The organism is Bradyrhizobium sp. WSM2793, from assembly GCF_000379585.1.
Taxonomy (GTDB): domain Bacteria; phylum Pseudomonadota; class Alphaproteobacteria; order Rhizobiales; family Xanthobacteraceae; genus Bradyrhizobium.
Map to the genome: position 1 here is coordinate 1 of NZ_KB902795.1, position 54159 is coordinate 54159.

The following is a 54159-nucleotide window of genomic DNA, read 5'->3' on the forward strand; positions in this document are numbered from 1 at the left end:
TCGTCCGCACGAAGCCTCGGGCTCACAGGGACTACCCGCCCTGCCCGCGCCTCTCGTGCCGACGCTGCCGCGTCCACCGCAGACCCGGCTCGCGACAGTGACGACACATAGTCGCCCCTCTTGGGTGAGCCGGGATGGGCGACACATACGCCGAAACCGAATTTCGGTAAAGTGGAATATTTTCGGCGACGAGGATTGACAGCGGGCGACACAGGCACGGTGCCGTAGCCCGGATGGAGCGCAGTGTAATCCGGGACAGTGCACAATGCCGGGCGAGCGGCCCCGGATTTCGCTACCGCTCCATCCGGGCTACGCGAAGCTACGATCCGAAATCCCGTGGGCTGAACGGCAGGTCCATGATCTTCCATTCCCCGTACAGATTTGCCGGCAGCATCTTGTAAGGTTGGCAGTTCTGGAGCGCGCTTATGGCGGACTTCACGAGTGCCACGCCTTTCGCTGACGGCGGAGCCTCGATCAGGATCGGCTCGCGCGCCAGCGTGCCGTCGGTCGCGAACACCGTGCGCAGCTTGATGTGAACGGCGTCGGTCGGGCTCAGTCCGGCCGGCAATTTCGCACAGCTGCGCAAATGGCGACGAAGCGCGGCGATGACTTCAGCCGGCAACTTGGCTGCGATTGAATCCTTGGCATCGCCGCCATCGTCCTTGGGGGTGTCTTTTGGCAGCTCCGGCGGCAATTCCGGCGGCAGGCCCAGCATGACGCCGTACTTGACGGTGACGTCAGGCTGCGGAGCCTGATAGGCCGGCGGCGGTGCGGCCTCCGGCTGCTGCATCGCTTGCGGCGGCGGCTGCATCGTCGCCTGGGACGGCGGTTGTTGCTGGGCTTGCGGCGGCGGCTGTTGCGGCGGCTGTGGCTGTTGAGGCTGCGACTGCACGTTGGCCTCCCGCTGCTTCGGTGCCGGCGAGGGTTGCGGCTGCGGCTGCTTCTGCTGCGGTTCAGGTGGCGTCTGCTGCGACGGTGCCGCGGCCTGCTGCTTGGCCGCGGGCTTGTCCGCCGCTTCGGACTTGTCGGTGAAATCGAGCTTCGGCAGTTTCAGATCGGGCGTCGGCTCCGGCGGCTTCTCCTTGGCCGCCTCCTTCGTCTCCTGCTCCTTGATCTCTTCCTTCACCTGCTCCGGCGTGACGATGTCGACGGTCACGGTCTCCGGCGGCTGGCTGCGAAACGGATGGACCTCGCTGATCACGATGATCAGCGCCACCAGCGTCAGATGCGCGATTGCTGACGCCGCAATGTCCGTCCGTATGATCTTCCGCAGTTCCATCGACCGATCTTGAGTTGCCGTCGCGGTCCTAGCATACCCCGGCCCCCTCTCAATCCCATTTCGGGGCGAAGCCGAAGTCGGTCAGGCGGCCCTTCGGACTGGCGAGTGCGGCGATCCGGCTCATCTCGTCCTCCGACAGCTCGAAATCGAAGATCTCGATGTTTTCGGACAGGCGTTCAATGCGCGAGGTGCGCGGGATCGCAGCGACATTCTGTTGCACCAGCCAGCGCAGGCAGACCTGCGCCGACGACTTGCGGTGGGCGCGTCCGATCTCGGCCAGCCTCTGGTCGGACTTGATGCGTCCCTTGGCGATCGGGCTGTAGGCGACGAGCGCAAGGCCATGCTGGTCGCAGGCCGCCCTCACCTTCGCCTGATCGAGATAAGGGTGGTATTCGACCTGGTTGCAGACCAGCGGTTCCGGCGAGAGCGCGACCGCCTGCTCGATCAGCGCCACCGTGAAATTGGAGACGCCGATGTGACGGGTCAGACCCATGGTCTTCGCATGCGACAGCGCGCCGAGCGTCTCCACCAGCGGCACGTGCGAATTGGGCCAGTGCAGCAGCAACAGATCGACGCTAGGAAGCCGCAAGCGGGCCAGGCTCTCCTTGACCGAGCGCTCGAGATCATGGGGCGCGAAATGGTTGGTCCAGACCTTGGTGGTGAGGAAGATGTCGTCGCGCCGCACGCCGGAGGCGCGCACGCCGTCGCCGACCTCGCGTTCGTTCTCGTAGACTTGCGCGGTGTCGATGTGGCGATAGCCGAGCCGCAGCGCCTGCTCGACCAGGCGCGCGGCAGGCCTTCCGCTCAGCTCCCAGGTCCCGAGCCCGATCGCCGGGATCCGTGCGCCATTGGCCTCGACGAACAGCATGAGGACTCCTCTTCCGTTGCGGCAGCCCCTGACGTCATCAGGTCTCATTATGGACCCGGCCCACGATGCTGCCAACGGAAGGCCGCGGCAGTCCAGCGGGTTATTTGGCGCAAATGCTAACGGGAGGTTCGCGTCAGGGCCCGGCAGCCCTCGGTGTCAGGGCTTTGGCCTCAGGCTTTGGCGAGCGCCTGGAACACGGTATCCGGGGCGTGCGCGATCACCGCGAGCAGCGCACGGGCCGGTCCCCGCGGCGCGCGCTTGCCCTGCTCCCAGTTGCGGATGGTCTCGACGGGAACGCCGAGCTTGGCGGCGAACTCCATCTGGGTCAGGCAGGCGCGGCGGCGCAAATCGCGCACTGCGAGTGGGTTGGCGTCGGCCGGCGCGGCATCGGCCGTGGGCTCGACCGGAGACGGCTGGACCGGAAATTCCTGTCCATCCCGCAACTCAACGACCCGTCCGTCCGCCTTCAGCCGCAACCGCATGCTCATTCCCCCAAGCGAGGCGATGATGCGGCAGGTCGCTTAAGTTCGGATTAAAGACAGGAGCCCGTAGCCCGGATGGAGCGCAGCGTAATCCGGGACCACTGCCGCTTGGGGCACCCCCGGATTGCGCTGCGCTCCATCCGGGCTACGAATTCCCGGTGCCCGCCCCTACCTCAACCCGAACCAGAGCGTCGCAATCCCGAGGAAGGAGAAGAAGCCGACCACGTCCGTCACCGTGGTGACGAAGGTGCCCGACGCCACCGCCGGGTCGGCCCTGACACGCTCCAGCGCCATCGGGATCAGGATGCCGCCAAGCGCGCCGGCGATGAGGTTGCACACCATCGCCAGCCCGATGACGATGCCGAGGCCTGGGATCTTGAACCAGGCCACCGCCGCAATCCCCGTGATCACGGCGAAGGCGAGCCCGTTGACGAGACCGACCAGCGCCTCGCGCATCACCACGCGCCAGGCGTTGGAAGAACCGAGCTCGCGCGTCGCCAGCGCCCGCACCGCCACCGTCATGGTCTGGGTGGCGGCATTGCCGCCCTGGCTCGCCACGATTGGCGCCAGCACGGCGAGCGCGACCATCTTCTCCAGCTGGCCCTCGAACAGGCCGAGCACGGAGGACGCCAGGAAGGCTGTCGCGAGATTGACCAGCAGCCAGTTGAACCGCGCGCGCGCAATCGTCAGGAAGGTATCCGATAGCTCTTCGTCGCTGGTGACGCCGCCGAGCGCCTTGAGGTCTTCGTCCGCCTCCTCCTCGATGACGTCGACGACGTCGTCGACGGTGATGACGCCGACCAGGCGGTCCTGGGTGTCGAGCACGGGAGCTGCGACGAGATTGTACTTGCCGAACATGCGCGCGACCTCTTCCTGGTCCTCCAGGACGGAGACGCGGCGGCGGTCCTCGTCGGTGAGCTCGGTGAGCGGCACCGGCCGGCGCGCGCGCAGCAGCACGTCGAGGGGGACTGCGCCCTGCCAGTGCTGGTCCTTGTCGACGACGTAGATCTCGTAGAAGCGGTCGGGCAGATCCGGCGTCTCGCGCATGTAGTCGATCGCCTGCCCCACGGTGAAATCCTGGGGCACCGCGATAAACTCGGTCTGCATCCGGCGGCCCGCGGAATTCTCGGGGTACAGCAGGCTGCGTTCGAGCGCGACGCGCTCCCTGAGCGGCAGCTTCTCGAGGATCTCCTCCTGCTCGGCCTGGTCGAGGGTCTCCAGCAGCTCGACGGCGTCGTCGGATTCGAGCTCGCGAACGCCCTCGGCGACGGTCTCCGGCGGCAGTTCCTCGAGGATCTCCTCGCGCACGCCCTCGTCGAGCTCGTTCAGCGCGGAGAAGTCGAAGTCGCGTCCCGTCAGCTCGACCAGGCGGACGCGGTCGTCGGGCTCCAGAGCGCCGATGAGATCGCCGAGATCGGCCTCGTGCAGCTCGGCGACGCAGGCGCGCAGCGAGGCGCTGTCGCCGGCCTCGATCGCATGGGCGATTTCCTCGACGAATTCGTGCCTGATATCGCCGTCTTCATTGCGCATCGGCACGTGGTCGAGTACCGAATCCGCGGCGGATCGGGCAACGTCCATATGTTCATCCATGGCGCGCCTCGCCGTTTGACAGGTTGGAACGAATGGTCTGGGCTGACGGTCAGGCAATACCCACAAGGCAAAGCCGAGCGCAATGACAAAGATGCTTCGACTGCGGTGGACCTCGATGTCATCAGGCGCGGCCCTCGCTGCCCTGATCGGCATCGCCTCGACGGAAGCCGCCGAGTGCCCGCGCAAGGACGCGCTCGGCACCTCGCGCGTGCTGAGTGTCGATGCCAGGACCACCCCGCGCGTGGGCCTGAAGAGCTTTCCGCAGACGCTTGCGCTGGCCGATCACGAGGTCGTGCTGACCTTCGATGACGGGCCGAATCCGCCGACGACGTCGAAGGTGCTCGCAGCGCTGGCGCAGGAATGCGTGCGCGCGACCTTCTTCCTGATCGGCCTGCACGCCAGCCAGCATCCCGACATGGTCAAGCGCATCGCCCGCGAGGGCCACACCGTCGGCCACCACACCTTCTCGCATCCGTTCATGGCGCGGATCCCGTTCGACAAGGCCAAGGGCGAGATCGACCGCGGCGTCGCGGCCGTCGAGATGTCGCTGCACGGCAGCTCGACGGCGACGCCTTCGACGCCGTTCTTCCGCTTTCCCTATTTCCAGGGGACGCAAGCGCAGCTCGACCTGCTCCAGTCCCGCGGCATCGTCGTGTTCGGCGCTGACCTCTGGGCCAGCGACTGGAACGAGATGACGCCGGAGCAGGAATTGAAGCTGGTCACGGAGCGGCTTGCCGCTAGCGGCAAGGGCATCGTCCTCTTCCACGACCCCAAGGCGCGCACCGCCGCGATCATGCCGGCCTTCCTGCGGTATCTGAGGGAGAACGGTTTTCGCGTGGTCCACATCGTGCCGGCCGGCCCGCCGCAGAAGAGCGCCGATGCGCGCTGATGCCGGAATGTCACGCCGGCGCAAAATGGGGTGATTTGGGCCCTATTAACACTCTGTTCATGATACCCCCTGCTAATGGACGGGGACTTTGTGACGGGTAAGGCTGTTGGCGCCTGAACCGTTTCCCGATGTCTCCGACCTACTATGGCGGCCATCGCACATGAGGGCAGACGGGGTTCATGATCGGAAGTAGCGTTGTCTTGCGGACGCGATCGTGGATCGTCCTTTGCCTCGGCGGATTCCTTGGATGTTCGACCATCGGATCGCCGGCGGCGCTTGCGGCCGACTGCCCGGGCCATCCCGACGCGCTCGGGACGTCCCGCACCCTGGTGGCCGATCCGCGCGAACATCCGCTGATCGGCACCATGCAGTACCGCGAGACGCTGCCGCTCAGGGATCATGAGGTCGTCCTGACCTTCGACGACGGTCCGCTGCCGAAATATTCCAACCAGGTCCTCAAGATGCTCGACGACGAGTGCATCAAGGCGACCTTCTTCATCATCGGCAGCCAGGCCAAAGCGAATCCCGAAGGCGTGCGCAAGCTGGTGGCGGCGGGCCACACGGTCGGCACCCACAGCATGAACCATCCGCTGACCTTCGACCGGATGCCGATCGAGAAGGCCGAGGCCGAGATCAACGGCGGCATCGAGTGGACCTCGGCCGCGATGACCGACCCGTCCAAGCTGGCGCCGTTCTTCCGCATTCCCGGACTGATGCGCGCCGAAGGCGTCGAACATCATCTGATCTCGCGCGGCATCCAGGTGTGGAGCGCCGACTTCCCCGCCGACGACTGGCGCCACGTGTCGTCCGACCGCGTCTATCAGCTCGCGATCCAGCGGCTGGAGGCCAAGGGCAAGGGCATTTTGCTGCTGCACGACATCCAGGCGCGGACGGTCGCGGCGCTGCCAAAAATCATCCGCGACCTCAAGGCGCGCGGCTATCGCATCGTGCATGTTGTGCCCGCAACCGCCGACCGGCCGGCGACGCCGACCACGCCGGTGGAATGGCTGCTGCATCCGCCGACCGAGACCGTGCCGATCGCGCGCTGGCCTTCCGTTCCGAGCTTCGTGTTCACGCAGACCAGGACGCTTCCGGCGCCTTCGCTCACCGACCTCAATGCGCAGACCGAGCATCAGCCGCTGCTGCCGCGCCGAACCAAGGGTCAGATGGACGTCGCATCCGCCCTGCCCGTGCCCGGCCGCGCTCTGTTTGCGATCCCGGAAGGCTCGGTCGAGGTGCTGCTGTCGACGACATTGTCGCGGCGTGCCGCGACCCGGCTGGCAATGGCCGCCGAGACGCCGCATGCGGCCAGGGGCAAGGCCGCAAAGGGCAAGACGGCCAAGTCCCAGGCTCGGCACACCGCGCATGCGGCGCCGGCCGCACCGAAGCATGCCGCGCAGGCCAAGGGCACTACACCGCGCTCGACCCGCATCGCCAGCCTGAAGAAGCGCGCTTAGTCCCTAGCTACTGCCGCATGATGGCGGCGACGCAGAGCAGCACGATCAGCGCCAGGAAGAACAGGTCCATATAGGACTTGAGCTCGCCGTCGCGGCGCAGCCGGGCCACGTCGGCGACGACCTGCTTGCGCGCGTTCGTTCCCCCCGAGCCATCATTGATCGGGCCCTGAAGCCGCCGCGTCTCGGCTTCCAGCTTCTCGATCTTCTGGAAGAAGTAGAACGCGCGCAGCGTCGAGACCGCGCGCATCGCGGCATAGATCAGCACCAGGATCGCCAGGATCGCCCGGTTCGGATACTTCTCCATGAAGTTCAGGCTGAAATAGACCACCGCCATGAACGCGAAGTTGGTGATGAAGCGGTAGACGAAGCTGAGAAAAACCATGCTGGCTCAAGCCTTGAGGGGTGCGCAGCCGGATCGTGCTGCGAATTCGGGATCGGGACCCAGACCGGGAGCTGGGTTGTGGCGGCCCGTCTACGCCAACTTTGTTTCAACAAAGATACTGCAAGTCGCCGCCTTTTAGCCACACGCCGCCATAATGCAAGCCGGACGATGGCGGTCGGCCTACCCTGACGCAGCGCGCCCGCTACGGCTCAATGGCGATTTGGCGGAAGTCGCGATAGACTGCGCGCTGCCGTCACATCTGGGATCTGCCGATGCCGAAGAAGGGAATCACCGGCCACGACGACTGGGTTCTGACCGAGGCTCTCGCGACCGCCCTGGTCGCGCTGGAGCAGCTCGAACCGAAGCACCAGCCGAACGCGCATATGGACGACCTCCGCAAGATGCTGGCGAACGGCAAGGAGCCGGCGGCGGTGAGCCTGCACCTCGCCCAGGCCAAATGCCGCCTGTTCCCCGACCTCGATCCGCTGGAGATCTACCGGGAATACGGCATCGGCGAGGAATATGGCTGAGGCGGCTGGCCGCCTGTCTTGACGAGAAGCGCTAGTTTCGTGACGTCTTGAGCAACGGGCATTCGCTGTCGCTCAGCGGCAGAAAGGCGTCCTCGGCAGGTATCTTCTCGACGACGTTGTAATAGTCCCAGGGCGTCTTCACGTCCGAGGGTTTCTTGACCTCGACGAGATAGAAATCATGCACCAGCTTGTTGTCGGCGCGCAGCCGCGCGCCGCGCGCGTAGAAATCGTTGACCGGCATCGCGCGCATCTGCTCCAGAACAGCGTTCGTCTCGTCCGTTCCGGCCGCAGACGCGGCCTTCAGATATTGCGACACGGCGGAGTAGACGGCGGCCTGCGGCGCGGTCGGCATGGCGTTGTGAAGCTTGTAGAACCTTTGGGCGAACGCGCGCGTTTCCTCGTTGAGCGCCCAATACCAGGCGGTGACGGTCGTCAGGCCCTTGGCGGTTTCGGCCCCCATCGCGTGCACGTCGGTCAGGAACATCAGCTCGGCGACGGCCTTCTGCGGCCCCGCGTTCATTCCGAACTCGTTCCATTGCTTCATCGAGGTCACGAGCTGCTCGCCGGCATTGGCGAACGCAACCACCTTGGCCTTGGACGCCTGGGCCTGCAGCAGGAAGGAGCCGTAATCGGCATTTCCCAGCGGATGAAAGACCGCGCCGAGCGACTTGGCCCCTGCCGCCGCCAGCACGCGCTGGGACACCTCGACCATATTGCGTCCGAACGCGTAGTCGGACGCGATGAAGAACCAGCTGTCATAGCCTTGCGAAACCAGTTTTCGGACCGAGCCGGCGACCAGATTGTAATTGTCGTGCAGCCACATCAGGCCGGTGCGCGAGCATTGCTTGCCGCCGATCTCGGTGGTGCCGACCGCCGAATAGATCACGATCCTGTTCTTGTCGCGCGCGATCGACTGGATGGCGAGCGCCACCGCGGAGTTTCCGACGTCGGCCACCATGTCGACGCCATCAACGTCGAACCATTTGCGTACGATCTGGGCGCCGATATCCGGCTTGTTCTGATGGTCGGCGACGACGATCTCGGCCTTCAGCCCGGGCGTTGCGCGTTGAAAATCGTCCACGGCCATCCGCGCGGCGACGACGGAGCCGGGCCCGGCCAGATCCGACAACGATCCGGCCTGGTCATTGATGATGCCGATCCTGATCACGCCACCGGAGAATTCGGCGGCCGCGCTCCGTTCGGCCAGCGCTGCCGGACTGAGCGCCAGGATGAGGCCGAAGGTCAAACGGCAAAGCCGGCTGCGCGACGATAGCAATTCTCCAACACGACAAGGCGCCATTGCCCCCTCCGCTTCAGCATCGCGACGGCATGTCGGCGATGATCGATATCCGGTCCCGACGGCGCTCGGCCGGTCGAATCTGCTCGCTATCCCTGCCGCTCGACGGCCTTCCTGACGAACTCCAGCCGCCGCGCCTGCGCCGGCGCAACCCGTTCCTTCATGGCGGCGACGATCGCCGCCGGCGCCATGTCCGGCGAGCCGGCCGCAAAGGGCGGTGCGGGATTGTACTCCATGCGCAGCTGGATCATCTCCGCCGCGGCGCGGCCCCGCAACATCGACACCAGGGTGAGCGCGAAGTCGATGCCGGCCGTGATGCCGCCGCCCGTCATGCGATTGCGGTCGACGCAGACCCTCTCCAGCGACAGCTCGGCTCCGAACAACGGCAATGCGTCCCTCGCGGTCCAGTGGGTGGCCGCGCGATATCCCTTCAACAGACCGGCGGCGCCGAGCACGAGCGAGCCGGTGCAGACCGACGTCACGTATTGCGCGCCCCTCTCCTGCTGTCGCAGAAAGGCGAGGACGTCCTCGTCCAGCATCAGCTCGTCGGTGCCGTAGCCGCCGGGAACGCAGATCACGTCGAGCTGCGGGCAATCGGCGAAGGTGACGGTCGGCGTCAGCGCGATGACGGAATCGCTCGGTACGGGCTCGATGCGTTTCCAGACCAGATGCACGGTCACGTCAGGCAGGCTGGAGAAGACCTGGGCGGGACCGGTGAGATCGAGCTGGGTGACGCGCGGAAAAACCAGAAGACCGATCTGCAACGGGCCCGACATGTCCAACCTCGACAACGCGCTTGACGGTTGCAGCCTGCCATGTTGGCCTTGCGGTCGAAATGGCTTAATTCCCTCAATTCTGGACACGCCCATGATCGGCTTCCTGATCTTTCCCGAATTCCAATTGCTGGATGCGGCCGGTCCGATCTCGGTGTTCGAGATCGCCAGGCGTCACACGCCGAATGCGCCGCGCGTGATCACGGTCGCAACGAAGGCGGGCGCCGTGCGCAGCTCGTCGGGCATCGAGATGCTGGCGCGCAATCTGCGATCGGCAAGCTCGGTCACGACGCTGTTCGTCGCCGGTGGAGAGGGTGTGGAAGCGGCGGCTCGCTGCAAGACGACCATCGCCTTCATCCAGCGACTGGCGAGCCGCGGCGTGCGCATCGCCAGCGTTTGCAACGGCGCCTATCTTCTCGCGCAGGCGGGACTGCTGGATGGCCGCTGCGCGACCACGCACTGGTCCTGCACCCGCGACTTCATCGGGCGCTACCCGAAGGTGCGGCTCGAACCGGACCAGATCTTCATCCGCGACGATCGGGTGTGGACGTCGGCCGGCATCACGGCCGGGATCGATCTCGCGCTCGCCATGATCGCGCAGGACCATGGCGAGGAGATCTCGCAGGCGACCGCACGGCAGCTGGTGCTCTATCATCGCCGCAGCGGCGGACAATCGCAGTTCTCGAGCCTGCTCGAGCTCAAGACGCCGAACGGCCGCTTCGGCAGCCTGCTGTCATGGGTGCGCGAGAATCTGGATGCGCATCTCACGGTCGAGGCGCTGGCCGAACGCGCCGGATTGAGCGCCCGACATTTCGTTCGCTCCTTCACCGCCGAGACCGGATCAACGCCGACCAAGGCGGTCGAGCGCCTGCGGGTCGAGGTGGCGCGCGAGCGGGTGCAGTCCTCCGGAGAGGCCATCGAGCGCGTCGCCCAATCCACCGGCTTTCGCGACCCCGAGCGGATGCGCAGGGCCTTCATCCGCGCATTCGGTCAGCCGCCGCAGTCGCTGCGACGCGCGGCGCGAAGCGCGTGAGAAGCGGCCGGTCGACCTCAAGGCCCGCCGGCGACTGATCCCGCGATCACCATGACGAGGGCGCCAAGGTCGATCCTGCCGTTGACGGTCAGCTCCTCCGAGCTCTTCACCTCGCCCTGGACCTTGAGCGATTGCGGCCGGTCGGCGGCCTGCCGCTGCAGCTCGCCGATGATGGCGTCCTTGAGTTTCTCTTCCAGCATGGGCTTCGTCCTTCAGGCTGCCATCGCGCGGCAGGATTGTGCGCAGGAGCGGCACGCCGAGACGCATTCGTCCATGCCGCCGACCCGCTCGCAATCGGCGGCGCATTCGCTGCAGATCTCGGCGCATTCGCCGCAGGTATGCCGGTGATGCGGCGTGTTGATCAGCATGAAATGCGCAGCCGTCCGGCACATTTCGGCGCAGGCCATCATCAGGCGGAAGTGTTTCGGCTCGACGTGCTTGCCGCCGGTCTCGAGGCAATGGTTCATCGCCGTGCCGAGGCAGGTCTGGTAGCAGCTCATGCAGAGCGAGATGCAGCGGGTCATGTCTTCTGATTGAGCCATCCGGTTCTCTCCGTTGCGCATCGGTATTCCCCGCTCCACCAAGGCAAGGCAACGCACTTCGTTCCTGGTTCCGGCCGATTGTGACGTCCGCGGAACCGCGATGCGTCGCTAGCCGAAGCGCCTCTCGCGCAGCGCGCGGTAGCGGACATTGGTCTGCGGCTTGATGAACAGCGCCGCCACGCCCGGATGCCGTTTGCGGGTTTCCGCCTCGATCGCAATGACACATTGCTCGATGTCGTCCGCGCGCTTGTCATCCGCAAACTCGACGCTCAGGGCGGCGACGATCTCAGCCGGCGAGAGCTGTACCGTCAGAAGGCCGTTGGCCCTGAGCACGCCGGGCGAGCGCCGTGCGATATCCAGAACGGACCGCGCCAGCTCCGGATCGGCAGGCTCGCCGATCAGCAGGCTCTTGCTCTCGCGCGCGAGGCCCACGGACGTGATCGCCAGCAATATGCCGATCAGGATCGAGCCGATGCCGTCCCAGACCGGTTGCTCCAGCCATACGGCAGCCGCTGTGGCCGCGGCAGCGATGGCGATGCCGACCAGCGCCGCACTGTCCTCGAGCAGCACCATGAATGCCGGCGGATCCTTGCTGCGAACGAACGCCTGGTAGTATCCGAAGCGCCGGCCATCGGCGCTGAAGTGCCGCAGCGCGACCAGCCAGGAGCCGCCTTCGAACAGAAACGACAGGCCGAGCACCACGAAGCTGACCATGGGATCTTCGATCGGCTCGGGTGCGGCGACGTGCAGAATGCCCTGATACAGAGAGACACCGGCGCCCAGCGCGAAGATGAGCAATGCAACGATGAAGCTCCAGAAATACAACTCGCGCCCGTAGCCAAGCGGATGGCATTCGTCGGGCGGACGGCTCGCGCGCCGGTAGCCGTAGAGCAGCAGGATCTCGTTGGTGGTGTCGACGAGCGAATGCACGGCCTCGCTCGTCATCGCCGAGCTTCCCGTCCACGCAGCGGCGCCGATCTTGGTGACCGCGACGAGGACATTGCCGAGCAGCGCCGCGTAAACAGAGGTCTTCGTCGAAGATCCGGCCGCGACGTCTTCGATGTCCGGTGGCGCGCTCCTCATGCCAGGCGCCGCGGCAGGCTGTGGTGGATCGTGCAGGCGGCAACCGCGGCGTGGCCGAATGCGACCGAGATCTGGTGCAGGTCGGTGACGACGTCGCCGATGCCGTAAAGGCCGTCAACCGAGGTGCGCTGATGGTCGTCGACCTTGAGATAGCCCTCCCCGGTATGATCGGCGCCCAGCGAGACCGCGAGCTGCGAACGCACCTCGGCCCCCATCGCCGGATAGACCGTGTCGAATTGCATCGTCCGGCCATCGGCGAAAACGGCCTCGAGGCCCCCCACCCTCCGCCGCAAACGCAGGTCGGGCGCGAACACGATGTCGACGCCGGCCTCGACCAGCTCCGATGTCACGCTCTCCTCGTCGTTCTGTCCGGTCGCGAGCAGCGTCACCTCGCGCGAGTAGCCGCGCAGGAACAGTGCCTTGCCGGCGGCCCGGCCAAGCGGACCGACGACGCCGATGCGGCGGCCGATCACCTCGAAGGCGTCGCAGACGGGACAATAGCGCAGCAGCCCGTCCGCGACCGCGGCGCGCCATTGCTCGAATGGCGGATGGCTGTCGACGATGCCGCTGGCGAGGATGACGGTGGTGGCCTCAAGCGCGCAGCCGTTCCAGATCGCCTGAAAGCCGTCGTCGCGCCGCTGCAAGGCGGTAACCTCGGCTTCCACGCGCTCGACGGCGAGCTCGCCCAACTGCGCCGACATGCGCGCGATCAGGTCCGCGCCTGATAGTCCGTGGACGAAGCCGGGAACGTTGTGGCTGCGCGGGATCAGCGCCGCCCGGCTCGCGCCCAGGTCCACGACACAGACGCTGCGGCGGAAGCGTGCCAGATAGATCGCGGCCATCAGCCCGGCAGGGCCGCCGCCGACGACCAGGCAATCGAACCGCGCGCCGGTCATTTGGGGTTCGGATCCGCAAGACCGGCGCCGGGCTCCTGCAACTGCCCACTCCGCGCTAGGCGGACGGCATTGCCGAGGGCGCGCGCCGCGTTCTGCACCTGCTGCTGGAATTCCCGGTCGTCGTCGAGCTCGCGATGCGAGGTGCCGACATAGCCGTCGAGCTCGGCAAAGCGCCCCGCCGAGATCAGCTGCATGTCGGTCAGCCAGTCCGACAAAGCGCGGCGCACGCCCTCGGCACCGACGGCGTCGCCATGAACGACCACGCCGAAATGACGACCGGCGAGATGGCGCGGATAGGGCCAGCCCTTCAGTTCCATCGCCTTGGCCTCATCGGCCTTCTTGCCATGCGTCGAGGTCGGATCGGGATTGCCGCCGTCGGCGCAGACCATGCGGTCCATCATCGCCTTCAGCCCGGACGGCACGTGGTACCAATTCACGGGCGTCACGATCAGGATGCCGTGGGCCGCGACCCATAGCGGATAGATCTCGTTCATCCAGTCGCCGGTCTGCCCCAGCGAATAGTTCGGATAGCAGCTGCACGGCCAGTGACAGAGCGGCATGGCCGTGCCGACGCAGGATTTGCAGGGATGAATAGACTTGCCGAACTCCGAGGCGAGGCGCGACAGATCGAGGATGTCCACCGCAAACCCCATCTCGACGAAAACAGGTTCAGCCAACTTGACCAGACGCCAGGTCTTGGACATCTCGCCGGGACAGGTGTGCTCGCTCCGGGCCGAGCCACTAATGATGAGAATGCGCGGCGTCTCCTGCGCATCGTCATGCTGGCGCTGCGCCGCCAGGATCTTCGCGCGCGCGTCGAGCCAGTCGACGGCAATGTCGTAGTCGGGATCGGAGAAACCCGCGCCCGCCTTCCGCGTCAACGGCGCCTTGCGCGAATGGCTATAGGCGTCCCAAGCGGCACCGACCACGGCATCGAGCTCGCGCTGCAGCGGGGCAAAGGCGGGATCGATGAACTGACGCTTGTAGCGCCGTTCGAACTCCTCGCGCGACAGCTTGACGGGCGGCATCCCCTTGCGAATTTCGGCATCCGTCATGTTGGCTCCCGGCGAAGGCGGTATCATCCGACCAACCCGGCGGGCAGCACCCGGTTCCTTGCCGCTACTGGCGCGCCACGTCCTGCGGCGTATCGAATTTCGCGATACGCTGGTCCAGCCGCCACAGCTCGATGCGATGGGCCAGCACGAGCGAGGCGGCCTCGCGCTTGGCCTGCTCGTCATTATCGCAGACGAGATTGATGCATCCGAACACATGCCCGTCCGGATCAATCTGGAACGCGCGGTAGTGCTGGAAGTTGCGCATCGTCATTCTCCTCGTCTCGTGCAGACCGGTGCGCTCAGCCAGTCCGTCAGGTTCGAGGTCACGTCGTTCTGCTTGGCGCGCTGCAGCAGCAGCTCGCGCTCCCTGCCAGGCGGCAGGCTGAGTGCGCGCTCGCGGGCGTTTTCGGCAAATGCGGCCAATCGCTCCTGGAGCGATTGGGTCTGTTTCCTGCGGTTGCGTTTGGCGGTCATTGTTGTTCACGGTGATTTCGGTTGGACGGAAATCGGCGCCGGCGGGGCCGCCGGGGTCGAGGTTCTCTTGTCATTCAGCTTCCGTCGCAACGGCGGGTTCCGGCATTTCAAAAAGTTAAAGCTGCGCGATTTTGCGCGAGGACGGCCGCACGTCCACGTCCCTCGTGCTCGCGTGCCGTTCGTCACGATAATCGACTGCGCCGGAACCGAATTGCTGATTCGCATGTTCAAGAACGACTTGAAGGAGAAACATCATGGCGAAGACAGCATGGAAACGGCCGGCTCCCCGATCGGCCGCAAGGGACCACGCAAGGCCAATCCCGCGTACAAGGGCCGCGCGCGTCAGCCGTGGACGCCTGCGGATGTGAGCAAGCTGAAGCAGCTCGCGAAGGGAAACACGCCGACGGGCGTGATGAGCATCAAGCTGCAGCGCCCGGTCGCGGCCATTCGCAGCAAGGCGCAGCGCGAAGGGATTTCGCTGCGTCCGGCCAACCGCTCACCCTACAACCGGCGAACCAAAGCCACGAAGCGGCGTTGACGGAAGGCACCGCCGGGTGACAACCGGACACAACGGGGACGATGGACGTGGCGCTCATTTTTCCGGTTTCTGCCCACGACATCAGCGCATCGGTACGCGCCGACATCTAACCCGTTCCCGGCGCGTGCCGCCTGAACTGCTGCACGCTTCGCTCCGTTCACACGCCAGGCCAAGCCGGCGTCAAACCGGCGGCTGCAAGCCCGGCGAGCGCAGCCACTCGCTCATCTGGGACCCGGTCTCCGCCTGGCGCGCCTTACGCAACATCTCGTCGCGCGCCGCTCCGGGCGGAAGCGACTTGGCTTCTTCGCGCAGCCGCTCCGCTTCGGCGGTCAGACGCATCTCCAACAGATCCGTTTGCTTCACTCGACGCCGCGTCAACATGGGCGTTCTCCCTGATCACTGGGTCGGAGCGCTCCGTTGCGTTCTTACCGATTGAGGTCATCGCGCATAGCGATGGTTCTAGAACGTTCCAGAAGCGCAGCGGTTGCAGACCAAGCGCACCCCATGGTCGCGACATAACCTAGGTTAAATTAGTCTGTGACTAAATTTGCTAATCTGGCAACATCGAGTGACCGGCTTGGATTGGCGCAAATGGACGAGTATCGCCGACTGCAGAAAATCTGCGAGAGCCAGGCCGCTCTCAGCTCCTCCCCCGCAACGCGGACTGCGCTGCTGGAAATGGCGGAGGAGTATCGCAAGCGAGCCGAATGCACGGCACTTCGGGGGGGGCGAGCCGGCCAGTCCCGGACGCACCGAAGGCCTCGGCTAAAGCCAGCTGTCCCCGCCTCGATCAATCGCGCCGATAGAGCTGCAGGTAGTTCGGCGAGAACAACGCCGCGTCCTTGAGCGCGTCGAGATCGTTGATGGTCAGCGTGCGGTCGCGCAGCACGATCAGACCGGTCGCACGTAGCTCCTGCACCGTCCGGTTAAGATGCACCACCGACAACCCGGTGGCGTCGGCAAGATCCATCTGCGTGACCGGCATGACGCAGGAATTGCCGTCGACCATCCCGACGGGACGAAGCCGTTCGAATATCTCGCAGAACAGATGCGCCACGCGCTCCAGGGCGGTGCGGCGACCAAGGTTAATGGCCCATTCGCGCTGGATGGCGTTGTTGACGAGGGTCTCGCACCAGAACGCCTCGGCGAGCGAGCGATCGCTCATCGTCAGACTTTCGAAACGTGCGCGCTTGATCTCGGCGTAGACCACCGGCGTCATTGTCGCGATGGAATGGTCCATCACGGGGAGCAAGAACGCGTGCGCGTCACAGCTCTCGCCCGGAAAGATGAAATTGACGATCTGGCGCCGGCCGTCCTCGAGCGTCTTGTAGCGGCAGAGCCAGCCTGATAGCACCACACGGACGCTGTCAACGGGATCGCCCTCCGAGATCAAGTCTTCACTCGCCCCGGCGCGCTCGAGACCTTCGAGCAACGCATATTCAAGCGACGCACGGGCCTCCGACGACAACCGCCGCATCACGTTCAGCCGGCGAATGACCAGCTCCACCAGGCTGCGATCGGAGGTCGACAAGGACATCAGTCAGCCATCGCCGGTGTGTGGAACGTGCGCTTGTTCAGCGGAATAGCGATCGTGCATTGCAGCCCCGGGGGGTCGAATGCCAGGGAGGTCAGCCCCTTGAACTCGAACGCCAGCGTGCGCTCCAGAAGCTCCGTGCCAAAGCCCTTTCGCGGCGGCGGCTTGACCTGTGGCCCGCTGCGCTCGCGCCATTCGAACACCAGCTCCGCGGGCTCCGTGCTTTCGTCGATGCGCCAGCCGATTTCAATACGCCCGCTCGGCTGGCTCAAGGCGCCATATTTCAGCGCGTTCGTCGCAAGCTCGTGGATCGCGAGCGCGAACGTTTCGGCGGCCTTGGGCTGGAAGCGCACCTTGGGACCTGAGACCTGCATCTGCTCGCCCTCGCGGGCATTATAAGCGAGAAGCTCCTCGACCACGAGATATTCCAGATCGACACCGCCCTCGGGATCGCGTGTCACCAGCGCCTGGGTGCGGGCAAACGCGTTCAGCCGTCCGTCGAGATGGGAAGCATATTCCTCGACAGTAGTGGCGGATTCGGCCGAACGGCGGGCGATGGAGCGCACCACGCCGAGCGTATTGCGAACGCGGTGCTGCAGCTCGGCCAAAAGCAGGCGCTGCCGCTCCTCGGCGCGGGTGATCGCCGGAACATCGATGAAGGTGATGACAACGCCAGCGATGACATCGTCGATGCTGTGATAAGGCAGGATGCGCACGATGTAGCGCGTGTCGCCATCCAGCGCGCTCAGCTCACGCTCGGCGCTCGCAAGCGTACGCAGCACGCGGCGAATGTCGTCATAGAGTTCCTCGATCGGGATGCGCGCCTTGATGTGAGTGATGGGCCTGCCCGTGTCGGTCTCCACGAGATGCAGGAGCTGGGTAATTGCCGGTGTGAAGTTCATCACGCGCAGCTCATTGTCGAGAAAGACGGTCGCGATGCGCGTGCTCTCCAGGAAACTCTTGAGATCGCGGGTGGCGCGCGTCAATTCCTCGACACGGTGCGTCAGCTCGCCGTTGATGATGGTCAGCTCCTCGTTGACCAACTGCAACTCCTCGGGCGAAGCTCCGGGCTCCTCGTGGGCCAAATGTAACTCCTCGTTGAGAGACTGGTATCCTCGTGGACGGTTTCGGCTACTCAGGGATGCTCTTCAGGGTTGCTCGCGAACTCCTCGAAATGTGGCCTGGAGGCGCTCGCCTGTGGCGCGCGCAGCTCGCTCCCGGGACGCTCGACATGCTCGGTGCGCACTGGCCCCTACCATAGCAAAAATCGACATTCTCCCAACGGATCAAAGGCAAATGATGATGGAGTCGCGTTTGGCCATGGAACCCACCCCGGCTTCCATCGTTGGGACCAAACCGGCCTCCGACCCTATGTTCCCATCGGTCCGGCAGGCTTGCTGGAGGGATCATGTCTGTCTCCACCACCCCGCCTAGGCTAAGCTCGCCACTAACGGGTCGCCGTATCCTCGTGGTCGAGGATGAATATTTTCTCGCCGATGACATCGGCAAGGCGCTGCGCGCGCTCGGCGCGGAGATCGCCGGTCCCGTCGGCCACATCGAGGATGCGGTCGAAATGCTGCACGATGGCGGCGTGCTGGATGCCGCGGTGCTCGACGTGAACATCCGCGCCAAGCCGATCTTTCCGGTCGCCCGAGAGCTTAGGGCACGCCAGGTGCCCTTCGTGTTCACCACGGGCTACGACAGGATCAGCATCGAGCCGGAATTCCAGGACGTGCCGATCTGGGAGAAGCCGATCGACATCGTGGCCATGGTGCAGAATCTGGCGAGCCTCGTCGACGGTCAACCGTCGTCGCCGCAGCCATCGTCGCCTGAACGGGCTGCGCCTGCGGGATGAGCGAGCCGCAACCAAACGGGAATCAGAACAGATGCGCGAAGGCGAGCCAGGCGGTCACCGCCAGGCACAACACAACGGCGACGTAAGGTAGCGCGACGCGCAAGACGGCAAGCCTTTCCGCGTCAGCTCATCATCATCCAGGTAAATGCCGCCACCATCACGAGAAAACCCGTGATCGCGGTCGCGACAAAGGCCTGTTCGATGCGATCCATCGCCATCGCAGCCCCCTTTCCAGCCCGGGCAATGTGACCGCTTCCGGGCCGCCGCGCATTAGGCTATGTGAATCGGCTTTCCTCCTTTTGTCAGTCCGCCGGTTCAGCCGGGCAGCGCCGCGGAAGTTGCGACGACATCGCCCTACGACTTCGCCGTTCCCGGCTCGGCCATCTTGCGATGCTGCCTGGCCAGCATCTCGTTCGGGGTGACGTTGGCGACCGTGCTCTGGATCTTGTTCTTCAGCCCGGTGACGACATCGGACTCGCCGCGCAGCATCGCATCGAACCCCGCCTTGGCGACGCCGTAGGCGCCGTCCTTCTGCTCGGTGCCGACCTTGGTGTCCATCATGTCGGCACGGCGGAAGAACTCGGTCTCGGTGGCGCCCGGCATCAGGCAGGTGACGGTGACGCCGCTGTCGCGCAACTCCTCGCGCAGCGCGAACGAGAATGAGTCCAGGAACGCCTTGCTGGCGTTATAGGCCGCCTGGAAACTGCCGGGCGTGAAGCCGGCGATCGAGCCCGTGATCAGGATGCGTCCGGACTTGCGCCGCAGCATCTCGTTGCCGACGCGATGGATCAGATAGAGCGTGCCGGTGATGTTGGTGTCGACGAGATGCTTGATCCTGGCGAAGTCCTGATCGAGGAACGCCCTACCGAGGCCGACGCCGGCATTGGCCAGCAGCGCATCGATCGGCCGGTCGCCGACCGCGGCGCAGAGCTTGTCGACGCCCTCGGTGGTGGCGAGATCGGCTTCAACGGCCTCCACGCTGACGCCGAGCCTGCGCAGATCGACCGCCACCCGCTCGATCATCGGCTCGTCAGCCGCGATGACGAGGTTGAATCCCGCCTGGGCACAGCACCTTGCGAGTTCCAGGCCGATACCGGTTGAAGCGCCGGTGACGATTGCGAGTTGATTGGCGGGCATGAGCGTGTCCTCGCTTGAGGTTGATCACGCCCAATCACTGCCCCGCGCGCTCGTTCCTATCCGCGTCGCGATTTGCGCCAGCCGGTGCAGTGCGAAGAATTTGCGCGCGGCGTTAGCAACCATCGTTCACGCCTCGACTTAGTTGGCCAACTGGTTCAGTCGGGAGGACGGAAGGATGAAGGCGCTGGTTTGGCACGGCAAGGAGGACATCCGCTGCGACACCGTCACCGATCCGGAGATCCAGGACCCGCGCGATGCCATCATCAAGGTCACGAGCTGCGCGATCTGCGGCTCCGACCTGCACCTCTTCCACAATTTCATCCCGGGCATGCTGCCCGGTGACATCATGGGCCACGAGACCATGGGCGAAGTGGTCGAGGTCGGCTCCGGCGTCGACGGCAAGCTGAAGAAGGGCGATCGCATCGTCGTGCCCTTCACGATCATCTGCGGCGAATGCGACCAGTGCAAGCGCGGCAATTTTTCCGTATGCGAGACCACCAACCGCAAACGCCATCTGGCCGACAAGGTGTTCGGACACACGACGGCCGGCCTGTTCGGCTACACCCATCTGACCGGCGGCTATCCCGGCGGCCAGGCCGAATATCTCCGCGTGCCCTATGCCGATGCCACCCACATCAAGGTGCCGCCAGGCATTCCCGACGAGCAGCTGCTGTTCCTCAGCGACATCTTCCCGACCGGCTGGCAGGCCGCCGTGCAATGCGACATCGAGCCCACCGACACCGTCGCGATCTGGGGCTGCGGTCCCGTGGGGCAGATGGCGATCCGCAGCGCCATCCTGCTCGGCGCCAATCAAGTCATCGCGATCGACTGCCTGCCCGAGCGGCTCAGCATGGCGGAAGCCGGCGGCGCCACCATCATCAACTTCGAGACGGAGAGCGTGGTGGAACGGCTGAACGAGCTCACGGACGGCAGGGGACCGGAAAAGTGCATCGACTGCGTCGGCATGGAATCGCATGTGATGGCCTCCCTGCCCGACACGCTGCTCGACCGCGCCAAGCAGATGGTGATGGCGGAAAGCGACCGGCCCCACGTGCTGCGCGAGATGATCTATGTCTGCCGGCCCGGCGGCATCATCTCGGTGCCCGGCGTGTACAGCGGCCTGTCCGACATGCTTCCGATGGGCGCCTTCATGAACAAGGGCCTGACGATGCGGACCGGCCAGACCCACGTCAACCGCTGGACCGACGACCTGCTCCGCCGCATCGAGGAGGGCGAGATCGATCCCTCCTTCGTCATCACCCACACCGTCCCGCTCGAACAAGGACCGGAGATGTACCAGGTGTTTCGCGACAAGCGCGATTCCTGCGTCAAGGTCGTGCTGAGGCCCTGAAGGAGCAAGCCATGTTTCATTTCTCCAACATCGTCCGCACCAAGGGCGATCCGAAGATCGTCGAGGGCGGGCCGAGCCTGAAGCGGCCGGAAGATCAGCTCGCCCGCGCGCTCGGCTGGTTCAGCATCGGCCTTGGCGTCGTCGAATTCTTCGCGCCGAGACGCGTCACGGAAACGCTGGGCATGGAAGGCCATGAGACCATGGTCCGCGCCTTCGGTGTGCGCGAGATCCTGGCCGGGATCATGTCGCTGTCGGTCGACAAGAACGCCGGCCTGTGGGCCCGCGTCGGCGGCGACGGTCTCGATGCCGCCGCGCTGCTGTCGGGGCTGACAGCCGACAATCCCAAGAAGGGCAACATCGCGCTGGCGCTCTTGATGGTCGGCGGCATCGCCATGCTCGACTACCGCGCCGCGCAGGACACCAGGCCGAGGCGGCCGCCGCGCGAGGCACGGCGCAAGCTGTATCCGAACCGCAGCGGCTTCCCCAAGGGCATCGAGAGCGTCAGAACGGCGGCCAGGCAGATCGCAGCGCCCGCCGATAATGAGGTGAAGCAAGGCGATGAGCGTCGAGTCCCGTGATAAAGCTGCGTGGTGGGAATCCGCCGTCATCTACGAGATCGCACCGATCTCCTTCCAGGACTCCAACGGCGACGGCAAGGGCGATCTCGCCGGCTTGCTGTCGCGCATCGACTACCTGAAATGGCTCGGCGTCGACGCAGTCTGGCTGACGCCGATCTACAAGAGCCCGTTCCGCGACCTCGGCTACGACATCTCCGACTATTGCGCGATCGATCCTGCCTTCGGCAGCCTCGGGGATTTCGACCGGCTGCTCGAAGCCCTGCACGCCGAAGGCATCCGACTCATCCTCGACCTCGTTCCCAATCACACCGCCGATGATCACGAATGGTTCGTCGAGAGCTCCAGCTCGCCCGCCAGCGCCAAGGCCGACTGGTACATCTGGGCCGATGCGGCCGAGAACGGCGGGCCGCCCAACAACTGGCGTAGCCGCTTCGGCGGCAGCGGCTGGGAATGGTGCGAGGCGCGGCGGCAATACTATTATCATTCCTTCCTGGTGGAGCAGCCCGACCTCAACTGGCGCAATCCGCAGGTGCGCGGCGCGATCGCGGGCGTGATGCGTTTCTGGCTCGACCGCGGCGTCGACGGCTTTCGCGTCGATGCCAGCGCGGTCCTGATCAAGGACGAATTGCTGCGCGACAACCCGCCCAATCCGGCGGCCGGGAGCAAGCCGCCGCCGCAGCGCCAGACGCCCGTCTTCACCGACGACCGGCCGGAGACGATGGATTGCATCGAATTCATCCGCGAGGTGATCGACGGCTATCGGGGACGCATGCTCTGCGGCGAAGTCCAAGGCAAGACCGACCGCATCGGCCATTTCTACGGCAACGACAAGCCGCGCCTGCATCTTCCGCTCAATTTCGCGCTGCTGGATACGCCGTGGAGCGCGCTGTCGCTGCAAGCGGCGATCGACGCCTATTTCAACGCCCTGCCCGCGCATGCCTGGCCGGTCTGGGTGATCGGCGGCCACGACAAGCAGCGGGTCGCGAGCAAGATCGGCGAGGCGCAAATGCGCGTGCTGGCGATGCTGCTGATGACGCTGCGGGGAACGCCGTTCCTCTTCATGGGCGACGAGATCGGCCGCAAGCGCGTGCCCATTCCACCCGACCGCGTCCATGATCCTTTCGAGAGGCTGGTGCCGGGATATGGCCTCTGCCGCGATCCCGAGCGCGCACCGATGCGATGGGACGACAGCCCCGACGGCGGCTTCACCACGGGCCGTCCGTGGCTGCCGCTGGAGCCTTCCGATGGCGCGGCCAATGTTGCCGGGCAGCGGCGCGACGAGCACTCGATGCTGGCGCTGTTTCGCGCGCTGATCACGCTGCGGCGCGAGCATGCGGGTCTGCATCACGGCGGTCATGAGCCGCTGCGCGCGCAGAACGACGTTCTCGCCTACAAGCGGACCGACGGCCGCAACGAATTTCTGGTCGCGCTCAACATCGCCGCCGAGCCGCGCAAATGGCACTGGCTGGGCCGCGGCCGCCTGCTGATGTCGACGCATCTCGACCGGCCGCCGGCGCCGCTGCCGGATGCTTCCATCCTGCTCCGGGGCAATGAAGGCGTGATCATCGCGCTCGATCCGCGCTGAAGGCCGCGAGGAACCATCCGCGCGTCAGAGCGTCTGATCAACGCCTCCGACGTCCCCCCTGCCGGAGGCAGACAGCACGAAACCGCAACCCCGGCGCTCACCGCCCCTTCAGGCGCCGGGGTTAGCGGCGTGGGTCTGGGAGGCAGGTCACCTTGGGAGACAGCCATTTGGAGACAAGCCATGGGCAAGACAAAGGGACTTCAGCAACGCATCGTCGGCAAGACCAGGCAAGCCGTCGGCGAGATCATCGGCGACCAGGATCTGCACGATGACGGCAAGGCCGAGGCCGAGCGCGGCCGCGACGAACGGGACAAGCCGAGTGAGCTCAACCCGCTGAAGAAGCTCAAGCAGCTGACGTGAACGCAGAGCCGCGACCAGCACTTGCCAATGCAGCGCGGCGCACTGACAAAGGCTCGTCGCGGGTCACGGGGAGACGACGACGTTCGCGCTGGATTGCCGCCGCCGAGCTCGGCCTGATCAGCAGCACCTTCTCGACCATCGTCAGCCAGCTGTTCGCCGCGCGGATCGGCCGCGATGCCGCGGTCGACTGGATGACGGTCGCCGCCATTCCCGCGCGCGACTGGGCGATCAGCGCGGAGCCGTCATGGAGTGCGGTCCTGACCGGGATCGCCTTTCATCAATGGGCGGATTTTTCCTGGGCGCTGGTGTTCTTCGGTGTGCTCGGACGCTGGACCGCCGAGTTGCGGCCGGCGACCATCCTGCTGCTCGCGCTACCCTGGGCCGCGTTCTCGTCGGCCACGGAATGGTTCGTGCTGGTGCCGCTGTTTCCGTTCTGGCAGCCGCTGTTCACGCTGCAGCAGCCCTATTGGATCGGCCTGCTTGTTCATGGCACCTCGGCCCTGATGTATCCTCTGTTCGCCCGGTTGCGCTGGAGGCGCGGCGCTGCAGCCGAGCGCGACATCCGCTTCACCAACGTCTGGATCACCGGTGCGCTGGCTGTGATGGCGCTGTTAGGCGCGATCGCGTTGTTCGGCAGCCACGGCTACGAGCCGCCGTGGATAGGCCGCGACAGGGATGCGGACCAGACCTATATCCGTCACATGACGGCGCATCATGCCCAGGGCATCGATCTGGCCCGGATCGCCGTGGAGCGCGCCCAGGACCCGCATCTGCGCAAGCTCGCGATGCTGATGGTCGCGAGCCAGGCCGGCGAGAGCCGGATCTTCGAGAACTGGTGGCTGAGCTGGTTCGACACGGAGATGCCCGACTGCAGCACCGAAGAGCGTGCCGCCATGCCGGGCTTCCTGACTCAGGCCGAGATGCGACAGGTCAAGGCCGCGCCGGCGGACCGGTTCGACGCGGTGTTCGTCGAGACCATGAGCAGGCATCACATAGGCGCGGTCAGGATGGCCGACCGGATGTGGCGGAGTAGCGGAGACCCGCGCCTCCGCATCATGGCGCATGCCATTCGCCACGCCCAGCAGGGCGAGATCGCGCTGATGCACGATGCGAGCGGCATTTCGGCCGTCGCCACGGCCGTCCGCAACATGCTCGCCGACAACGTCAATTGAGCGCATCGCCTCCTACTTCCGCCAGAACTCGGCCAGTTCTTCCGTTGTCACCAGGTCAACCTGGCCGTGAAAGCGGGTGCGGTACATCGTCATGAGCGCATCGTGCCCGACGTCGGACGAGCTGCACAAGGCGTCCTCGACGATGACGACCCTGAAGCCGAGATCGACCGCGCTCAGGACCGTCGAGAGCACGCAGACATCCGTCTCAGCGCCCGAGATCACGACCGTACCGACGTTCTTGTCGATCAGCAGGCCCGCGAGGGCGGGATTGCTGAACGCCGAATAGGCCGGCTTGTCGATCATGGCAGCCGGCGGAACGAACTTGCTCAGCGCGGGCACCAGCTCGAGCGCGGATGGCGGCAGATGCTTGCGCGTTGCCTGGCTCCAGCGATGAAAATAGCTCTGCCACTGGCCGGGGCGATCTTCCGGATCCTGCGGCGTGATGAAGCGCGTGAAGATGGTTCTGGCCTGGTGGCGCGCAACGATCGAGACGATCGCCGGCAGGACGCGCTCCATCCACGGCGTCGCCCACAGACCTCCGGGGGCGAAAATGTTCTGCATGTCGATGCAGAGATGAACGGCCTCCCTGATCTCGGCCACTTCCGACGTGCTGTCCCTCATCGTCCTCCACCATCAAGCGCATTCGGCGATCCATTGCGAATGCGAAGGCGAAGGCTTTGGTTCCGAACCGCCGCGGTGCAGAGGCAGACCTGGAACCCGCGACGCGCGGTTAGGCCGGCGTTGCGGTCGGCGCCACGTCGAGGCGAACCGCAATCCCATTCAGCTCCGGCCTTGGCGCCGGGTAGAGCTTCATGACGAGCGGATCATGACCGGGAACGATGTGGTCCGCGCCAGGCGCCGCGGCGCGCAGCTTGTCGAAGCCGACAAGCATGTCGCCGACATGAAACGCCGTCGTGAACGGACGCTCGCTGGTCATGTTCTCGTAGAAATGACTGACGTCGGAGGCGAGCACGACAGAGCCGCGGCGTGTGTTGACGCGGACGAATTGAAGGCCGGCGGAATGGCCGCCGGCCGCATGCACCGTCAACCCGGGCGCAATCTCGGCATCGCCGTCGTAGAACAGCACCCGGCGTGCGTAATTCAGCCGCACGATCCCGCAGACGTCCTCGACCTCGAACGAATGCGACAGCCGCGGATATTGCATATAGCGCCCGGTGGCGTAGGCGAGCTCGCGTTCCTGCAGATGAAATCGCGCGTTCGGAAACCGGTCGAAATTACCGACGTGGTCGTAGTGCAGATGCGTGAGGATCACATCCCCGACGTCGGCAGGGTCGATATCGAACGCGGCAAGCGTCTCGACCGGGCAGCGCAGGAAATTCCGCCTGCGCTGCCTGGCCACTTCCGCGTTGAAGCCGGTGTCGATGACGAAGCTGCGCCCGCCTCCCCGCGCCAGCCACATGAAATAGTCCATCGGCATCGGTCCGTCATGCGGGTCGCCGCCGATGAAGTGCTCGCTCCGCTGCGCATCCCGCGTTGCGTAGCGGATGGCGAAGAGCTCGTAGTCCGGGTCAGCCATGGGATTCGCTCAGGAACCGGCCGCGTCGACCTCATTGAAGGCCTCGCGCGCATTGCGGAAGGCGTCGATGCCGGCGGGAACGCCGCAATAGACCGCGACCTGGAGCAGGATCTCCTTGATCTCCTCCTTGGTCAGCCCGTTCTTCAGGGCGCCCTTGACGTGCAGCTTCAGCTCATGCGGCCGGTTCAGCGCGCCGAGCATGGCCAGATTAACGATCGAGCGCGTGCGACGGTCGACGCCGGGCCGCGTCCACAGCGCACCCCAGCAGAATTCGGTCGACCATTCCGCCATGGTGCGCGTGAACTCGTCGGCGCCGGCAATCGACTTGTTGACGTAGTCCTCGCCGAGCACCTCCTTGCGAACCTTGAGGCCTTTTTCGAACAGTTCGGTCTTGCTCATGATCGTCCCTTTCAGGTCTTGAGAGAGTTGAGTTGGAAGTTGATTAGCGCGATGCCGGTCGCAGCGATTGCAGGAGATTGCCGACGTCGTCGACCGAATCGAGCCGCCAGATGGCGTCGATGACACGGTCCGCATCCCAATCGCTTCGACCGGTCCGCACGCCATCGCGCAGCTTGGCCTCGATGTCGCGATCTGTGAGCGGTGCGGCGAGACTGCCACGCGGTGCGATCACGGTCTCGGTGAGGACCTCACCGGACGACAGTCGCAACGTCACGCGCGTGGCGCCATCGCCCATCTCGCCGTCCAGCTCCGCCCTCACCTTCTGCCGCAGCTGCACGATATCGGGCCGGACCACAGCCTCATGCGCGAACTCGGCGACCCCGGCCGTGCCGAGCAATAATCCGCATGCCACGCAATGATGGATGCTGACGCGCGCATCGCGCTCGTTGTTGACCGGGCGATCGCCGCGGGCAAGCAGCAGCGCCGAGCCTTGCACCGTCACCAGCTCGATCTGGTCGACCCGCCCGCCGATGCGCTCGCGCAACGAGAGGCAGGCGTCGATCACCGCGTGAAAGACGATGCCGGCGGGATAAGGCTTGTAGGTGTTCTTCGCGATCTCCCAGGTCTTGCCGAGACTATCGAGCAGGCAAGCAATATCGGGCTCGTCTCCCATGGTGCGCGCCCAGCCGAGCGGGCCTTCGATGGCGCGGGGCGCCGCTTCATAGCCCTGCTGCGCAAGCAGTGCTGCAAACAATCCGTTCCGCGCCGCGTTGCCAACGCTGACATTCTTGGCTGCACTGGGCAGGTTCTCGACATTGCCCGCCGACTGGCTCGCCGCGAGCCCGATTGCATTCGCAATCCCCTCCGCGGGCAAGCCCAGTAGTTTCGCGCAAGCCGCCGCTGCGCCAAAAATCCCACAGGTCGAGGTGATGTGCCAGCCGCGTGCGTAGTGGCGCGGCGAGACTGAATTGCCGATGCGGCATTCCACATCCACGCCGAGAATGAATGCGGTCAACACCTCCCGGCCCGACAGTTTGCGCATCTCCGAAAGCGCCAATATCGGCGCAGCAACTGGCGCGGCGGGATGAATGATCGTCTCGGGATGGGTGTCGTCGAAGTCGAGCAAATTGGCCGAGATGGCATTGAGAAATGACGCACACAACGCATCCATCGGCTGCGAGTGACCGATGACCGTCGATGTCGCGGCCCCGCTGAACGGCGACAGCGTGCGCATCGCCGAGATGACCACGGGATCGCGCGCGGAGCCGAGCGCCGTCGCGAAGAAATTGAGAATCGATCGACGCGCCTCCGGGCTCTGCGCCTCCACCTCCGCCCAGGACGAAGCAGCGACGAAATCGGCGAGCGTCTTGCTCACACTCGGAATTGGGACTTGCGGCACGCGGAGCGTCTTCCTCGTTTTCCCGAACCTTATGCCGATCCGCGGCAAACTGTCGACCCTAAATGTTATGCTTGACAGCTTGTCTGACAATCATAACAATCTGGCCCGTTGGCGCGGGATCCCCGCTGCCACGACGATGGCGGCCGAGACGGCCGGCCGGCGAACGCGTTCGACCAACGAGATGAAGAAGGCGCGCCCGTCACGGGATCGCGCGACAGGGAGTAGACGATGGCGGGAGAGATTCTCGGCGTAATCGGCACGGGCCGCATGGGCGGCCCGATGGCGGGACGATTGATGGACGCGGGCTATTCGCTCGTCGTCTATGACACGCAGGCCGAGGCGACTCAGCCGCTGGTCAAGCGCGGCGCACTGCTCGCCAGTTCGCCGGCCGACGTCGCTTCACGCTCCGACATCGTGCTCGCCAGCCTGCCGACGCCCGACATCGTCAAGGCTGTTGCGCTCGGCCAGGACGGCATCAGCAGCGGCAACCGTACGAAGATCGTCATCGATCTCTCGACGTCTGGGCCCGGCGCAGCGAAGTTCGTTGCCGAAGGCCTGAAGGCCAAGGGGATGACGCTGGTGGATGCGCCCGTGAGCGGCGGCATCAAGGGCGCCGTCAACGGCACGCTGGCGGTGATGGTCTCATGCCCGCAGGCGACTTACGACACCGTGCAGCCGATCCTGAAGAACTTCGGCAAGCTGTTCTACACCGGCGACAAGCCGGGCGTGGCGCAGACCGCCAAGCTCGCCAACAATCTGATGGCAGCAGCCGCGCTCGTCATCACCTCGGAAGCCGTCGCGATGGGCGTCAAGGGCGGCGTCAACGCAAAAGTGCTGATCGACATCATCAACGCCAGCAGCGGCCGCAACAGCGCCTCCGAAGACAAATTCCCCCGCGCGGTGCTGCCCGGCACCTTCGATTTCGGCTTCGCCACCGGCCTCTCCTACAAGGACGTCCGTCTTTGCGTGGACGAGGCCGAGGCGATGGGCGTGCCGATGGTCTGCGGCGCGGTCGTGCGGCAGATGCTGGCGATCACCAATGCCAAATACGGCGCCTCATCCGACTTCACCTCGATCGCCAAGGTGCTCGAAGAGTGGGCCGGGGTCGAGATGCGCGGCTGATCGCACAAGCCAGGGGAGAACGACCGGCGATGACGACGGGCCCGTCAAGATCAGGCAAGATGCCGCTCGCGCGCCAGATGGCGCGGAGCGTGCTCGCGCGGGATCTCGGAGATTTCGGGCCGGAAATCATCGCCAAGGCAAAACTCTGCCTGCTCGACTTCCTGTCCTGCGCCTTCGAGGCGGGCCATCATCCCTGGAGCCGCCAGGCGATTGCGATCGCGCAAGCCGGCGACAGCGCAACGATCATCGGGACGTCGCAACTCTCCTCGCCGGCCGATGCAGCTTTCGCCAATGCGGTGATGGGGCACGGTCTCGTGCGCGAAGACATGCATGCGGCCAGCATCGCGCACCACGGCGTGGTGATCTGGCCGGCCCTTCTCGCGCTGTCCGAACAGGCGCCGCTGCACGGCGCCAGACTGCTGACGGCCGCCATCATCGGCTATGAGACCGGCGCAAGGATCGGCCGCGCGCTGCGGACCTCGGACCTCGCACGCCTCTATCGCCCGACCGGCCTCGTGGCCCCCTTGGGCGCCGCGCTCGCGGGAAGTTTTGCACGCGGCCTTTCCGAGGACCAGGCCACCAGCGCGATCGCGATCGCGGCCAATACCTCCAGCGGACTCAACGAGTGGCCGCATACCGGTGGCTCCGACATGTATTTCCATCCGGGCTTTGCAGCCAGCAATGCGATCAAGGCAATTGGCCTGGCCGCAGCCGGCGCCTTTGGCTCGGAAACCATACTGGAGGGTGAAGCCGGCCTGTTCGCCGCTTATCGCCGCCAGGCCGCGCCGGACAGCATCGCGCTCTTCCCCAATGGCGAGTGCGAGATCATGGCCGTCTACAACAAGCCGGTGCCGGCCTGCAATTTCGCGCAGACCGCCGCGCAAGCGGCGCTACGCGTTTCGCACGAACTCGCCAGCGCGGAGGAGATCGACCGGGTCGTCATTCGCGCGCCGGATGCCGCCGTTCGCTACCCCGGCTGCGACTCCATAGGTCCCTACCGCAATGCGCTTCAGGCCAAGATGAGCATTCCCTTCAGCGTCGCGGCGACGCTGGCGCGGGGCGAGATCGAGGAAGACAATTACGCCGAGCTCGACGATGCCGACGTCATCCGCCTGATCTCGGTGACCGAGCTCAAGGCTGACGCCGGCTTCACCGCCGCCTTCCCCGGCAAGCAGGGTGCCGAAGTGTCCGTGCAGCTGCGCGACGGCCGGACCATCCGGCACGCTCTGCCCGACGTCATTGCCGCGACACCTGCGGATATTCGCGCACGCTTTCGCAGCTCGGCAGCGGGAGTCCTCGGTGAGGACCGCGCGCGTCGGCTCGAGCAACTCATCGACGATTGCGAGCAGCTCGGCAATGCAGGCGACATCGCCGCGCAGTGCCGCCTGAACGCAACGGAACGGGCTTTACGATCGGCATCATGAGAAGTGCCGGAGAGTACGGGGGAAACATGGTCGATCTCGAGACCAGCTTAGAATTGTCAGCGGCGCGGAGGCGAGGCTGATGGAAGGATTCCTGCAAGCGCTCGCCGCGGGGCTTTTGATCGGCGCCGTCTACGGCCTGATGTGCGTCGGGCTCGGCCTGATCTTCGGCGTCATGCGCGTCATCAACTTCGCCCATGGCGATTTCATGATGCTCGGCATGTACACCGCCTTCTATCTCTTCACCGCCGCCGGCATCCAGACATTGTTCGGCAATGCCGTCGGGCCGTTCGTCGCCATCCTGCTGGCCGGACCGGTGCTCGCAATGTTCGGCTATTTCGTGCATCGGGCGCTGATCTCGCACGTGTCGGGGACGCGCACCGCCTCGCTCGAAGGCGAAGGCCATTACGCCCAGCTCATCCTCACGCTCGGCATCGCGCTGATCCTGCAGAATGGCGGCCTCATAGTGTTCGGCTCCGTGCTGGCCTCGATCCGCACGCCGCTGTCGAGCTCGGCATGGGAGCTCGGTCCCTTCTTCGACATGAGCATCTTCCTCAACAAGGCCCGCAGCATCGATATGATCGTCTCGCTGGCGATCATGATCCTGCTCTCGCTGCTGATCACGCGCACGCGGATCGGCAAGTCGCTCCGCGCCGCCGCGGACAATCCGACGGCTGCGACCTATATGGGCATCGACGTCGACCGCGCGCATCGCACCGCCTTCGCATTGGGCTGCGGCATCACCGCGATTGCCGGCGGCCTGCTTGCCACCAACTACCCGTTCCACCCCTTCGTCGGCCTCGAATACGTCATCGTCATGTATGCCGGCGTCGTGCTCGGCGGCATGGGCAGCATCATCGGCGCGTTCTGGGGCGGCATGACGATCGGCCTCGTGCAGCAGATGTCGACGCTGATCCTGCCGACGCAATTGCAGAACGCCGCGATCTTCGCCGTCTTCCTCCTCATCATCTTCTTCCGTCCGCAGGGCTTCTTCGGGCGCATGGTCGAGAGGACGTGACCATGCTCCGGATGCGCTCCTTTCTGCCTCCCCTGCTCTTCACACTCGCCTATGCGGTCGTATCGCTCGGCGTTACCAACTCCTACTATCAGCTGATCCTGACGCTGGTGCCGGTGTGGGCGGTGTTCGGGCTGTCGTGGAATCTGCTCAGCGGCTACACCGGCCTGATCTCGTTCGGTCACGCCGCCTTCTTCGGGATCGGCGCTTACGCGACCGCGCTCGGGCAGATCTATTTCGACATCTCGCCCTGGCTGCTGATCCCGGTCGCCGCCATGCTCGGCGGCATCGCCGGGCTCCTGATCGGTTTTCCGACCTTCCGCCTGCAGGGCCACTACTTCGCGCTGGCGATGCTCGCCTACCCGCTCGCCATTCTCTACGTGTTCGAATGGCTCGGCTTCCAGGAGGTGACGCTTCCGATCAAGCGCGAGGCGCCGATCGCCTACATGCAGTTCGCCGATCCGCACCTCTACACGCTGCTTGGGCTGGCGCTCATGCTCGCCACCATCGTTCTGACGCAGGTGATCGAGCGATCGCGCTTCGGCATGGCGCTGCTCGCGATCAAGCAGAACGAGGCTGCGGCCGAAGCCGCCGGTATCAACACGCTGGCCTGGAAGTTGCGCGCGATCACGCTCAGCGGGGCGATCGCCGCCGCCATCGGCGGGTTCTACGCGCAGGTGCTGCTGGTCGTGACCCCGGCATCGGTGTTCGGCATGCTGGTGTCCGCGCAGGCGCTGACGGTCGCGATGTTCGGCGGCGTCGGCACGGTCTGGGGCCCGGTGATCGGCTCGGTGATCCTGATCCCGCTCGCCGAGATCCTGCACGCCGAAGCCGGCGCGCGCATCCCCGGCATTCAGGGCGTCATCTTCGGCATCGCCATCGTCTGCGTCATCCTGCTCGCGCCGGAAGGCCTGTTCTGGAAGCTGCGCGACCTCCTGCGCAAGCGCACCGCATCCAAGGCGGCGGTCAGTGATACACCGGAAGCAGCAGCTGCCAACGTGACGGCCCTGAAGCCGGCTGCGCGACAGCGTGCCGCCACCGGCGAGGTCGTGCTCGAAGTGAAGAACCTCTCGCGGTCCTTCGGCGGCCTCAAGGCCGTGCAGGACGTCAGCTTCAAGCTGCACGAGAACGAGATCCTCGGCATCATCGGCCCCAACGGCGCCGGCAAGACCACGCTGTTCAACCTCCTCAACGGCTTCCTCAAGCCGAGCCAGGGCGAGGTGCTGATCGACAGCCGCAACATGTCGGGCCAGCGGCCGCACGTGATCTGCGAGGCCGGCATCGGCCGCACCTTCCAGGTGATGCGGCCGTTCCTGCGCATGTCGATCCTCGACAATGTCGTGGTCGGCGCCTATGTGCGCGCCCGCACCGACGATGAGGCGCGCAAGATGGCCGCCGACGCGGTCGTCCGCGTCGGGCTCTCTGCCGTCGCCGACCGTGTCGCCGGCGAGCTCTCGACCAAGGAGCTGCGGCTGATGGAGCTGGCCCGCGCGATCGCGGGCCAGCCGCGCATCCTGCTGCTCGACGAGACACTCGCGGGCCTCGGCCACGGCGAGGCCGACGAGGTCGTGGCCGTGATCCAGCAGCTCGCGCGCGACGGCATGACCATCGCGATCATCGAGCACACCATGCAGGCGATGGTGCGGCTGGTCGACAGATTCCTCGTGCTCGACCACGGCGCCGTCATCACCGAAGGCCTGCCGGAAGTGGTGACGCGCGACAATCGCGTGATCGAGGCCTATCTCGGCAAGAAATGGGTGGGCCATGCTGCGAATTGAGCGATTGAGCGCGGGCTATTCGGCCAAGCCCGTCCTGAACGACGTCTCGATCAATGTCGGCGCGGGCCAGTTCGTCGCGATCGTCGGACCCAACGGCGCCGGCAAGACCACGCTGTTCAAGACGATCTCCGGCATCGTCAAGCCGAGTGGCGGCGCGATCACGTTCGACGGCGTCGATCTGCTCGCGGTGCCGCCGCCACAGCGCGCCCATCTCGGCATCGCCCACGTCCCGGAGGGACGCCAGGTCTTCCCGTCACTGACCGTGATGGAGAATCTGGAGATGGGCGCGATGACCGAAAGCGGCCGGCGGGACTGGCAGGCCAATATCGAACGCATCTTCGAATGGCTGCCGGTGCTGAAGGAGCGCCGCGATCAATTCGCGGGCACGATGTCCGGCGGCCAGCAGCAGATGCTCGCGATCGGCCGCGGCCTCGCCTCCTCCCCGAAGCTTCTGATGCTGGACGAGCCCTCAATGGGGCTGGCGCCCTCGACTGCGGACTTCATCTTCGAGCGGCTGATCGAGATCCGGCGCCAGTCCGGGCTGACCATGCTGCTGGTCGAGCAGCGCGTCGCGGAAGCGCTGGAATCCGCCGACCACGGCTATGTCCTCGAAGCCGGACACGTCGTGCTCGAAGGCAACAACGCCACGCTGCGCGCCGACGACCGCGTGCGGAAGGCCTATCTCGGCATGTGACGACGATAAAAAAACAGGGACCTGGGAGCAAACAAAATGGACAAGACATCGAAAAGCAAAATATCGACGGGCCTCACGCGCCGCACCGTGCTCTCCGGCGCCGCGGCCGTCGGCCTCGCCGGTGTAGCGCGCGCGCAGGCACCTGGCGAGATCAAGGTCGGACTGATCGTGCCGCTGTCGGGCATCTACACCCGCCCCGGCCAGGTGATGAAGATGGGCGCCGAGATGGGCATCGAGCACATCAACGCGCAGGGCGGCATCAAGGCGCTCGGCGGCGCCAAGCTGAAGCTGGTCGTGATCGACTGCGGCGATACCACAGAAAAAGCCAAGAACGCGGCGCAGCGCATGGTGGCGCAGGAGCCTGATCTGGTCGCCGCCACCGGCTCCTATCTGTCCTCCTTCACGTTGGCCGTCACCGAGGTGACCGAGCGCGCCGAACTGCCGGTGCTGACGCTGTCCTATTCGGACCTGCTGACTGACCGCGGCTTCAAATACATCTTCCAGACCGCCGCGACCGCGAGCCGCCAGTCCGAGCTCGGCCTGCCGACGCTGATGAAGCTCGCCGAGAACGCCTCGGGCAAGAAGCCGAAGACCGTGGCGATGTTGATGGACAACACCGCGACGTCGGTGGCCACCGCCAAGGCTCTCAAGGAGCGGCTGTTCGCGCAGGAGGGCCTCCAGCTCGTCGTCGAGGAAGTCTGGACCCCGCCGCTGTCGGATGCGACGCCGCTGATCCAGAAGGTTCGTTCGGCAAAGCCCGACCTGCTGCTGTTCATGCCCAATGCGGTGTCGGACGCCAAGCTGGGCCTCGAGAAGATCAGCGAGTTCGGCCTCGGCCAGGGCAAGATCCCGACCGTGTCCTTCAGCATCACCATTGCCGAGCCCGACATGCTGCAGAGCGTGAGCCCGGAGACGGTGCAAGGCATCATGACCATCGTCGCCAATTGGGGCTCGAAGGGCCACGAGGCGCTGATCGCCGAGCTCAAGACCAAATACAAGGAGCCCTGGATGACGCAGAACGTCATCTCGACCTATGGCGACATGTGGCTGATGAAGGAAGCCCTGGAGAAGGCCGGCAAGGCCGACCGCAACGCGGTCGCGCAGGCCTTCCGCACCATGGATGCCGGTCCGTCGAAATATTATCCGGGCGGTCAGCTCAAATTCGACGAGAAGGGCCGCCGGGTCGGCGCCGGCGTCGTCATCGTGCAATGGCAATCGGGCGTGCCTGTCACCGTTTATCCGCCCGAGCTCGCGCAGGCGCAGCCGTTCTGGCCGAAGAAATCCTGACAACGTCGCGCAATTTTTCAGGGAGGAGAATTGTCATGACTGCCAAGAGCAAGATCACGATATCGCGGCGAACGCTGCTGGCCGGCGCCTCCGGCACGCTGATCGCGTCCCGCGCCGGCTGGGCGCAGCAACCTTCTGAAGTGAAGGTCGGCCTGCTGGTGCCGATCTCGGGACTCTATGCCCGCCCGGGAACGGTGATGCGCGAAGGCGCCGAGATGGCGATCGACCACATCAACGCGCAAGGCGGCGTCAAGGCGCTCGGCGGCGCCAAGCTGAAGCTCGTGGTGCTGGATTCCGGCGACACCACCGAGAAGGCCAAGAACGCGGCGCAGCGTATGGTGGCGCAGGAGACCGATCTGGTCGCGGCCAGCGGCGCCTATCTGTCCTCGTTCACCCTCGCCGTGACTGAAGTGACCGAGCGCGCCAACCTGCCGATGCTCACCCTCTCCTACTCCGACCTGATCACCGAGCGCGGATTCAAATACGTGTTCCAGACCGCGGCCACCGCGGGGTCGCAGGCACGACAAGCGTTGCCCCAGCTCATCAAGCTGGCGGAGACGGCTTCCGGCAAGCGACCGAAGACGGTCGCGATCCTCACCGATAACACGGGGGCCTCGATCGCCTCCGCCAAGGCGATGCGCGACGGCCTGCTGGCGGAGAACCAGTTGCAGCTGATCGTCGACGAGACCTTCACCCCGCCGCTGGCGGATGCGACATCGCTGGTGCAGAAGATACGTTCGGCCAAGCCCGATCTGTTGTTCTTCCTGCCGACCGTGATCTCGGACGCAAAGCTGCTGCTCGAGAAGATGAACGAGTTCGGCCTCGGCCAGGGCAAGATTCCGACGATCTCCTTCGGCATCGCGATCGCCGAGCCCGACATGCTGCAGACCGTTAGCCCCGAGCTGCTCCAGGGCGTGTTGACCTGCGTTGCCAGCTGGGGCGCCAAGGGCCATGAGGCGCTGATCGCCGAGTTGAAGACCCGCTACAAGGAGCCGTGGATGACACAGAACGCGATCTCCACCTATGGCGACATGTGGGTGATCAAGGACGCGCTGGAGAAGGCCGGCAAGGCCGATCGCGTCGCCGTCGGCGAAGCGCTGCGCACCATGGATGGCGGCCCCTCGAAATATTACCCACTGGGCGAGATCAAGTTCGACGAGAAAGGCCGCCGCGTTGGCGCGGGCATGACCATCGTGCAGTGGCAAGCCGGCATTCCAGTCACGGTGTTCCCGCCCGAACTCGCCCTGGCAAAACCGTTCTGGCCCAAGAGCTGACCTAAGAGCTGACAACACCAAACCAAGAAACGGAGATCACAATGGACAAGGCGACCTACGACCGCGGCCTCGAAATCCGAAAGAGCGTGCTCGGCAACGAATTCGTCGACAAGGCGATCGCCTCCGCCGATGAGTTCAACCGGCCGATGCAGGATCTGACCACGGAATATTGCTGGGGTTACGTCTGGGGCCGCGAAGGCCTCACCCGCAAGACACGCAGTTTCCTCAACCTCGCAATGCTCTGCGCGCTCAATCGCCCGCACGAGCTGAAGACCCATGTCCGTGGCGCGCTCGCCAATGGCGCGACCAAGGAGGAGATCCGTGAGGTCTTCATGCAGGTCGCGATCTATTGCGGCGTGCCGGCGGGCGTCGATGCGTTCCGGAACGCGAAGGAAGTCTTCGCCGAGCTCGACAGGAAGTAGCGGAGCGTGGCCGCGATGAAGGGCAAATGGGCACTCGTGACCGGTGCGACCGCGGGCCTCGGCCTCGCCGTCGCGGAGGGCCTTGCCGGCGCGGGCGCCAATATCGTCCTGCACGATCTCGCTCAGCCGAAACAGGTCGCAGATGATCTGCGCGCCCGCTTCGGCGTCGAGGTCATCGCAGCCGGCGCCGATCTGTCCCGGCGCGAAGCGATCGAGCCCATGATGGCGGACCTGCTCGATCGCTGCGGCGCCATCGACATCCTCGTCAACAACGCCGTCGTGCGGCATTTCTCTGCCATCGACCAGTTTCCGCCCGAGCGCTGGGACCAGGCCCTCGCCGTCAATTTGTCGGCGCCGTTCCACCTCATCCGCCTGGCGCTGCCGGCGATGAAGCAGCGCGGCTGGGGCCGGATCATCAATATGGGCTCGATCTATTCAAGCCGCGCGGTCGAGGACCGCATCGACTACGTCACCACCAAGACAGCGATCGCAGGCATGACCCGCGCGGTGGCCATCGAGACGGCGCGCAGCGGCATCACCTGCAACACGCTCTGCCCCGGCACGCTGCCGACACCCGCCATCCTGAACAAGATCGCGACGATGGCATCGAACAGCGATCGTCCGGTCGAGGACGTGACGCGCGACTATCTCGGCGAGCGTCAGCCGACGCAGCGCTTCGTCGAAATGGATGCGGTCGCCGCCATGGTCGTCTTCCTCTGCGGTCCGGCCGCAAACGACATCACCGGCGCCAGCCTGCCGATCGACGGCGGCTGGTCGGTTGCATGAGAACTGGAATGGGAGTGCTGCGATGACTGAACAATCGGGACAAACCGTCGTGCTGACCGGTGCCGCCGGCGGTATGGGACGGGCCATCACCAAGGCGCTGCTCGACAGCGGCCGCCGCGTCGTGCTGGTCGATCGCGACGCAAAGGCGCTGCAGGAATTCGCGGCAACGTGCGGCGACGCGGTATTTCCGATCCAACTCGACATCAGCGACGCCAAGGCTGTGGATGCCCTGCCGAACGCCATTCCCGCCCACTTCAAGCCGGTCGAAATTCTCATCAACAATGCCGGCCACGACATCGGCGGCCGGACGCGCTTCGACATCGGTTCTGCGGACGACTGGTCCAACATCATCCAGACCAATCTGATCGGCCTGATGCGCGTCACGCGCGCGATCCTTCCCGGCATGGTCCAGCGCAACGTCGGCCATGTCGTCAACATCAGCTCCATCAACGCGGTGCGGATCGTGCCCGACATGGCCGCGTACAGCACCAGCAAGGCGGGCGTGCACATGTTCACCGAAACCCTCCGGGGCGAGCTGGCGGAAACCGCGATCCGGGTTACCGAGCTGCAGCCCGGCCTGACCCGGACCAACATCATCCTGACCCGCTACCGCGGCGATCAGCAGAAGGAAAAGGACTATTTCGACCAGTTCAGGATGGCACTCGATCCGGCCGATATCGCCCGTTCGATCGTCTTCGCGCTCGACCAGCCCGCCCACGTTCAAATTGCCGAAATGATGATTCTGCCTGTAAACCGGTACTGAGTTTTCCCGAACAGGACCCGGACATGGAAAGACGCCGCGAATTGCAGTCGACACTCCGCATCGAGGACGTCCCGACCGTCCGGGCGATGGTGGCGCAGAAGCTGCGTGAGGCGATCATGTCGGGGACGCTTAAACCGGGCCAGCGCCTGGTCGAGCGCGAGCTTTGCGAGATGATGGGCGTCAGCCGCCCCTCGATCCGCGAAGCGCTGCGTGCGCTCGAAGCCGACGGGCTGGTCAATACGGTTCCGCACCGCGGCCCCGTCGTGTCCACGATCAGCCTCGAAGAGGCCCGGCAGCTCTACGCGGCACGCGCGGTGCTCGAGGGCTTCGCCGGCCGCGAATGCGCCAGGCTTCACGACCCCGAGGTCGCGCGCCGGATCGGCGACGCCCTGACACGGCTGAAGGCCGCCGCCGCCAAGCAGGACCTCGTCGGCAGCCTCGAAGCCAAGACCGATTTCTACGCGGCGCTGATCGGCGGCTGCCGCAATGCCTTCATCGAACGCATGCTCAAGCCGCTGCACGATCGCATCCAGCTGCTGCGGATCACCTCGATGTCGCAGCCGAAGCGGATCAACAAGAGCCTTCGCGAGGTCACCGCGATCTGGCGCGCGATCCAGAACGGCGATCCGGATCTCGCCGAGCGTTGCTGCGTCGACCACATCAATGCGGCTGCGGTGGCCGCGCTCGACATGATCGAAAAATCGTCGGCGGCCAAGGAGGCGGCGCCTTCCGACGACTAGAACAACGCCGCCAGGGAGTGTTCGATGAAGTTTCTCGTACGATCGCTGATCCTGCTCCTCCTGCTCTGCCCTCGCGATGCGGCGATCGCGGACGACTACCCCGCCCGCCCGGTCACGGTCATCGTGCCGTTCTCCGCCGGCGGTCCCGGCGACGTCATCGCGCGTATCCTCGGCAGCGCCATGAGCGCGACACTGAAACAGTCCATCGTCATCGAGAATGTCGTCGGCGCCGGCGGCACGCTCGGCACCAACCGCGTCGCCAAGGCGGCCGCGGATGGCTACACGCTGCTGCTGATGCATGTCGGCCAGGCCACCGCCCCTGCCCTCTATGCCAAGCTGCCGTTCGACCCGGTCGGCGACTTCGCCCCGATCGGGCTGGTCACCGACGTCCCGATGATCCTGGTGGCGCGGCCGAACTTTCCGGCCAAGGATCTCAGCGAGCTGGTCACGCACATCCGCAATGCCGGTGACAAGGTCACTTTCGGCAATGTCGGCCTCGGCTCGGCCTCGCAGCTCTGCGGCCTGATGTTCATGAGCGCCACGGACACCAAGCTCACCCCGATCTACTACAAGGGCGGCGGACCGGCGCTGAACGACGTCATCGCCGGCCATATCGACGTCTATTGCGATCCCGCGACCGGGCCGACGCCGTACATCCAGTCGAAGACGATCAAAGGCTATGCCATCACCAGCAAGACGCGTGTCGCGACGCTGCCTGATGTGCCGACCTCGACTGAAGCCGGCGTTCCCGAGTTCAATGTCACGACCTGGTACGGCCTCTACGCACCGCGCGGCACGCCCAAGCCCGTCGTCGATCATCTCGTGGGCGCACTGCAGACGGCGCTGAAGGATCCCGCGCTGATCAGCCGCTTTGCCGAGCTCAGCATGGCGCCGGTCGAGCCTGAGCGCGCGACGCCGGAAGCCCTCGAAACGTTCCTGAAAGCCGAGATCGGCAAATGGGGACGGATCATCAAAGCGGCCGGAATCGAACCGCAGTAGGTTCGCGCCATGTTCTGATCAAGTGCAGAAATATCCGAGATTTCAAAGGGAAAATTGACTTTTGGGCACTCGAGTGGCGGCCGCGTTGAGAGTTCAGGTGCAGTTCCAGCTGATCGGTGCACTTTTCCGTAGGTCGGCCGAGCCCCATTGCGGGACTTCGTCGCGAGGCGTAATTTTCAACTCTACGTAGCTCATTCGAAAGCATCTATCGGGTTCGGCCTAGCGGGAGCGAGCAATGGCGGATGTCCCATGGCACCTTTCCGGTGACTATTTCGAGAATTGCAGTTGCAGCATCGTGTGTCCCTGTCTGGTGTCGGCGGCGCCTCCATTGACCGCGAGACCGACCGAGGGCTTCTGCAACGTACCGCTGATCTTCCACATCGAAAGCGGCCGCTATGGTGAGATCGAGCTCGATGGACTCAACGTCCTCGTGATCCTCCACGCACCTGGGGTCATGGCAGACGGAGATTGGTCGGTGGCCGCCTATATCGATGAGCGCGCCAGTGATGAGCAGACCGAGGCCATGGCTGCGATCTTCACCGGCGGTGCCGGCGGTCCGATGGCCGCGTTCACGCCGCTGATCAGCAAGAACCTGGGGGTGCGCAAGGTCCCGATCACGTTCCGGATCGACGGCAAGACTCGGTCCGCGGAAATCCCCGGCATCCTGCACATGTCCGTCGATCCCCTGCCAACCATGCATCCGAGCGGGGAGATGTGGGCGAACATCGGCCATCCGGTCAGCCCCGATGCCATGGTGATGGCCGTCGGCGCCGCGGGCAATACTTTCAGCGATCATGGCATGCGCTGGGATAATTCCGGCAGGAACGGCCTCTATGCGCCGATCCGCTGGTCGAACCAGGCGTGATGTAAACTTCCGATACCGGCCTGCGTCAGGGCCGCCAATTTCGATCGCAAATGAAGGACAGCCCACTGGAAACCGTGCTGCGTCGCGATCGCTGGATCGTCGGCGGCGCGATCGGCCTCATTGTCGCGCTGGCATGGAGCTATGTGCTCTGGCTCGCCAACGACATGGACATGGGCGGCATGGACATGACCGGATTCCGCATGATCCCGGCCGGGATCGGAATCATGCTGCCGACGAGCGAGGCGTGGCGAACGTTCGAGTTCGCCTACGTGCTCCTGATGTGGGCGGTGATGATGATCGGAATGATGGCCCCCTCCGCTGCGCCCATGATCCTGATGTACGCCCGCGTCGGCCGACAGGGCAAAGCACAGGGCAAGCCGTTCGCCGCGACCGGCTGGTTTGCGGCCGGTTATCTCCTCGCCTGGTGCGGCTTTTCGCTGGCAGCCACCTTTCTCCAATGGGCGGTCGAGCGGGCCGCCTTGCTGGATTCCCGGATGGCGCTCGCAAGCAACCTGCTCGGCGCCATCGTGCTGGTCGCGGCGGGTGTCTATCAATGGACGCCGTTGAAGAACGTCTGTCTCGCTCAATGCCAGTCGCCGTTTCTGTTCCTGATGCGCCATGGCGGCTTTCGCAGCGACCTGCGCGGCTGCCTGCTGCTGGGACTTCGGCACGGAGGCTATTGTGTCGGTTGCTGCTGGGTCTTGATGGCGCTGTTGTTCGTAGGCGGCGTGATGAACGTGCTCTGGATCGCGGTTTTGGCGCTGCTTGTCCTCCTGGAGAAAGTTACGCCGGTCGGACGATGGATCGCGCGCGCTGCAGGGATTGCATGTGTGGCCGCGGGCGCCTGGCTGCTGGTGTTCTTGCCGCAGTCGTGAGCAACCTCTGAACGGGCCGCCGCTCGTCTTTCGAGCCGTCCGGCATTCTGCCTGCCCCGACCGCTCCGTGCAGGGCAAAGAACAATCACTTGAACGTTCGTAACTCCAGCTGAGCCGCAAAACGGCTTGACGACGACCCCAGCAATGAATGTAATGTTATAACATTACATATCCGGTCCCGATGCCCAACCGTCACCCTATCCCCTTGAAAAGACTGTTCGATCTCCATGCGAAAACTCCCCGTCACCGTCTTGTCCGGCTTCCTCGGGGCTGGAAAGACCACTTTGCTGAACCACGTCCTGAACAACCGGCACGGCCTGAAAGTGGCGGTGATCGTCAACGACATGAGCGAGGTGAACATCGATGCGGATTTGGTCCGTGGTGGCGGTGCGAACCTGTCCAGGACTGACGAGAAGCTCGTCGAGATGACCAATGGGTGCATCTGCTGCACGCTGCGCGACGACCTCCTGAAGGAGGTGCGCGCCCTCGCCGAAAACGACCGGTTCGATTATCTGCTGATCGAATCCACCGGCATCTCCGAGCCGCTGCCGGTTGCGGCGACCTTCGACTTCCGTGCCGAGGACGGCGAAAGCCTCTCCAACGTGGCACGCCTCGACACCATGGTCACCGTGGTCGACGCGGTGAATCTGCTGAGGGATTATTCATCGACGGATTTCCTGGAGCTGCGCGGCGAAGCGCTGGCGAACGACAAGCGCACGCTGGTCGATCTCCTCGTCGAGCAGATCGAATTTGCCGACGTGATCGTGCTCAACAAGGTCGATGACGCCTCGCCGGCACAACGCGAAGCAGCGCGAAAGATCATCCGCGCGCTCAATCCGGAAGCGGAGCTGATCGAAGCCAACCACAGCCGGGTCGCCTTCGATCGCATTCTCGACACCGGCCGGTTCGACTTCGAAAAGGCGCAAGCGCATCCGCTCTGGTTCAAGGAACTCTACGGCTTTGCCGATCACGTGCCGGAGACGGAGGAATACGGCGTGAGCAGCTTCGTCTATCGCGCGCGCCGGCCGTTCGATCCCGAAAAGTTCGACAAGTTCGTGCGAGAGCCCTGGCCCGGCGTCATTCGCGCCAAGGGACATTTCTGGCTGGCAACGCGGCCGCAATGGCTGGGCGAGATCAGCCAGGCCGGCGCGATCACGCGCACGGAGGCCCTTGGATTCTGGTGGGCGAGCGTGCCTGCGGAACGCTGGCCGGACGACCCGTTCTGGCGCAAGCGGTTGCGCGCGAACTGGAACGACGTCTATGGCGATCGTCGCCAGGAAATCGTGTTCATCGGCGCGGGCATGGACGAGCGCGCGCTCCGCGCACGCCTGGATGCCTGCCTTGTGCCGGGCAAGCCGGCCATGAACGTCACGGAATGGGCGAAGCTCGCAGACCCGTTTCCGGTCTGGCGGCGCGCGAACGAAATCGTGGAACGCGAATGAGCAACGTCGTCCGCTTCGTCTCTAAATCCGAACTCGAGCGGCAGCGCCTCATCCGCGAGGCGCGTGCGATCTACGACAGCATCTTCCCGCCGGACGTCCCCGCCGGCGGTTGCGCGCATGATCCGTCAGATCAATGGGCGGCGCACGAAGCCGCCGCCGAAATCCAGCCCAAACAACAATAGGGATGAAGGTGGTGCGCTCGGAGGGACTCGAACCCCCACGATTTTACTCACTGCCACCTCAAGGCAGCGCGTCTACCAGTTCCGCCACGAGCGCTTTGGGGATGCCGGCTTGAGGCTTGAAAGCCGGCCGGATCAACGGCGCCGATCTAACAAATCCATCAGAGGGGTACAAGCCTGCAAAGGCCCTGAATTCCACAGCTTTGCAGGAAAGTTCCTGGCCTTCCCCCGAATCGGCCCTTACCGCAGGTCCAGTGCCCTACCGCATGCCCGGGCCGCGACCGCGTGCACCGGGCCCTATCGGGTCCCCGGCGTGCGCGGCAGCATCTGCTTGACCTCGACCGCGATCCGGTTGCGGTCGACCAGCACGACGCCGGAGGCGACCGGCAGATTATTGGCCAAAACCTTGACCTCATCGGCCTCAGTTGCGTCCAGCTCGATGATGGCGCCGCGGGAAAGACGTAATACTTGATGGATCGGCATCGTGGTCGTCCCGAGGACGACCATGAGATCCACGGTGACTTTATCGAGAGTGGGCACTGTCAGGACCGCCGCAACCAGGGACTAAGGACCAAGGACTTAGAACAAGGCCTTGGCATTTGCGCCTGCAATGATCACCACGTTATGGTTAGCCAATGGTTAATTTGCCCCAAAACCCGCGCCAAGAGCTGGATTTGACGTCGTTTTCGACATCCCGGGGCCAGCCCGTGGAGTGGCGAATCTCGGACGCGCCAGTGCCCTATCTGGAGGCGGTGGCCGCCATGGAAGCCCGGGTCGCCGCCATTGCCGCGGGCGAGGCCCCGGAGCTGGTCTGGCTGCTCGAACACCCCCCGCTCTACACCTCCGGCACCTCGGGCAAGGATAGCGACCTGCGCGACCCCCGATTCCCGATCTTCGCCACCGGGCGCGGCGGGCAGCTCACCTATCACGGGCCGGGCCAGCGGGTTGCCTATGTCATGCTCGACCTCAAGCGCCGTCGGCCTGACGTCCGGGCCTATGTCGCGAGCCTGGAGGAGCTGATTCTGCGCACGCTCGCCGCCTTCAATGTCCGCGGCGAGCGGCGCGAGGACCGGGTCGGCGTCTGGGTCAGGCGACCCGACAAGGGCGAAGGTTACGAGGACAAGATCGCGGCGATCGGCGTGCGGCTGAAGCGCTGGGTCTCGTTCCACGGCATCGCCATCAATATCGAGCCGGAGCTGTCGCATTTCACCGGCATCGTACCGTGCGGCGTGGTCGATCCCCGCTACGGCGTTACCTCTCTGGTCGATCTCGGCCAGCTCGTGACCATGGCTGAGGTCGACATCGCGCTTCGGCAGGCGTTCGAGGAGCTGTTCGGGCCGACCAAGGCGTTGGTGCCCGAAGCGGCGGTCTAGCATTGCTTCCTGAACAATTCCGAGGTTCAGTTCCGCACCGCGAGCTGACGATCAGGCCGCGGGTGAGATGGCTCACCCGCGGCCTGCAACCTCACGCCGCCTGCAGCGACACGTCGAGCTTGCCGGCGATGTAGCGGCGTTCCTGGGTGAGGCCGCCGAAACCGTAGGCATCGCCCTTGACCTCGTCGACATGCAGATAGGTCTCGGGATGCAGCGGCCCCAGAATCTCGGCCATGCGCTTGAACATGGCGGCAAGATAAGCGGCCTTCTCGTCCTTGGTGTTGGTGCCTTCGGTGACGTGGATGTCGATCCAGTAGCTGGCAAGCTTCTGCTCGGCGAGCGACTTGCCGCCGGCGAACCAGTCGCCGGCCTCGACCGACTTCACGATGATGGCAGTCACCTTGGGATCCTTGTGCAGGATCTTTGCGGTGAGCTCGGACACTGCGTTGGCGATCTCGGCCTTCAGCGAGGGCGACTGGCGGGACGAGGTGTAGGACACGGTGATCAGCGGCATGGTGGCTCTCCTCAAGATGCAGCGCGGGATTTGCGCGGCGTTGGTGAGAAGCTAGACCTTCCCTAGTCATTTTGATATCTTATCTCTATTGATACCAGTGATAACGATCCATAATGACAGCCACCCTCGACATCGCCACGATCAAGGCCTTCCTGCTGGTCGCCGACCTCCAGAGCTTCACCCGCGCCGCGGAGGCGCTAGGCACGACCCAGGCGGCGGTCAGTCTCAAACTGCAGCGGCTGGAAACATTGCTGGGAAAACGCCTCGTCGAGCGCTCGCCGCGCGCGGTCCGGCTCACGGCCGAAGGCGCCAGCTTCCTCGATCGCGCCCGCGCGCTGATGGCGGCGCATGACCGCGCGCTGTCCGGCGAGGCCCCGACCGCACAGTCGCTCTCGCTCGGCATCTCCGATCACGCCGCCGGCCCCGAACTGGTGCCGCTGCTGGAACGCCTGCACGCGATGTCGTCAAATCTCACCCTCGCCGTCACCATCGGCTTCTCGCGCGAGATGCAGGATGCCTATGACGCCGGCGAACTGGATGCTGTGATCGTGCGCCAGGAAGGCAGCCGCCGCGGCGGCGAGAAGCTGACGGAGGACGGGTTCGGCTGGTTCGCCGCACGACGCTTCACCCTGCCGAAGGGCGAAGCGCTGCCGCTTGCGACCCTCGCCCCGCCCTGCGGCGTCCGCGCCGTCGCCGTGCGCGCGCTCGACAAGGCCGGCCTCGCCTGGCGCGAGCGCTTTGTCGGCGGCGGCGTCACCGCGGTGGTCGCAGCTGCATTGGCCGGGCTTGCGATTGCGCCGCTGGCGCGGCGGATCGCGCCTCCCGGGCTGGTCGATATTGGACCCGTGCACAAACTGCCCAAACTCGGCAGCTCGAAGGTGATGCTGCATTCGAAGGTCAGCGATCCCGCCAAGCTCGCGGCGCTACGCGCGGTGGCGGCGACGTTCCGGAGCGTGGCGGCCACCTGATGTCTCACAGAATGGCCTCGAACGCGCTGCGCAGCGTTTCGTGCTTGAACACAAAGCCGCGGCTCAGCGCCTTGTTCGGCAGCACGCGCTGACCGCCAAGCAGCAGTTCGTCGGCAATGCCGCCGCCGATCCGGCGCAACAGGCCGCCGGGAATGCGGAAGATCGCGGGCCGATGCAGGCGGCGGCCGAGCTCCTCGGTGAACTTTGCGTTGGTGACGGGGATCGGCGCGGTGGCGTTGACCGGGCCCGACAGATCGGGCGTTGCCATCACATAGGCGATCAGCCGGATCAGATCGTCGCGCTCGATCCAGGACATCCACTGCCGCCCGGTGCCGATGGGACCACCGAGGCCGAACTCGAACGGCGTCAGCATGCGCGTGACGAAGCCCCCTTCGGTGCCCAGCACGAGGCCGATGCGCAAGCAGACGACGCGGACACCAAGCTCCTCCGCCGGCCGCGCCGCCTTCTCCCACGCCGCGCAGAGCTCGTGGCTGAAACAGGCGTGCGACTTGGCGGACTCCGTCAGTACCTGGTCGGCCCACAATCCGTACCAGCCGATCGCGGAGCCGCTGACCAGCACCTCGGGCTTGCGATCGAGCCGTGCGATCAGTTTGACGACCTCACCGGTCATGTCGATGCGTGAGCCAAGAATCTTCGCCCGCTTCGCCTCGGTCCACAAGCCGTTGCCGATCGGCTCGCCGGCGAGATTGACGATGGCGTCGATGGGCGTGTCCGCGCCGAGCTGATCGAGGCTCGTGATCAGCGTGACCGGCGACGGCAGCATCTCGGCCTTGGCGGGGTTCCGGATCAGCGCGATGACGTGATGCCCCGCGGCGCTGAGGCTCGCCGCGAGGCGACTGCCGATGAAGCCGGTGGCGCCCGTGATCAGCACGGTCTTGCGGCCGGGGAGCTTCTCGACGAGCCCCTCGGCGGGAACGCTGCGCATGCGGCCGAGCCGGCGCATTGCGGCAAAATCCCTGAGGCCGCAGAGCCCGGCACCTACCGCGCAGGCGGTCGCGGCGATGCTGAGCAGGCCCTGATAGACGACGATCACGCCAAAGGGCTGCATTGCCCAGTCGATCAGCACGGGCAGCAGCAGCACCAGAATGGCGCCGTAATTGATCGCGAGCAGCGTGTGGTTGATGCGCTCGCTCGGCGGCAGTTTCCGGCTCAGATCTTCCTCGACGAAATCCATCAGCGTGATGACGATCTCGGCGACCAGGATCGCGACGATCAGCATTGCGAGCACGCCATAGACCTCGAGCCAGCCGAGCAGCAGGAATAAGAGCGCATAGAGCATGTTGCGGATGCCATGCAGCTTGAGCTCGAAGCGCTGCGACACCCGCCAGGCCAGGCGCTCGGTGAATTCGTGGTGATAGAAGGTGTCGAACACGCCCATCACGATCTGGATGGCGATGAGCGTCCACAACAGCGGCGTCATGATACGGCCTCCCTGAAGGTGGCGGACTGGTGGATCAGCGCGCCGTAACGTGGATGAATGACATCGAGGGTGAAGCGGAATGCGCCCTCGCCGAGATCGCGGTGCGTCACCGTGAGATCGCCCGGCGTGAGCCAGCGCGGCAAGGGGATCCACAGGCGTCCGAGCTGGAGCCCATAACCGGCGCTGCGGAAGGTCAGCGTCTGGTCCTCGACCGCGGTGCGGAGCGCCATCGAGACGCCGAAGCCGACATATTCCTCGAGCCCGGTCGGACCGGCAAAACGCTTGGCGGAATGGATCACGTGCGGAAAGCCGCGCTTGCGCGCGCAGATGCGGGTCCAGGTCTGACCGCCGGTCGTGCCGTCCTCGGTCACGGTGACGATCATGGGAACACCGGTGTCGCGGCCGGTCGGCAGCGGGCCACCAATCAGGCGCGCAGCTTGGGCGAACCACCAGCCTATCTCGCTGAAGGAGACCTCGTCGACCACGCCGACATAGACGACGCTCTCGCCGTCCGCGACGCGTTTGGAGAAACGCCGCCAGGTCGCGAGCGGCAGGCGGCCCCAATCCTCGTCCGACAGCAGCGCGCGGAAGCGGCGGTCGTCGAGCAGTTTGGTGTGAGCGGAGGTCGATGCGTTGGAGCCTGATAATCGAGCCGACGTCATCGCACCCTCCTCAGCTATTTGGCCTTGCCCAGCGGCAGCAAGCTGACGATCTTCTCGCCAAGCCGCATCAAGGCGACCAGCCGCGGCCGCGGCACCTTCAGCATCTGCATGAACCAGTGATCGGCGAGCTCGGTGAAGGCGAGCATCTCCTTCAGCCGCTTGGCTGCGACCGGATTGATGGTGGGATCGCCGGCGGCATCGGACACGCAGGCCCTGAGCGCCGTGATCGCCGGATCGAGCTCCCGCTCCTTGCGCCGCGCCGCTATTCTGGCGGCGACCTCCCAGATGTCGGTCTCGGCCTCGTAATGGTCGCGGCGGTCACCGAGGATCGGCACCCGCCGAATCAGGTTCCAGGCGAGCAGCTCCCTGAGCGAGTTGGAGACGTTCGAGCGGGCCATGCCAAGCGTGTCGGCGATGTCCTCGGCGGTCATCGGCGCCTCGGCGAGATAGAGCAGCCCGTGAATCTGGCTGACCGAGCGATTGACGCCCCACTCGTCCCCCATGTCGCCCCAATGCAGGATGAAGCGCTCGACGGCGGTGGGGAGTTTCTTCTTTCCGGTTATTTCTGTCATTACAGAAATATCTGACGATAACGTCCCCTTTGTCAAGCGGGTTTCGTCCCGTATACGGGTGCGGGATACTGCCTAAAAATGTCCCAACTTCAGGGAACCATCCGCTTTCTGTGGCGTTTGCTCCCGTCGAGGCAGGGTCCCGGAATGATCGGAAAGTTCAGTCAACAGCGAGACTTGTTCGAGAGCGAGCGCAGTTTCCGGCTGTTGGTTGAGGGAGTTGCGGACTACGCGCTCTACATGCTCGATCCCAGGGGGATCATCACCAGCTGGAATATCGGCGGCGAGCGCATCAAGGGCTATTCGCCCGGGGAGATCCTCGGCCAGCATTTCTCCCGCTTCTACACCGAGACCGACCGTGCCAACGGCAAGCCGGCCCGCGCGCTCGGCATCGCGCGGGAAAAGGGCCGCTATGAGGAGGAAGGCTGGCGCGTCCGCAAGGACGGCACCTTCTTCTGGGCAAGCGTCGTGATCGACCCGATCTACGAGGACGGCGAGCTGGTCGGCTTCGCCAAGATCACACGCGACATCACAGAACGCCGCAATACGCAGCTCAAGCTCGAGGCGATGCAGAAGCAGCTCGCCGAGTCCCAGAAGTTCGATGCGCTAGGACAGCTCACCGGCGGGGTCGCGCACGACTTCAACAACCTCCTGATGATCATCAGCGGCAGCCTGCACATGCTGAAGCGGGGTCCCGACGACGCGGCCAAGGTTCAGCGCGCGATCTCGGCGATCGAGACCGCCACAAAGCGCGGCGCGGCGCTGACCAACCAGCTCCTCACCTTCGCGCGGCGGCAGAGCGTCAATCCGCAGGCGATCGATTTCGCCGAACGCATCGCGGAGATCCGCGAGGTGCTCGATGCCGGCGTCGGCAGTTCCGTACGCCTGGCCTTCGACATCGGCCACGATGTCTGGCCGGTCAAGACCGACGCCTCCGAGCTCGAGACCGCGATGCTCAACCTCGTCATCAATGCCCGCGACGCGATGCCCGACGGCGGCACGGTGACGATCGGCGCGCACAATGTCGTGCTGGACGAGGTGCCCCTCGCCGGCGACTTCGTCGCAATCGACGTCACCGATACCGGGCTCGGCATTCCCTCCGACGTTCTCGACAAGATCTTCGAGCCGTTCTTCACCACCAAGCCGATCGGAAAGGGCACCGGCCTCGGCCTGTCCCAGGTGCACGGCTTCGCCCATCAGGCCGGCGGCACGGTGAAGGTCGCAAGCGAACTCGGCAAGGGCACGACGTTCACCATCCTGTTGCCGCGCGGAGAAGACACGCCGTCGCGAGAGACGGCTGGGGGACCATCCTTCCAAGGCAGCGGCACGGTGCTGCTGGTCGAGGACAATCCCGACGTTGCGCTGGTCAGCATCGGTCTCCTGGAGCAGCTGGGCTACCATGTCCGCCGGGTCGCCGACGCCGAAGCCGCCTTGCGCGAGATCGAGAAAAACGGCGTCGACTTCGTGTTCTCGGACATCGTCATGCCCGGCAAGATGGACGGGCTCAGCCTCGCCCATCGCCTCCGTCAGATCCGCCCTGGCCTGCCGATCCTGCTCGCCACCGGCTACAGCGACGTCGCCGCCGGCGTGCGCGGCGATTTCCCGATCCTGCGCAAGCCCTACGAAATCCACGAGTTGAGCGAAGCAATCGCCAAGCTGCCAAGGTGAGGCTTCGTCTTCACCTCTCCCCGTAAGAACGGGGCGAGGGAGCGCACCGTCTGCGCGGCGAGACCGCCCTACACTGTCGGCAACACCGAGAACGCTTCCCCTGCCCTGCGCAGGTTCAGCTCATCCGCGCTGGCCGTCTCACTCGTCACGCTGTCGACGCGCGAGGACGGCGGGCCATGGCGGCATAGCGCGACCATGTCGGCGACGTGCTTTGGCGCGCCCGCGAACAGCGCTTCGACGCAGCCGTCGCGGCGGTTGCGGACCCAGCCTTCGAGGCCGCTCGCAGTCGCCTGGTACTCGACCCAGGCCCGGTAGCCGACGCCCTGGACGCGGCCGCGGATCATCACCTGAAGGATCGCCCGGCTCATTTTTTCAGCCCGAGAAAGTCGGCGCTGCGCGCCTTGACGTCGGCCTCGCGCATGACGCGGTTGGTCAGGTCCGATGATGCCAGACCTCTCAGCGCCTTCGGCGCCGCGCCCTCGCGCAGCGCCTTCTGTGTTTCATACACGGCTTGCGTCGCAGCGGCGATCGGCGCGTGGCCCTGAAGCGCGATCCGCACGCGCTGGCTAGCGAGATAGTCGGGCGCGCTCAGCTCCTCCGGCGCACCACCGAGCACGATCGGCAGGCGCGTGGCGGCCGCGACGGCCTCGAGCTCCGCGCGCGACTTGATGCCGGTAAAGAACAGCGCATCGACCCCGGTCGCCTCATACGCCTGCGCGCGGCGGATCGCGTCCTCGATCGAGGTGATCGAGGCAGCTCCCGTGCGGCCCATGATGACCAGCGAGGCATCGCTGCGGCCATCGAGCGCGGCCTTCATCTTGCCGACGCCTTCCTCGAGCGAGATCAGCTGCGTCCTCGCCTCACCGAAGGCGGCCGGCAGCAGCGTGTCCTCGATGGTAAGGCCGGCGGCGCCGGCCGCCTCCAGCTCCTGCACCGTGCGACGAACATTGAGCGCATTGCCATAGCCGTGATCGGCATCGACCAGCACCGGCAGCACTGCGGCGCGCGACATCCGCCGCATCTGCTCGGCAAGCTCGGTGAGCGTGATCAGCGTGACGTCGGGGTCGCCGAGCACGGCGAGCGAGGCGACCGAGCCGCCGAACATGCCGAGCGGAAAGCCGAGGTCCTCGGCGATGCGGATCGAGATCGCGTCATAGACCGAGCCCGGATGGATGCAGGCCGAGCCCGACAGGATGAGGCGCAGTTTCTCGCGGCGGGAACGAAAGGCCATGGTGCCTCACTCCAAAATCCTCATCCTGAGGAGCGCGCTCTTGCGCGCGTCTCGAAGGATGCAGGCCCGGCTGTGGCCTCGCCCTTCGAGACGCCGCGCAAGCGCGGCTCCTCAGGGTGAGGGTCGACTGTCGTGCTCCGGAGCGCCTTACGCAAACTCCAGAATCAGGGCGTCCACCGCGAGCGTCGCGCCCGCGCTGGCGTGAACCTTCTTCACGGTGCCGTCCTGCTCGGCGCGCAGTACATTCTGCATCTTCATGGCTTCGACCACCGCGAGCGTCTCGCCGGCCTTGACCTCCTGCCCTTCGGTCACCGCGATCGAGACCACGAGCCCGGGCATCGGGCACAGCAGCTTCTTGCCGGTGTCGGAGGCCGTCGTCACCGGCATCAGCCGCGCCGAGGTCGCTTCCGCTTCGGTCCAGACATAGACGGGGACCTCGACGCCCTGATGCGCGAGGCGAATGCCGTTCGGAATCGGCCGCGCCTGCACCGCGACGAAGTGGCCGTCGATGGTACCCTGCCAGACCGGATCGCCCGGCTTCCACGGCGACTGCAACAGATGCGCATTGCCGGCCTTGCCCTCGGCATCGACGAAGCGGATCGCGATCGCATCACCTTCGCGCGCGACCTCGAGCTGGATCTCCTGGCGGTCGAGCCAGACCGCGCGACGGCGCTCGCGCTGCACGACGCGGCCGCCCAACTGACCGGAGATCTGCCGCTTGCGTTCGCCGAGCACGTGATCAATGGCGGTGCCGACCGCGGCGATGCGCCGGGCGACCTCGCCTTCCGGCACGCGCACGGCAAAGCCCTTGGGAAATTCCTCGGCGATGAAGCCGGTCGAGAGCCGTCCCTCGCGCCAGCGCGGATGATGCATCAGCGCCGACAGGAACGGGATGTTGTGCCTGATGCCGTCGACATAGAACGAATCCAGCGCGGTCGCCTGCGCCTCGATCGCGGCCGCGCGCGAGGGCGCATGCGTGACGAGTTTTGCGATCATCGGATCGTAATGGATCGAGATCTCGCCGCCCTCCTGCACGCCGGTGTCGTTGCGGATGGTGATGCCGTCGTGGCTCACTTCCGCCGGCGGACGATACTTCACGAGCCGCCCGATCGAGGGCAGGAAGTTGCGGAACGGGTCTTCGGCGTAGAGGCGCGATTCCACCGCCCAGCCCGTCAGCGTGACGTCCTTCTGCGCGATGGCGAGCTTCTCGCCGGCGGCAACGCGGATCATCTGCTCGACGAGGTCGATGCCGGTGACGAGCTCGGTGACGGGATGCTCGACCTGGAGGCGCGTGTTCATCTCCAGGAAGTAGAAGCTCTTGTCCTGCCCCGCGACGAACTCGACGGTGCCGGCGGAGTCGTAATTCACGGCCTTGGCCAGCGCGACGGCCTGCTCGCCCATCTTGCGGCGCGTGGCCTCGTCGAGCAGCGGCGACGGCGCCTCCTCGATGACCTTCTGGTTGCGGCGCTGGATCGAGCACTCGCGCTCGCCGAGATAGATGACGTTGCCGTGCTTGTCGCCCAGCACCTGGATCTCGATGTGGCGGGGATCGACGATGAATTTTTCGACGAAGACGCGGTCGTCGCCGAACGAGGCCTTGGCCTCGGCCTTGGCGAGGTTGAAACCTTCGGCGACCTCGGCCTTGGAATGGGCGATGCGCATGCCCTTGCCGCCGCCGCCGGCGGAGGCCTTGATCATCACGGGGTAGCCGATCTCGTCGGCGATACGGACCGCGTGCTTGTCGTCCTCGATGACGCCGAGGTGGCCCGGCACGGTCGAGACCTTGGCCTTGGCCGCCGCCTTCTTCGACTCGATCTTGTCGCCCATCGCCGCGATCGCGCCCGGGTTCGGGCCGATGAAGACGATGCCTGCGGCCTCCAGCGCGCGCGGAAACGCCTCACGCTCGGACAGGAAGCCGTAACCGGGATGCACGGCTTGCGCGCCCGTCTTGCGGCAGGCCTCGACGATCTTCTCGATCACCAGATAGCTCTCGGCT

At 65.3% G+C, this 54159-nt stretch carries 59 protein-coding genes, 1 tRNA gene and 1 pseudogene (1 of these 61 only partly in view); 30 read left to right on the top strand and 31 right to left on the bottom strand.

The features are described 5' to 3' along the window. Positions 1-319: 319 nt before the first annotated feature. The 4 genes from A3AS_RS0126620 to mgtE all read right to left on the bottom strand — a co-directional run bounded on the left by A3AS_RS0126620 (position 320) and on the right by mgtE (position 4219). Positions 320-1279, bottom strand: a complete 960-nt coding sequence (locus tag A3AS_RS0126620) for a hypothetical protein (RefSeq protein ID WP_018320585.1) — start codon at positions 1277-1279, stop codon at positions 320-322. A gap of 49 nt (positions 1280-1328) precedes the next feature. Further along, a complete protein-coding gene (locus A3AS_RS0126625) occupies positions 1329-2147 on the bottom strand; it encodes an aldo/keto reductase (protein WP_018320586.1) in 819 nt (272 codons plus the stop codon). A 170-nt stretch (positions 2148-2317) separates the two neighbouring features. After that, complete coding sequence (locus A3AS_RS0126630; protein WP_018320587.1) at positions 2318-2635, bottom strand: DNA-binding transcriptional regulator; 318 nt, start codon at positions 2633-2635, stop codon at positions 2318-2320. A gap of 162 nt (positions 2636-2797) precedes the next feature. Beyond that, on the bottom strand, positions 2798-4219 hold the full coding sequence (mgtE, locus tag A3AS_RS0126635; RefSeq protein WP_018320588.1) for a magnesium transporter: 1422 nt from the start codon (positions 4217-4219) through the stop codon (positions 2798-2800). A gap of 115 nt (positions 4220-4334) precedes the next feature. Here mgtE and A3AS_RS0126640 point away from each other — a divergent pair, with 115 nt between their 5' ends. Continuing rightward, a complete protein-coding gene (locus A3AS_RS0126640; RefSeq protein ID WP_026202383.1) occupies positions 4335-5108 on the top strand; it encodes a polysaccharide deacetylase family protein in 774 nt (257 codons plus the stop codon). 179 nt (positions 5109-5287) lie between these two features. Beyond that, on the top strand, positions 5288-6565 hold the full coding sequence (locus tag A3AS_RS0126645) for a polysaccharide deacetylase family protein (protein WP_018320590.1): 1278 nt from the start codon (positions 5288-5290) through the stop codon (positions 6563-6565). 7 nt (positions 6566-6572) lie between these two features. On the opposite strand, the gene A3AS_RS0126650 is transcribed toward A3AS_RS0126645, so the two are convergent. Beyond that, positions 6573-6947, bottom strand: coding sequence for a hypothetical protein (locus A3AS_RS0126650; RefSeq protein ID WP_018320591.1), 375 nt, complete (start codon positions 6945-6947; stop codon positions 6573-6575). A 272-nt stretch (positions 6948-7219) separates the two neighbouring features. On the opposite strand from A3AS_RS0126650, the gene A3AS_RS48520 reads away from it, so the two are divergent. Beyond that, positions 7220-7477: a hypothetical protein gene (locus tag A3AS_RS48520; RefSeq protein WP_018320592.1), complete on the top strand. Its 258-nt coding sequence runs from the start codon at positions 7220-7222 to the stop codon at positions 7475-7477. A 31-nt stretch (positions 7478-7508) separates the two neighbouring features. On the opposite strand, the gene A3AS_RS0126660 is transcribed toward A3AS_RS48520, so the two are convergent. Together A3AS_RS0126660 and A3AS_RS0126665 are read right to left on the bottom strand one after the other, a co-directional pair. Continuing rightward, positions 7509-8777, bottom strand: coding sequence for an ABC transporter substrate-binding protein (locus A3AS_RS0126660; protein WP_049814995.1), 1269 nt, complete (start codon positions 8775-8777; stop codon positions 7509-7511). 86 nt (positions 8778-8863) lie between these two features. Beyond that, a complete protein-coding gene (locus A3AS_RS0126665; RefSeq protein ID WP_020508744.1) occupies positions 8864-9550 on the bottom strand; it encodes a DJ-1/PfpI family protein in 687 nt (228 codons plus the stop codon). Between the two features lie 91 nt (positions 9551-9641). Here A3AS_RS0126665 and A3AS_RS0126670 point away from each other — a divergent pair, with 91 nt between their 5' ends. Then, entirely contained in the window at positions 9642-10580 is a 939-nt protein-coding gene (locus tag A3AS_RS0126670) for a GlxA family transcriptional regulator (protein ID WP_018320595.1), read from the top strand. Positions 10581-10597: 17 nt separating this feature from the next. On the opposite strand, the gene A3AS_RS0126675 is transcribed toward A3AS_RS0126670, so the two are convergent. From A3AS_RS0126675 to A3AS_RS0126705, 7 genes are all read right to left on the bottom strand, one after another. Continuing rightward, complete coding sequence (locus A3AS_RS0126675; RefSeq protein WP_018320596.1) at positions 10598-10780, bottom strand: hypothetical protein; 183 nt, start codon at positions 10778-10780, stop codon at positions 10598-10600. Positions 10781-10792: 12 nt separating this feature from the next. Continuing rightward, positions 10793-11122 (bottom strand): four-helix bundle copper-binding protein, encoded by a 330-nt coding sequence (locus tag A3AS_RS0126680; protein ID WP_026202385.1) that lies wholly within the window; start codon positions 11120-11122, stop codon positions 10793-10795. A 108-nt stretch (positions 11123-11230) separates the two neighbouring features. After that, the gene (locus A3AS_RS0126685) at positions 11231-12205 is read right to left on the bottom strand and encodes a cation diffusion facilitator family transporter (protein ID WP_018320598.1); all 975 of its coding nucleotides are present in this window, start codon (positions 12203-12205) and stop codon (positions 11231-11233) included. Beyond that, positions 12202-13101 (bottom strand): NAD(P)/FAD-dependent oxidoreductase, encoded by a 900-nt coding sequence (locus tag A3AS_RS0126690; protein ID WP_018320599.1) that lies wholly within the window; start codon positions 13099-13101, stop codon positions 12202-12204. Before A3AS_RS0126690 ends, A3AS_RS0126685 begins: the two co-directional genes overlap by 4 nt. Next, on the bottom strand, positions 13098-14156 hold the full coding sequence (locus A3AS_RS0126695; protein WP_018320600.1) for a flavodoxin family protein: 1059 nt from the start codon (positions 14154-14156) through the stop codon (positions 13098-13100). Before A3AS_RS0126695 ends, A3AS_RS0126690 begins: the two co-directional genes overlap by 4 nt. 64 nt (positions 14157-14220) lie before the next feature. After that, entirely contained in the window at positions 14221-14421 is a 201-nt protein-coding gene (locus A3AS_RS0126700; RefSeq protein ID WP_049814999.1) for a hypothetical protein, read from the bottom strand. A 2-nt stretch (positions 14422-14423) separates the two neighbouring features. Further along, on the bottom strand, positions 14424-14630 hold the full coding sequence (locus tag A3AS_RS0126705; RefSeq protein WP_018320602.1) for a hypothetical protein: 207 nt from the start codon (positions 14628-14630) through the stop codon (positions 14424-14426). Here A3AS_RS0126705 and A3AS_RS49245 point away from each other — a divergent pair. Beyond that, positions 14620-15168, top strand: a complete 549-nt coding sequence (locus tag A3AS_RS49245; RefSeq protein ID WP_018320603.1) for a hypothetical protein — start codon at positions 14620-14622, stop codon at positions 15166-15168. The two genes, A3AS_RS0126705 and A3AS_RS49245, sit on opposite strands and share 11 nt — an antisense overlap. A 180-nt stretch (positions 15169-15348) precedes the next feature. Here A3AS_RS49245 and A3AS_RS0126715 read toward each other — a convergent pair whose 3' ends face one another. The 3 genes and pseudogenes from A3AS_RS0126715 to A3AS_RS0126725 all read right to left on the bottom strand — a co-directional run. Continuing rightward, a complete protein-coding gene (locus tag A3AS_RS0126715; RefSeq protein WP_018320604.1) occupies positions 15349-15549 on the bottom strand; it encodes a hypothetical protein in 201 nt (66 codons plus the stop codon). 409 nt (positions 15550-15958) lie between these two features. Beyond that, complete coding sequence (locus A3AS_RS0126720; protein ID WP_018320606.1) at positions 15959-16705, bottom strand: Crp/Fnr family transcriptional regulator; 747 nt, start codon at positions 16703-16705, stop codon at positions 15959-15961. Next, positions 16705-17948, bottom strand: a pseudogene (locus A3AS_RS0126725) (PAS domain-containing protein); the annotation flags it as partial. The pseudogene A3AS_RS0126725 and the gene A3AS_RS0126720, both read right to left, overlap by 1 nt. A gap of 162 nt (positions 17949-18110) precedes the next feature. Here A3AS_RS0126725 and A3AS_RS43855 point away from each other — a divergent pair. Beyond that, on the top strand, positions 18111-18557 hold the full coding sequence (locus A3AS_RS43855) for a response regulator (RefSeq protein WP_049814996.1): 447 nt from the start codon (positions 18111-18113) through the stop codon (positions 18555-18557). A gap of 354 nt (positions 18558-18911) precedes the next feature. Here the strand turns inward: A3AS_RS43855 and A3AS_RS0126745 are convergent, their stop codons facing one another. Further along, positions 18912-19694, bottom strand: coding sequence for an SDR family oxidoreductase (locus A3AS_RS0126745; protein WP_018320610.1), 783 nt, complete (start codon positions 19692-19694; stop codon positions 18912-18914). Positions 19695-19869: 175 nt separating this feature from the next. On the opposite strand from A3AS_RS0126745, the gene A3AS_RS0126750 reads away from it, so the two are divergent. The 5 genes from A3AS_RS0126750 to A3AS_RS0126770 all read left to right on the top strand — a co-directional run bounded on the left by A3AS_RS0126750 (position 19870) and on the right by A3AS_RS0126770 (position 24740). Beyond that, positions 19870-21045 (top strand): zinc-dependent alcohol dehydrogenase, encoded by a 1176-nt coding sequence (locus A3AS_RS0126750; RefSeq protein ID WP_018320611.1) that lies wholly within the window; start codon positions 19870-19872, stop codon positions 21043-21045. Positions 21046-21056: 11 nt separating this feature from the next. Then, positions 21057-21623: a hypothetical protein gene (locus tag A3AS_RS0126755; protein ID WP_018320612.1), complete on the top strand. Its 567-nt coding sequence runs from the start codon at positions 21057-21059 to the stop codon at positions 21621-21623. After that, positions 21604-23208, top strand: a complete 1605-nt coding sequence (locus A3AS_RS0126760; RefSeq protein WP_018320613.1) for an alpha-amylase family glycosyl hydrolase — start codon at positions 21604-21606, stop codon at positions 23206-23208. The genes A3AS_RS0126755 and A3AS_RS0126760 overlap by 20 nt, the downstream gene beginning before the upstream one ends. A 180-nt stretch (positions 23209-23388) precedes the next feature. Further along, positions 23389-23568, top strand: a complete 180-nt coding sequence (locus A3AS_RS0126765) for a hypothetical protein (RefSeq protein ID WP_018320614.1) — start codon at positions 23389-23391, stop codon at positions 23566-23568. Further along, positions 23565-24740, top strand: coding sequence for a DUF305 domain-containing protein (locus tag A3AS_RS0126770; RefSeq protein ID WP_018320615.1), 1176 nt, complete (start codon positions 23565-23567; stop codon positions 24738-24740). The genes A3AS_RS0126765 and A3AS_RS0126770 overlap by 4 nt, the downstream gene beginning before the upstream one ends. Positions 24741-24752: 12 nt before the next feature. On the opposite strand, the gene A3AS_RS0126775 is transcribed toward A3AS_RS0126770, so the two are convergent. From A3AS_RS0126775 to A3AS_RS0126790, 4 genes are all read right to left on the bottom strand, one after another. Next, positions 24753-25361, bottom strand: coding sequence for a cysteine hydrolase family protein (locus A3AS_RS0126775; protein WP_018320616.1), 609 nt, complete (start codon positions 25359-25361; stop codon positions 24753-24755). Between the two features lie 109 nt (positions 25362-25470). Continuing rightward, positions 25471-26277, bottom strand: a complete 807-nt coding sequence (locus A3AS_RS0126780; RefSeq protein WP_018320617.1) for an N-acyl homoserine lactonase family protein — start codon at positions 26275-26277, stop codon at positions 25471-25473. A gap of 9 nt (positions 26278-26286) precedes the next feature. After that, positions 26287-26676, bottom strand: coding sequence for a carboxymuconolactone decarboxylase family protein (locus A3AS_RS0126785; protein WP_008557256.1), 390 nt, complete (start codon positions 26674-26676; stop codon positions 26287-26289). Between the two features lie 43 nt (positions 26677-26719). Then, complete coding sequence (locus A3AS_RS0126790; protein WP_026202388.1) at positions 26720-28075, bottom strand: MmgE/PrpD family protein; 1356 nt, start codon at positions 28073-28075, stop codon at positions 26720-26722. Positions 28076-28303: 228 nt separating this feature from the next. Here A3AS_RS0126790 and A3AS_RS0126795 point away from each other — a divergent pair, with 228 nt between their 5' ends. From A3AS_RS0126795 to A3AS_RS43860, 16 genes are all read left to right on the top strand, one after another. Beyond that, complete coding sequence (locus A3AS_RS0126795) at positions 28304-29197, top strand: NAD(P)-dependent oxidoreductase (protein ID WP_018320618.1); 894 nt, start codon at positions 28304-28306, stop codon at positions 29195-29197. Positions 29198-29226: 29 nt separating this feature from the next. Next, positions 29227-30621 (top strand): MmgE/PrpD family protein, encoded by a 1395-nt coding sequence (locus A3AS_RS0126800; protein ID WP_018320619.1) that lies wholly within the window; start codon positions 29227-29229, stop codon positions 30619-30621. Between the two features lie 79 nt (positions 30622-30700). Then, on the top strand, positions 30701-31636 hold the full coding sequence (locus A3AS_RS0126805; protein ID WP_018320620.1) for a branched-chain amino acid ABC transporter permease: 936 nt from the start codon (positions 30701-30703) through the stop codon (positions 31634-31636). 2 nt (positions 31637-31638) lie between these two features. Then, positions 31639-33411, top strand: coding sequence for an ATP-binding cassette domain-containing protein (locus tag A3AS_RS0126810; RefSeq protein ID WP_026202389.1), 1773 nt, complete (start codon positions 31639-31641; stop codon positions 33409-33411). Continuing rightward, the gene (locus A3AS_RS0126815) at positions 33398-34105 is read left to right on the top strand and encodes an ABC transporter ATP-binding protein (protein WP_018320622.1); all 708 of its coding nucleotides are present in this window, start codon (positions 33398-33400) and stop codon (positions 34103-34105) included. The genes A3AS_RS0126810 and A3AS_RS0126815 overlap by 14 nt, the downstream gene beginning before the upstream one ends. Positions 34106-34141: 36 nt before the next feature. Further along, positions 34142-35392, top strand: coding sequence for an ABC transporter substrate-binding protein (locus A3AS_RS0126820; RefSeq protein ID WP_018320623.1), 1251 nt, complete (start codon positions 34142-34144; stop codon positions 35390-35392). A 35-nt stretch (positions 35393-35427) separates the two neighbouring features. Continuing rightward, complete coding sequence (locus A3AS_RS0126825; RefSeq protein WP_018320624.1) at positions 35428-36666, top strand: ABC transporter substrate-binding protein; 1239 nt, start codon at positions 35428-35430, stop codon at positions 36664-36666. Positions 36667-36707: 41 nt separating this feature from the next. Beyond that, positions 36708-37088, top strand: a complete 381-nt coding sequence (locus A3AS_RS0126830; RefSeq protein ID WP_018320625.1) for a carboxymuconolactone decarboxylase family protein — start codon at positions 36708-36710, stop codon at positions 37086-37088. A 15-nt stretch (positions 37089-37103) separates the two neighbouring features. Further along, positions 37104-37874 carry an SDR family oxidoreductase gene (locus A3AS_RS0126835; RefSeq protein ID WP_018320626.1) on the top strand — a complete coding sequence of 257 codons (771 nt, stop codon included), beginning with the start codon at positions 37104-37106 and terminating at the stop codon, positions 37872-37874. A 22-nt stretch (positions 37875-37896) separates the two neighbouring features. Next, positions 37897-38637, top strand: coding sequence for an SDR family oxidoreductase (locus A3AS_RS0126840; protein WP_018320627.1), 741 nt, complete (start codon positions 37897-37899; stop codon positions 38635-38637). 23 nt (positions 38638-38660) lie between these two features. Further along, a complete protein-coding gene (locus A3AS_RS0126845) occupies positions 38661-39377 on the top strand; it encodes a GntR family transcriptional regulator (protein ID WP_018320628.1) in 717 nt (238 codons plus the stop codon). Positions 39378-39401: 24 nt separating this feature from the next. After that, positions 39402-40376 carry a tripartite tricarboxylate transporter substrate-binding protein gene (locus tag A3AS_RS0126850; RefSeq protein ID WP_018320629.1) on the top strand — a complete coding sequence of 325 codons (975 nt, stop codon included), beginning with the start codon at positions 39402-39404 and terminating at the stop codon, positions 40374-40376. Positions 40377-40611: 235 nt separating this feature from the next. Next, a complete protein-coding gene (locus A3AS_RS0126855) occupies positions 40612-41241 on the top strand; it encodes a DUF1326 domain-containing protein (RefSeq protein ID WP_018320630.1) in 630 nt (209 codons plus the stop codon). Positions 41242-41291: 50 nt separating this feature from the next. Beyond that, on the top strand, positions 41292-42116 hold the full coding sequence (locus A3AS_RS0126860; protein ID WP_018320631.1) for a DUF2182 domain-containing protein: 825 nt from the start codon (positions 41292-41294) through the stop codon (positions 42114-42116). Positions 42117-42343: 227 nt separating this feature from the next. Further along, positions 42344-43558 (top strand): zinc metallochaperone GTPase ZigA, encoded by a 1215-nt coding sequence (gene zigA / locus A3AS_RS0126865; RefSeq protein WP_026202391.1) that lies wholly within the window; start codon positions 42344-42346, stop codon positions 43556-43558. Continuing rightward, complete coding sequence (locus tag A3AS_RS43860) at positions 43555-43740, top strand: hypothetical protein (protein WP_049814997.1); 186 nt, start codon at positions 43555-43557, stop codon at positions 43738-43740. The genes zigA and A3AS_RS43860 overlap by 4 nt, the downstream gene beginning before the upstream one ends. 9 nt (positions 43741-43749) lie before the next feature. Here A3AS_RS43860 and A3AS_RS0126875 read toward each other — a convergent pair. Then, positions 43750-43834 (bottom strand) — tRNA-Leu (locus A3AS_RS0126875). Between the two features lie 200 nt (positions 43835-44034). Further along, on the bottom strand, positions 44035-44277 hold the full coding sequence (locus A3AS_RS0126880; RefSeq protein ID WP_011088012.1) for a FliM/FliN family flagellar motor switch protein: 243 nt from the start codon (positions 44275-44277) through the stop codon (positions 44035-44037). 95 nt (positions 44278-44372) lie between these two features. Between A3AS_RS0126880 and lipB the strand changes: the two genes are divergently transcribed. After that, positions 44373-45110: a lipoyl(octanoyl) transferase LipB gene (gene lipB / locus A3AS_RS0126885; protein ID WP_018320632.1), complete on the top strand. Its 738-nt coding sequence runs from the start codon at positions 44373-44375 to the stop codon at positions 45108-45110. Between the two features lie 91 nt (positions 45111-45201). Here lipB and A3AS_RS0126890 read toward each other — a convergent pair whose 3' ends face one another. After that, complete coding sequence (locus tag A3AS_RS0126890) at positions 45202-45624, bottom strand: 4-oxalocrotonate tautomerase family protein (RefSeq protein ID WP_018320633.1); 423 nt, start codon at positions 45622-45624, stop codon at positions 45202-45204. A 113-nt stretch (positions 45625-45737) separates the two neighbouring features. Here A3AS_RS0126890 and A3AS_RS0126895 point away from each other — a divergent pair, with 113 nt between their 5' ends. Further along, positions 45738-46592 carry a LysR family transcriptional regulator gene (locus A3AS_RS0126895; protein WP_018320634.1) on the top strand — a complete coding sequence of 285 codons (855 nt, stop codon included), beginning with the start codon at positions 45738-45740 and terminating at the stop codon, positions 46590-46592. Between the two features lie 4 nt (positions 46593-46596). Here A3AS_RS0126895 and A3AS_RS0126900 read toward each other — a convergent pair whose 3' ends face one another. From A3AS_RS0126900 to A3AS_RS0126910, 3 genes are read right to left on the bottom strand one after another with little or no spacing between them, the layout of a single operon-like run. Further along, on the bottom strand, positions 46597-48033 hold the full coding sequence (locus A3AS_RS0126900; protein ID WP_018320635.1) for a TIGR01777 family oxidoreductase: 1437 nt from the start codon (positions 48031-48033) through the stop codon (positions 46597-46599). Further along, complete coding sequence (locus A3AS_RS0126905; protein ID WP_018320636.1) at positions 48030-48695, bottom strand: DUF4166 domain-containing protein; 666 nt, start codon at positions 48693-48695, stop codon at positions 48030-48032. The genes A3AS_RS0126900 and A3AS_RS0126905 overlap by 4 nt, the downstream gene beginning before the upstream one ends. A 14-nt stretch (positions 48696-48709) precedes the next feature. Continuing rightward, positions 48710-49267, bottom strand: coding sequence for a GbsR/MarR family transcriptional regulator (locus tag A3AS_RS0126910; protein WP_026202392.1), 558 nt, complete (start codon positions 49265-49267; stop codon positions 48710-48712). A 144-nt stretch (positions 49268-49411) separates the two neighbouring features. On the opposite strand from A3AS_RS0126910, the gene A3AS_RS0126915 reads away from it, so the two are divergent. After that, a complete protein-coding gene (locus A3AS_RS0126915) occupies positions 49412-50932 on the top strand; it encodes a PAS domain-containing sensor histidine kinase (RefSeq protein ID WP_018320638.1) in 1521 nt (506 codons plus the stop codon). Between the two features lie 68 nt (positions 50933-51000). On the opposite strand, the gene A3AS_RS0126920 is transcribed toward A3AS_RS0126915, so the two are convergent. From A3AS_RS0126920 to A3AS_RS0126930, 3 genes are all read right to left on the bottom strand, one after another. After that, positions 51001-51300, bottom strand: coding sequence for an acylphosphatase (locus tag A3AS_RS0126920; protein ID WP_018320639.1), 300 nt, complete (start codon positions 51298-51300; stop codon positions 51001-51003). After that, positions 51297-52163, bottom strand: coding sequence for an oxaloacetate decarboxylase (locus tag A3AS_RS0126925; protein ID WP_018320640.1), 867 nt, complete (start codon positions 52161-52163; stop codon positions 51297-51299). The genes A3AS_RS0126920 and A3AS_RS0126925 overlap by 4 nt, the downstream gene beginning before the upstream one ends. Positions 52164-52310: 147 nt before the next feature. Next, on the bottom strand, positions 52311-54159 hold the 3' portion of the coding sequence (locus A3AS_RS0126930; RefSeq protein WP_018320641.1) for an acetyl/propionyl/methylcrotonyl-CoA carboxylase subunit alpha. It continues 167 nt past the right edge of the window; the window shows 1849 of its 2016 coding nt (coding positions 168-2016); its start codon lies beyond the right edge, outside the window; its stop codon occupies positions 52311-52313.

Excerpts from the sequence above, each read along its gene's own strand:
- A3AS_RS0126620 (WP_018320585.1), bottom strand. The coding sequence starts at position 1,279 with ATGGAACTGCGGAAGATCATACGGACGGACATTGCGGCGTCAGCAATC.
- A3AS_RS0126625 (WP_018320586.1), bottom strand. The coding sequence starts at position 2,147 with ATGCTGTTCGTCGAGGCCAATGGCGCACGGATCCCGGCGATCGGGCTC.
- A3AS_RS0126630 (WP_018320587.1), bottom strand. The coding sequence starts at position 2,635 with ATGAGCATGCGGTTGCGGCTGAAGGCGGACGGACGGGTCGTTGAGTTG.
- mgtE (WP_018320588.1), bottom strand. The coding sequence starts at position 4,219 with ATGGATGAACATATGGACGTTGCCCGATCCGCCGCGGATTCGGTACTC.
- A3AS_RS0126640 (WP_026202383.1), top strand. The coding sequence starts at position 4,335 with ATGTCATCAGGCGCGGCCCTCGCTGCCCTGATCGGCATCGCCTCGACG.
- A3AS_RS0126645 (WP_018320590.1), top strand. The coding sequence starts at position 5,288 with ATGATCGGAAGTAGCGTTGTCTTGCGGACGCGATCGTGGATCGTCCTT.
- A3AS_RS0126650 (WP_018320591.1), bottom strand. The coding sequence starts at position 6,947 with ATGGTTTTTCTCAGCTTCGTCTACCGCTTCATCACCAACTTCGCGTTC.
- A3AS_RS48520 (WP_018320592.1), top strand. The coding sequence starts at position 7,220 with ATGCCGAAGAAGGGAATCACCGGCCACGACGACTGGGTTCTGACCGAG.
- A3AS_RS0126660 (WP_049814995.1), bottom strand. The coding sequence starts at position 8,777 with ATGGCGCCTTGTCGTGTTGGAGAATTGCTATCGTCGCGCAGCCGGCTT.
- A3AS_RS0126665 (WP_020508744.1), bottom strand. The coding sequence starts at position 9,550 with ATGTCGGGCCCGTTGCAGATCGGTCTTCTGGTTTTTCCGCGCGTCACC.
- A3AS_RS0126670 (WP_018320595.1), top strand. The coding sequence starts at position 9,642 with ATGATCGGCTTCCTGATCTTTCCCGAATTCCAATTGCTGGATGCGGCC.
- A3AS_RS0126675 (WP_018320596.1), bottom strand. The coding sequence starts at position 10,780 with ATGCTGGAAGAGAAACTCAAGGACGCCATCATCGGCGAGCTGCAGCGG.
- A3AS_RS0126680 (WP_026202385.1), bottom strand. The coding sequence starts at position 11,122 with ATGGCTCAATCAGAAGACATGACCCGCTGCATCTCGCTCTGCATGAGC.
- A3AS_RS0126685 (WP_018320598.1), bottom strand. The coding sequence starts at position 12,205 with ATGAGGAGCGCGCCACCGGACATCGAAGACGTCGCGGCCGGATCTTCG.
- A3AS_RS0126690 (WP_018320599.1), bottom strand. The coding sequence starts at position 13,101 with ATGACCGGCGCGCGGTTCGATTGCCTGGTCGTCGGCGGCGGCCCTGCC.
- A3AS_RS0126695 (WP_018320600.1), bottom strand. The coding sequence starts at position 14,156 with ATGACGGATGCCGAAATTCGCAAGGGGATGCCGCCCGTCAAGCTGTCG.
- A3AS_RS0126700 (WP_049814999.1), bottom strand. The coding sequence starts at position 14,421 with ATGCGCAACTTCCAGCACTACCGCGCGTTCCAGATTGATCCGGACGGG.
- A3AS_RS0126705 (WP_018320602.1), bottom strand. The coding sequence starts at position 14,630 with ATGACCGCCAAACGCAACCGCAGGAAACAGACCCAATCGCTCCAGGAG.
- A3AS_RS0126715 (WP_018320604.1), bottom strand. The coding sequence starts at position 15,549 with ATGTTGACGCGGCGTCGAGTGAAGCAAACGGATCTGTTGGAGATGCGT.
- A3AS_RS0126720 (WP_018320606.1), bottom strand. The coding sequence starts at position 16,705 with ATGTCCTTGTCGACCTCCGATCGCAGCCTGGTGGAGCTGGTCATTCGC.
- A3AS_RS43855 (WP_049814996.1), top strand. The coding sequence starts at position 18,111 with ATGTCTGTCTCCACCACCCCGCCTAGGCTAAGCTCGCCACTAACGGGT.
- A3AS_RS0126745 (WP_018320610.1), bottom strand. The coding sequence starts at position 19,694 with ATGCCCGCCAATCAACTCGCAATCGTCACCGGCGCTTCAACCGGTATC.
- A3AS_RS0126750 (WP_018320611.1), top strand. The coding sequence starts at position 19,870 with ATGAAGGCGCTGGTTTGGCACGGCAAGGAGGACATCCGCTGCGACACC.
- A3AS_RS0126755 (WP_018320612.1), top strand. The coding sequence starts at position 21,057 with ATGTTTCATTTCTCCAACATCGTCCGCACCAAGGGCGATCCGAAGATC.
- A3AS_RS0126760 (WP_018320613.1), top strand. The coding sequence starts at position 21,604 with ATGAGCGTCGAGTCCCGTGATAAAGCTGCGTGGTGGGAATCCGCCGTC.
- A3AS_RS0126765 (WP_018320614.1), top strand. The coding sequence starts at position 23,389 with ATGGGCAAGACAAAGGGACTTCAGCAACGCATCGTCGGCAAGACCAGG.
- A3AS_RS0126775 (WP_018320616.1), bottom strand. The coding sequence starts at position 25,361 with ATGAGGGACAGCACGTCGGAAGTGGCCGAGATCAGGGAGGCCGTTCAT.
- A3AS_RS0126780 (WP_018320617.1), bottom strand. The coding sequence starts at position 26,277 with ATGGCTGACCCGGACTACGAGCTCTTCGCCATCCGCTACGCAACGCGG.
- A3AS_RS0126785 (WP_008557256.1), bottom strand. The coding sequence starts at position 26,676 with ATGAGCAAGACCGAACTGTTCGAAAAAGGCCTCAAGGTTCGCAAGGAG.
- A3AS_RS0126795 (WP_018320618.1), top strand. The coding sequence starts at position 28,304 with ATGGCGGGAGAGATTCTCGGCGTAATCGGCACGGGCCGCATGGGCGGC.
- A3AS_RS0126800 (WP_018320619.1), top strand. The coding sequence starts at position 29,227 with ATGACGACGGGCCCGTCAAGATCAGGCAAGATGCCGCTCGCGCGCCAG.
- A3AS_RS0126805 (WP_018320620.1), top strand. The coding sequence starts at position 30,701 with ATGGAAGGATTCCTGCAAGCGCTCGCCGCGGGGCTTTTGATCGGCGCC.
- A3AS_RS0126810 (WP_026202389.1), top strand. The coding sequence starts at position 31,639 with ATGCTCCGGATGCGCTCCTTTCTGCCTCCCCTGCTCTTCACACTCGCC.
- A3AS_RS0126815 (WP_018320622.1), top strand. The coding sequence starts at position 33,398 with ATGCTGCGAATTGAGCGATTGAGCGCGGGCTATTCGGCCAAGCCCGTC.
- A3AS_RS0126820 (WP_018320623.1), top strand. The coding sequence starts at position 34,142 with ATGGACAAGACATCGAAAAGCAAAATATCGACGGGCCTCACGCGCCGC.
- A3AS_RS0126825 (WP_018320624.1), top strand. The coding sequence starts at position 35,428 with ATGACTGCCAAGAGCAAGATCACGATATCGCGGCGAACGCTGCTGGCC.
- A3AS_RS0126830 (WP_018320625.1), top strand. The coding sequence starts at position 36,708 with ATGGACAAGGCGACCTACGACCGCGGCCTCGAAATCCGAAAGAGCGTG.
- A3AS_RS0126835 (WP_018320626.1), top strand. The coding sequence starts at position 37,104 with ATGAAGGGCAAATGGGCACTCGTGACCGGTGCGACCGCGGGCCTCGGC.
- A3AS_RS0126840 (WP_018320627.1), top strand. The coding sequence starts at position 37,897 with ATGACTGAACAATCGGGACAAACCGTCGTGCTGACCGGTGCCGCCGGC.
- A3AS_RS0126845 (WP_018320628.1), top strand. The coding sequence starts at position 38,661 with ATGGAAAGACGCCGCGAATTGCAGTCGACACTCCGCATCGAGGACGTC.
- A3AS_RS0126850 (WP_018320629.1), top strand. The coding sequence starts at position 39,402 with ATGAAGTTTCTCGTACGATCGCTGATCCTGCTCCTCCTGCTCTGCCCT.
- A3AS_RS0126855 (WP_018320630.1), top strand. The coding sequence starts at position 40,612 with ATGGCGGATGTCCCATGGCACCTTTCCGGTGACTATTTCGAGAATTGC.
- A3AS_RS0126860 (WP_018320631.1), top strand. The coding sequence starts at position 41,292 with ATGAAGGACAGCCCACTGGAAACCGTGCTGCGTCGCGATCGCTGGATC.
- zigA (WP_026202391.1), top strand. The coding sequence starts at position 42,344 with ATGCGAAAACTCCCCGTCACCGTCTTGTCCGGCTTCCTCGGGGCTGGA.
- A3AS_RS43860 (WP_049814997.1), top strand. The coding sequence starts at position 43,555 with ATGAGCAACGTCGTCCGCTTCGTCTCTAAATCCGAACTCGAGCGGCAG.
- lipB (WP_018320632.1), top strand. The coding sequence starts at position 44,373 with ATGGTTAATTTGCCCCAAAACCCGCGCCAAGAGCTGGATTTGACGTCG.
- A3AS_RS0126890 (WP_018320633.1), bottom strand. The coding sequence starts at position 45,624 with ATGCCGCTGATCACCGTGTCCTACACCTCGTCCCGCCAGTCGCCCTCG.
- A3AS_RS0126895 (WP_018320634.1), top strand. The coding sequence starts at position 45,738 with ATGACAGCCACCCTCGACATCGCCACGATCAAGGCCTTCCTGCTGGTC.
- A3AS_RS0126900 (WP_018320635.1), bottom strand. The coding sequence starts at position 48,033 with ATGACGCCGCTGTTGTGGACGCTCATCGCCATCCAGATCGTGATGGGC.
- A3AS_RS0126905 (WP_018320636.1), bottom strand. The coding sequence starts at position 48,695 with ATGACGTCGGCTCGATTATCAGGCTCCAACGCATCGACCTCCGCTCAC.
- A3AS_RS0126910 (WP_026202392.1), bottom strand. The coding sequence starts at position 49,267 with ATGACAGAAATAACCGGAAAGAAGAAACTCCCCACCGCCGTCGAGCGC.
- A3AS_RS0126915 (WP_018320638.1), top strand. The coding sequence starts at position 49,412 with ATGATCGGAAAGTTCAGTCAACAGCGAGACTTGTTCGAGAGCGAGCGC.
- A3AS_RS0126920 (WP_018320639.1), bottom strand. The coding sequence starts at position 51,300 with ATGAGCCGGGCGATCCTTCAGGTGATGATCCGCGGCCGCGTCCAGGGC.
- A3AS_RS0126925 (WP_018320640.1), bottom strand. The coding sequence starts at position 52,163 with ATGGCCTTTCGTTCCCGCCGCGAGAAACTGCGCCTCATCCTGTCGGGC.